The sequence below is a fragment of the Nocardioides sp. Soil_C_8 genome (assembly GCF_057656315.1).
The window spans coordinates 1-55901 of sequence record NZ_JBDGKQ010000005.1 but is presented as its reverse complement, the minus strand read 5'-3'; the positions used below and the strand labels follow the sequence as shown (position 1 = coordinate 55901).

The following is a 55901-nucleotide window of genomic DNA, read 5'->3' as shown; positions in this document are numbered from 1 at the left end:
CTCCGCAGAGGGCCAGTCCTTCATGACCGGCTCCGCGACTGGATGGGGCGAGGCGGACGCCGCTACCTCCGACGACCCGGACGCCTCGCGCGCGGCGGCCGCCCGGACGGCCGCCTTCTACACCGGCGCCGAGCCGCCGGCCTGACGTGCACGCGTTCGACGTCCTGGGCGACCCCGTGCGCCGCCGCATCCTGGAGCTGCTCGCCGAGGGCGAGACCAGCGCCGGCGAGGTGGCGGCGCGGGTCGGCGGGGAGTTCGGGATCAGCCAGCCGGCGGTGAGCCAGCACCTCAAGGTGCTGCGCGACAACGGCTTCGCGACCGTCCGCGCCGAGGGCACCCGCCGGCTCTACGCCGTCGATCCGTCCGGCCTGCAGGAGGTCGACGCCTGGGTCGAGCAGTTCCGGGTGTTCTGGGAGCACAAGCTCGACGCCCTCGGCACCGAGATCGCCCGCGGCAAGAGGTCCCGCCGCTGACGAGTCCCCTCCACGCACACACACGCGCCGACTCGTCAGGTGACGCGGCGCCGGGTGTTGCCGAGGTGGAGCCGCATGGCGGCGCGGGCGGTCTCCACGTCACCGGCGAGGACGGCGGCGGCGACGTTGTCGTGCTCGCGCTGGACCCGCTCGACGTGGCTCGCGTCGGTCATGGAGTACGCCTCGCTGAGGCGGGTGCGCGGCAGCATGATCATCATCGGCCCGAGTGAGCCGAGCAGGTCGACGTAGAACCGGTTGCCGGTCGCGCGCGCCACGGCGAGGTGGAAGGCGAAGTCGGCCTCGACGGCGCCCTCGTGCCCGGACCGCGTGAAGCCGGCCAGCGCGTCCTGGATCGCCGAGGCGTCGGCGGCCGTGTGGTGCAGCGCCGCCAGCGCGGCGGCCTCGCTCTCCACGCCGATGCGGAAGTCGAGCATCGCCAGCACGTCGGCCTGGGTGCGGATCGCGGACGACTCGACGCTGAACGACGACGACTCGGGCACCGCGAGCACGAACGAGCCGCGTCCCTGCTGGGTCTCCACGAGGCCCTCCGCCCGGAGGCGGGTCACCGCCTCGCGCACGACGGTGCGCGAGACGGCGTACTCCTCGATCAGCTCCGCCTCCGACGGGAGCTTGGCGCCCGGGGCGAGGTCGCCGGCAAGGATCTTGTCCTTGAGACCGGCGACCACCGCCGCGGAGAGAGTGGAGCTCACCCGGGGTCCCCGACGCGGCGCGAGCGCAGCGAGTGGCGTGGTGGGGTGGTCATGCGCCGAAGGTAGCGGTCTCCAGCGTGAGCTCGCGCATGCGCTCGGTCAGCGTGAAGCCGAGGCCCGGGCGGTCCGGCACGAAGATCTGGCCGTCGCGGATGTCGATGCGCTCCTCGAAGAGCGGGTTCAGCCACTCGAAGTGCTCGACCCACGGCTCGGTGGGGTAGGTCGCCGCGAGGTGGAGGTGGATCTCCATCGCGTAGTGCGGAGCCAGGTCGAGGCGGTGGTGCGCGGCGAGGGTGGCGAAGCGCAGGAACGGCGTGATGCCGCCGATGCGCGGCGCGTCGGGCTGCACGATGCCGCGGTAGCCGGCGTTGACCAGGCCCATGTGCTCGTCGACCGAGGTCAGCATCTCGCCGGTGGCGATGGGGGTGTCGAAGGTCTGCGAGAGGTCGGCGTGGCCGACGTGGTCCCAGGCGTCGAGCGGCTCCTCGATCCAGATCAGGTCGAACTGCTCGAGCTCGCGGCACATCCGGCGGGCGCGGGCGCGGTCCCACTGCTGGTTGGCGTCGACCATGAAGGGGCCGTCGCCGAGGTGCTCGCGGAGCGCGGAGACACGGCGCAGGTCCTCACGCCAGTCGGGCTGGCCGACCTTGATCTTGATGCCGCCGATGCCGGACTCGATCGAGGCGGTGGCCTTCTCCTTGATCTCCTCGACGGAGGCCTGGAGGAAGCCGCCGGAGGTGTTGTAGACGCGGCACGAGTCGCGGTGCGCGCCGAGCAGCTTGGCCAGCGGGAGGCCGGCGCGGCGGGCCTTGAGGTCGTAGAGCGCGACGTCGAGCGCGGCGACCGCCTGCGTGGCGACGCCCGAGCGGCCGACCGAGGCGCCGGCCCACATCAGCGACTCGTAGATCTTCGCGATGTCGCTGGGGTCCTGGCCGATCGCGACGTCCATGACCTCCTTGAGGTGGGCGTACTGGGCCTTGCCGCCGGCGCGCTTGGAGTAGCTGAACCCCATGCCCTCGAAGCCCTGCTCGGTGGTGAGCTCGACAAAGAGCATCACGGTCTCGGTGAGCGGCTTCTGGCGGCCGGTGAGGACCTTGGCGTCGCTGACCGGGTTGGGCAGCGGGAGCACCACGTGCGACAGCTTCACGCTGCGGATCCGGTCGCCGGTGGTGGCGGTCGCGGCGGGCGGGGTCAGGGTCTGCGTCATGGGGGTTCCTCGGGTCGTCACGAACTTGTATGATGAGTGTGCAACTCATTACATAAGTACGTCAAGCCCGTTCCGCGAGGAGTCCTGATGAGCCAGGTCAGCAGCCGTCGACAGGTCCCGCGATGGCGGGACCTCGAGCCGTTCCTGCGGCCACGGCCCGTCGAGCGCGATGCCGTACGACGTCGCCTGGCGCGCTGCCTGTCGGTCGACGACGTCGAGCGGCTGGCCCGGCGCCGCGTCCCCGGCGCGGTCTGGGACTACGTCGCCGGCGGCTCCGACTCCGAGCTCGCGATGCGCCGCAACACCGACGCCTTCGACCGGGTGGAGCTCCGGCCCACGGCGTTCGGCCAGGTCGCTGCTCCCGACGTCGCCGCGACGGTCCTCGGCCGCCCGGCCGCCGCGCCGATGGTCCTCGCGCCGACCGGCTACACGCGGCTGAGCCACCACACGGGCGAGCGCGCGGTCGCCGCCGCGGCGCAGCAGGCCGGGCTGCCGTACACCCTGTCGACCTACGCACGACCTCGATCACCGACGTCGCGCAGGCCGCACCGCGCGGCCGCAACTGGTTCCAGGTCTACCTGATGAAGGACCGCGCCGTGACCCGCGCGCACCTCGACGAGGCGCGCGAGCAGGGCTACGAGGCGTTGGTGCTCACCATCGACACCACCGTCACCGGGATGAAGCGCAAGGACAAGCTGAACGGCTTCGCCATCCCGCCGCAGCTCACGGCCCGGACGATGGCCGGGATGGCCCGGCACCCGCGCTGGGTGGCCGACATCCTCACCACCGAGCCGCTGGGCTTCGCGACCTTCCCCGAGGGATCGACGTACGCGCGGTGGGGGATGTCCAACGAGCTCCGCGAGCAGGAGATCCGGCCCGCCGACATCACCTGGCTGCGCGAGGAGTGGGGCGGCCCCGTCGTCGTCAAGGGCGTCCAGTCGGTCGTCGACGCCCTCGCCGCGGTCGACGCCGGCGCGGACGCGATCGTGCTGTCCAACCACGGCGGTCGCCAGCTCGACCGCGCCCCGGTCCCGTTCGAGCTGCTGCCCGCCGTGGTCGAGGCCGTCGGCGGTCGCACGGAGGTGTACGTCGACTCCGGTGTCCGCAGCGGCGGTGACGTCGTCGCGGCCGTCGCGCTCGGCGCCACCGGGGTGATGGTGGGTCGCGCCTACCTCTACGGCCTCATGGTCGGCGGGCAGCGCGGGGTGACGCACGTGCTCGACCTGCTCACCGACGAGATGCGGCGCGCGATGGGGATGCTCGGCACGCCCACCCTGGCGCACCTCACCCCCGAGCACGCCCGGCTGCGGGACCGATGAGGGCGCCGGCGTCAGCCGACCGGGGTCACCAGCTCGCCGCGCTCGAGGAACGCGTCGACGTTGTCGAGCACGAGCCGGCCCATCGCCTCGCGGGTCTCCACGGTCGCGCTTCCCACGTGGGGCAGCAGCACGACGTCGTCGCGCTCCAGCAGGGTCGCGGGCACGCGCGGCTCGTCGGCGAACACGTCGAGCCCGGCACCGGCGATGCGGCCGGCCTCGAGTGCCGCGACCAGCGCGTCCTCGTCGACGACCGAGCCGCGGGCCACGTTGACCAGGCAGCCGTCGGGGCCGAGCGCCTCCAGCACGGCGGCGTCCACGAGCCCGTCGGTCCCTGCCCCGCCCGGGGTGAGCACGACGAGCACGTCGCTCTCCCGAGCCAGCGCGACCGGGCTGTCGTGGTAGGTCCAGGCGACGTCCTTGGGGCTGCGCGAGTGGTAGTGGATCTCGGCGCCGAAGGCCTCCAGCCGCTCCGCCGCGGCCTTCCCGATCCGGCCCAGGCCGAGCACGCCGACCTTCGCGCCGCGCACGTCGCGGGTCAGCCGCGGCTTCTCGCCGCGACCCCACGCACCACTCCGGACGAACCGGTCGGCGGCCGTGATGCCGCGCAGCACGTCGACGACCAGGAACGCCGCCAGGTCGGCCACGGCGTCGGTGAGCACGTCGGGGGTGTTGGAGACGACGATGCCGCGGCGCTCCGCCTCGGCGACGTCGACGTTGTCGTAGCCGACACCGAAGTTCGCGATCGCCCGCAGGTCGGGCAGGGCGTCCATCTCCGCCGCCCCGGCCTTCGCACCCCCGCCGACGACCGCGACCACGACACCGGCCGGGTCCTGGAGGTCGGCCAGCTCCGGGGCGGCGTACCGCTCCGACAGCCAGTCGCGCACGAAGGGCATCAGCCCGCCGAGCTGGACGACGCGGACCGGGTGCTGGGTGTCGGTGCTCACCACGCCATCCTTGCGGGGCGCCGGGCACGGCGTCCAAGACGACCTCGCTATCGCACGATGCACGGAAGGAGAGCGCCATGGGCCTGCTGATCGGCTTCACCACGATCCTGGTCGTCATCGCCGCCGGCGCGGCGCTCGCCCACGTCGGCGTGCTCGACCGCCGCTCGCAGCGCACCCTCGGCGAGATCGCCTTCTTCGTCGCCTCGCCCGCCCTGATGGTGGTGACGATCAGCCAGGTCCACCTCGAGACCGCGGCGGCGAACCTGGTCGCCTCGACCATCTCCCTCACCGCCTGCTTCGTCGCGTACGTCGCCATCGCGCGCCTGCGCTGGCGCCTCGACACCGGCTCGCTGCTCATCGGCGCGCTGTCGTCGTCCTACGTCAACGCGGGCAACCTCGGCATCGCCATCGCCGCCTACGTCGTCGGGGACATCACCGTCGTCGTGCCGACCCTGCTCGTGCAGATGCTGCTCGTGCAGCCGGCGGCGCTGATCGTCCTCGACCGCATCACCGGGCGCGGCGAGGGCGTGCTCCCCGCGGTCCGGCGGCTGGTCACCAACCCGCTCACGATCGCCGCGGTCCTCGGCCTGGTGCTGGCCACCACGGGGTGGGAGCTGCCGGCCCCGGTGATGTCGCCGCTGGAGATGCTGGCCGGTGCGGCGATCCCGCTCATGCTGATGTCGTACGGCGCTGCGCTGAGGCTGAGCCCGCCGATCGGCCGGGCCGGCCACAACGGCGAGGTCGTCGTCGCCACGGTGCTCAAGATGACCGTCATGCCGGTGGTCGCCTGGCTGGTGGGTGTGGCCCTCCACCTCGACGACCGCGTGCTGCTCGGCGTCGTCATCACGGCCGCCCTGCCGACCGCCCAGAACATCTTCCTGCACGCCACCCGCTACCGCGTCGGGGAGGATGTCGCCCGGGAGACCATCCTGGTCACCACCCTCGCCTCGCTGCCCGTCGCGCTGCTCGTCGCCGTGCTCCTGGGCTGACCCGCACACCCCCCACCACCGGAGGACCCCCACATGGACGACCTGCTCGACCGGCTGCGCACGAGCATCGGCGCCGACCACGTCCTGACCGACGACGCCGACGTCGCGGCGTACGTCGTCGACTGGACCGGCACCCTCGCCGGTCGCGCGCTCGCAGTGGTGCGGCCCGGCTCGACCGAGGAGGTGGCGGCGGTCGTCGGCGCCTGCGCCGAGGCCGGCGTCGCGGTCGTCCCGCAGGGCGGCAACACCGGTCTGGTCGGCGGCGGGGTGCCGGACGCCTCTGGCAGCCAGGTCGTGCTGTCGCTCGGCCGGATGCGCCGCGTCCGCGACGTCGACCCGGTCGCCGGGACCATCACCGTCGACGCGGGCGTCGTGCTGGCCGACGTGCAGGCGGCGGCCGAGAAGGCCGACCGGCTGTTCCCGATGTCGCTCGGCTCCGAGGGCAGCTGCACCATCGGCGGCAACCTCTCGACCAACGCCGGCGGCACCGCGGTGCTGCGCTACGGCATGACCCGCGAGCTGGTGCTCGGGCTCGAGGTCGTGCTGCCGGACGGCCGCGTCTGGGACGGGCTGCGCGGGCTCCGCAAGGACAACACCGGCTACGACCTCACCCAGCTGTTCGTGGGGGCGGAGGGCACGCTCGGGGTGATCACCGGCGCCGTGCTGCGGCTCTTCCCGGCCACCCCGCGCCACGCCACCGCCTGGGTGGCGGTGCCTTCCGTCGACGCCGCCGTCTCCCTGCTCGGCCTCGCCCAGCAGCACGCCGGCGTGCACCTCTCGACGTTCGAGATCGCCAACCGCCAGGCCATCGACCTCGTGCTCGCGCACCTCCCCGGGGCCAGCGACCCGCTCAGCGAGCCGAGCGACTGGTACGTCCTGGTCGAGCTCGCCGGATCGCCGTCGGACACCGGGCTCGACGAGACCCTCGAGTCGTTGCTGGGCGAGGCCGTGGAGGCCGACTGCGCCGCCGATGCCGCGATCGCCGGCAGCCCTGCGCAGCGATCGGCGCTGTGGGCCCTGCGCGAAGGCATCTCCGAGGTGCAGAAGGTCGAGGGCGCGACGCTCAAGCACGACGTCACGCTGCCGATCGCCCGGCTCGCGGAGTGGGCGACCGCGATGGGGCCGCGGCTGCAGGAGGTCTGCCCGGGCGTGCGCCTGGTCACCTACGGGCACGTCGGCGACGGCAACCTCCACTACAACCTCAACGCACCGCTGGCCGACGGCCGCAGCGACGACGACGCACTGCGGGCAGCGGCGAGCGACCTGACGAGGGCCATCTACGAGTCGGTGGCTCGCGAGGCGGGCTCGATCAGCGCCGAGCACGGGCTGGGTCGCACCAAGGCGGCGGCAGCGGCGTCGTACAAGTCCGACGTCGAGGTCGACCTGATGCGCGCCGTGAAGCAGGCGCTCGACCCGGCCGGGCTGATGAACCCCGGCGTCCTCGTGCCGCCCGCCTCCTAGCCGGTCCGCCCTAGGCTGCAGGGCATGAAGGCACAGACCCTCGGCCGCCTGGTGCTCGGCGGCTTCATGGTGACCGCAGGCGTGCTGCACCTGACCACGCAGCGCGAGGAGTTCCGGGCGCAGGTGCCCGACTGGTTCCCGGTCGACGAGGACGTCACCGTCCTCGCCTCCGGGGTCGTCGAGGTCGCGCTGGGCGGGGCGTTCGTCGCGCTACCGCGGCACCGGCGCACGGTCGGGGCGCTGCTGGCCGCCTTCTTCGTGGCGATCTTCCCCGGAAACGTCGCGCAGTACGCCGAGGGCACCGACGCCTTCGGCCTCGACACCGACCGCGCCCGCCTCGTCCGGCTCTTCTTCCAGCCGGTGCTCGTCCTGTGGGCGCTGTGGGCCGGCGGCCTGCTGTCCCGTCGTCGCCCGGTGCTCCGCGAGGAGCAGCAGCGCGAGGAGGTCGAGACGGGCGAGTAGTTTCCGCCCGCCCGGGTTTGGGCTGCGCCACCGGGGGCAGAGGGGGTCCTGAGAGAAGGGGGACTCCATGCCCATCACCGTGCCCACCAGGAGCACCAGCAGGACACTCGTCGGCGTCGCCGGACTGTGCGTCCTCGCCCTCGCCGCCACCGCGGCGCCCGTCACCATGGCCACCGCGTCGTCGGACGACCGCCGCCCCGTCGAGCTGCTCAGCCCCGCCCCGCAGGGCCGCGCCAGCACCGAGGCCACCGGGGCCACGGGCGACGAGCGCTCGCGAGCCGTCGACGTCGACGCGGCAGCACTCGACGCCGTACGCACCGGTGACCGCATCAGCCTCGCGCTGTTCGACGACACGACCGTCACCGCGGCCGTCGACCAGCGCACCGACGCCGCGGGCGTCACGTCGTGGTCCGGCGGCATCGTCGGCGAGAAGGGCAGCGTCACCGGCGTCGTGGTCGGCGGGGTCACCCACATCAACGTCGCCTCCGTCGAGCACGGCACCTTCGAGGTGCGCAGCACTCCCGAGGGCGACTACGTCGTCGACGAGGCGGGTGACCCGCCGGGCGGTGACGACGTCCTGCTGCCCGAGCGGCCGGGCGGCGCTGGAGCGAAGTCCGGGTCGCACGACCACCACGACCACGGCGCCACGCCTCGTGTGAGTCACGACAGCGCCGGCGCCGGCGGCGCGCCGCCGATCGCCGCGAGCGACGCGCCCGACACCGTCGACATCGCGATCGTCTATCCCGCGCAGCTGGTCGCCCAGATGGGCCAGGCGGCGATGCAGGCCCAGTTCGCGCTCGGCATCACCCAGACCAACGAGGCCTTCGCCACCTCCGGCGTCGCCACCCGCGTGCGACTGGTGGGCACCCGACAGGTCGCCGCGACGCAGTCGTCCGACCTGGTCACCAACCTCAGGGCGCTCGGCACCCCGGGCGACGGCATCTTCGACGAGGCGCAGGGCCTGCGCGAGGAGACCCACGCCGACCTGGTGAGCCTCTGGCTGGCGGGCAGCGTGCCTGCCGGCGCGTCGTGCGGGATCGCCTACCTCGGCGGGACCGACCCGCAGTACGACCCGCAGTACGCCGCCTGGTCGGTCGTCTACGCCGCCGCGTGCGCCACCGAGTTCCGTGCGTTCGCCCACGAGGTGGGCCACAACTTCAGCGCCCACCACGACGCCGGCGCGTCCCAGCCGCCGACCGACGGGAAGCCCTACGCCCGGGGCTACGTCGACGTGGCAGCTCGGACGATCACCGTCATGGCCTACTACGACCAGTGCGCCCGCGCCCAGGTCAACTGCACCCGCATCGGCTACTTCTCCAACCCCAACATCGCCTACAACGGCCGCGCCCAGGGCACCGCCGCGACCCAGAACGCGCAAGCGATCAACGAGCAGGTCGCCGCTGTCGCGGGCTACCGCCAGTCGCAGATCTACCCCGGCACGGCGAGCATCGCCGGCCGCGCCCGCTTCAAGGGCATCGCGGAGGCGACCACCACGCCGTGGTCCCCGACCGTCACCCTGGGCTACCAGTGGCTGCTCGACGGCGTCGCGGTCCCGGGCGCCACGGCCAGCACCTTCGAGCTCGGACGGCGTGACATCGGCAAGACGCTCAGCCTCCAGGTGTCCGGCTCTGCGCCGTTCTACCCGACGGTGGTCGCCCCGGCTGCCTCCGTCGTCGTCGGCAAGGCGCTCTTCCGCACGAAGCGGCCCAAGCTGCGCGGCGTGCCGCGCGCCGGCCGGGTGCTCTCGGTCAAGGTGAAGGGCTGGAAGCCCAAGCCGGCCAAGAAGAGCGTCAAGGTGCGCTACCAGTGGCTGAAGAACGGCAAGAAGATCAAGGGCGCCAAGAAGGCGACCTACCGCGTCCGCGCCAAGGACCGCGGCAAGAAGATCTCGGTCCGGGTGACGGCCAAGAAGAAGGGCTACGAGAAGGCGCGGCGGAGCTCGAAGAACGTCAAGATCCGCCGCTGAGCGTCGCCGCCGGGCGGGTCACAGGGTCGGCAACCAGTCGACCCGCCCGGCGAGCACGGCGTACCCCACGAAGGCCCCGACGTCGAGCAGCGTGTGGGCGACGACGAACGGCATCACCCGTCCCCAGCGGCGGAAGAGCCAGCCGAAGAGCAGGCCCATCGCGAGGTTGCCGACGAAGCCGCCCAGGCCCTGGTACAGGTGGTAGCTGCCCCTCAGGAGGGCCGCCAGCCCGATGGCGGCGGTGTCGCCGAAGCCGATCTGGCGCAGCCGCACCTGCACGAAGCCGAGGACGATGAACTCCTCGAGCACGGCGTTCTGCGCCGCCGCGAGCACCAGCACCGGCACCCGCCACCACTCCCCCGGCAACGACTGGGCGACGACCGTGAGGTTGGTGCCGAGCGCGAAGGTGGCGAGGTAGAAGACCACTCCCACCGAGCCGACGCCGGCCGCGAGGAGCGCGCCGCGTCCCCAGTCGCCGAGGGTGCTCCAGCCGCCGTCGCGCGCCCAGACGTCCTTGAGCCTGCTCCCGGAGCGCACCAGCAGGTACGCCGCCAGCGCCACCGGCACGAGCGCGAACCCGATCCGCAGCAGCTGGTAGGTCAGGTCGAGCCACGGCCGGTCCGGGGCGAGCGAGTTGTTGAGGTTCGCCGCCTGCGACGACAGCGGTCCCGGGGCGGTCAGCGCCGAGACGATGCTGACGACCGAGTAGACCGCGCTCCGGCCCAGCGACACCAGCAGCACGATCGCCAGCTCGGTCCACAGCAGCGCCTTCGCCAGCTCCGGCACGCCGCCCGGGACGGGCGTGTCACGGAGTCGCCACCACGGTCTCGTCACCTCGGTCGCCGTGCTCACGCACCCCAGCATCCCGCAACCGGCTGAGCCGCCGCTGAGAACCTGCCCACCGCTCAGTGAGGGAATCCCTTCGCTGCCCGCCTCGACCGACGGCCCCGGTTGTACGACCATCGACAGGTGAGCACGATCTACGAGGCGGCGGGCGGCATGGAGGTGTTCGTCCGCCTGGCCGAGGCGACGCACCAGCGGTGCCTGGCCGACCCGTTGCTCAACCACCCGTTCTCGCACGCCGACAACCAGCCGGACCACACCGCTCGGCTGGCGGCCTACTGGGCCGAGGCGCTCGGCGGCCCGCCGACGTACACCACCGGGATGGGCGGCACCGAGTCCCACGTGCAGCGCCTGCACGCGGGCGAGGCGGAGTACGCCGTGGAGGCGAGCCCGCGGTTCGTGCAGTGCGTCGTCGACTCGTTCGACGAGGCCGGCGTGCCTGCCGACCCGGAGGTCCGGCAGGCGATCGCCGACTACGTCACGTGGGCCGCGACCGGCCCCTTCCAGGCGTGGGGACGCTCGAAGGACGACGTGCCGGACGACCTGTCGCTGCCCCACTGGGACTGGGACGGCCCGACATGACGCCGTACTGGGCGAGGGATTCTGACTCTTGGAGGCCTTTGCAACGGCCTCCAGGAGTCAGGATCCCCGCTCGAGCGGGGACTCCGACAGGTCGGGTCAGGCCAGCGGCCACCGACGATGACTAGGACAGCGTCAGCCCGTCGTCACCCACGTCGACCGTCACCGCGCCACCGTCGGTGACCTGGCCGGCGATCAGCAGCCGGGCGAGCGGGTCGCCGATGGCCGACTGGATGAGCCGGCGCAGCGGCCGGGCGCCGTACGCCGGGTCGTAGCCGGTCTCGGCCAGCCAGGCGCGCGCCGCGTCGGTCACCGAGATGGTGATCCGCCGGACCGCGAGCCGCTGCTCGAGGAGCGCGAGCTGCAGGTCGACGATGTGCGCGAGGTCGTCCTTCGACAGCGCCTCGAACATCACGACCTCGTCGAGCCGGTTCAGGAACTCCGGCTTGAAGTGCTGGCGCACCACGTTCCTCACCGACATCTTCTTGGTGTCGGGCATGAGGTTCGGGTCGACCAGGAAGTTCGAGCCGAGGTTGGAGGTGAGGATCAGCAGCGTGTTGCGGAAGTCGACCGTGCGGCCCTGGCCGTCGGTGAGGCGGCCGTCGTCGAGCACCTGCAGCAGGATGTCGAAGACCTCGGGGTGCGCCTTCTCGACCTCGTCGAGCAGCACGACGCTGTAGGGGCGCCGCCGCACGGCCTCGGTCAGCTGGCCACCCTCGTCGTAGCCGACGTAGCCGGGAGGGGCACCGACGAGCCGCGAGACCGAGTGCTTCTCGCTGTACTCGCTCATGTCGATGCGGACGATCGCCCGCTCGTCGTCGAAGAGGAAGTCGGCGAGCGACTTGGCGAGCTCGGTCTTGCCGGTGCCGGTGGGGCCGAGGAAGAGGAACGACCCGGTCGGGCGGTTGGGGTCGGCGATGCCGGCGCGCGAGCGGCGTACGGCGTCACTGACCGCGGTGACGGCCTCGCGCTGTCCGATCAGGCGCTCGCCGATGACCGACTCCATCTCGAGCAGCTTGGCGGTCTCGCCCTGCAGCATCTTGCCAGTGGGGATGCCGGTCCAGGCCTCGACGACGTCGGCGATCTGCTCGGCGCCGACCTCCTCGCCCACGAGGGGCTCGATGTCGGCCAGCTCGGCCTTCTCGACCTCGTCGATCTGCTTCTCGAGCGCAGGGATCTGGCCGTACTGGATCTCCGAGGCGCCGGCGAGGTCACCCTCGCGCAGCTTCTTCTCGGCCTCGATCTTGAGCTGGTCGAGCTGGCGACGCAGCTCGCCCTCGCCCTGCAGCTGGTCCTTCTCGCGCTCCCATCGGGTCTCGAGCCCGCGCAGCTCCTCCTCACGGTCGGCGAGGTCCTTGCGCAGCACCTCGAGCCGCTCGGCCGACGCGGCGTCGGTCTCCTTGGCGAGCGCGAACTCCTCCATCTTGAGCCGCTCGACCCGGCGGCGGAGCTGGTCGATCTCCTCGGGCGAGGACTCGTGCTCCATCCGCAGGCGCGAGGACGCCTCGTCGATGAGGTCGATGGCCTTGTCGGGCAGCTGGCGGCCGGTGATGTAGCGGTCGGACAGCGTGGCGGCCGCGACCAGCGCGGCGTCGGTGATGCGGACGCCGTGGTGCGCCTCGTACTTCTCCTGGATGCCGCGCAGGATCTGGATCGTGTCCTCGACGCTGGGCTCGCCGACGAAGACCTGCTGGAAGCGGCGTTCCAGGGCGGGGTCCTTCTCGATGCGCTCGCGGTACTCGTCGAGCGTCGTCGCGCCGATCATGTGCAGCTCACCGCGGGCGAGCATCGGCTTGAGCATGTTGCCGGCGTCCATGGCGGAGTCGCCGCCGGCGCCCGCGCCGACGACGGTGTGGAGCTCGTCGATGAAGGTGATGACCTGCCCGCCGGCGTCCTTGATCTCCTCGAGGACGGCCTTGAGCCGCTCCTCGAACTCGCCGCGGTACTTCGCGCCTGCGACCATAGCCGCGAGGTCGAGCGACAGCACGCGGCGACCCTTCAGCGAGTCGGGCACGTCGCCGGCGACGACGCGCTGGGCGAGGCCCTCGACGACGGCGGTCTTGCCGACGCCGGGCTCGCCGATGAGCACGGGGTTGTTCTTGGTGCGCCGCGACAGCACCTGGATCACGCGGCGGATCTCGGCGTCACGGCCGATGACCGGGTCGAGCCGGCCCTCCTCGGCGGCGCGGGTGAGGTCGACGGAGAACTTCTCCAGCGACTCGTACGACGCCTCGGCGCTCTCGCTGGTCACGCGGCGGTTGCCGCGCACCGCGGTGATCGCCTCCCGGAGCCCGGCCGCGGTGAGGCCGGCGTCGGTCAGCACCTTCTGCGCGCTCGACTCGACGGTGGCCGTGGCGACGAGCAGGTGGTCGGTGGCGACGTAGTCGTCCTTCATCGACGCCGCGAGGTCGAGCGCCTGGGCGAGCACGCGCGTCAGCGACGCGGACGCGCTCGGCTGCTGGACGGTCGACCCGGTGGCGCGGGGCAGCTGCTGCAGCGCGCCCTCGGCCTGGGCCAGCAGCGGCGCCGGGTCGACGCCGGCCTTCTGCACCAGGCTGCGGGTGGCACCGTCCTCCTGCTTGAGCAGGGCGACGAGCAGGTGGATGGGCTCGGTGGTGGTGTTGCCGCCGGTGGTCGCGGCGAGCTGGGCAGCCTCGACGACCTCGCGGCTGCGGGTGGTGAACTTCTCGGCACCGAACTGGCTCAACTCATCTCCTCAGGATGTGCGCGTGTCGGAGACCACTGTGGCCTCGCTCTGTCCAACGCGCCAGAAGTTGAGTCGATTCCCCTCAACTCTACGGATTTGACCACTTTGGGCACTGTGAGCGACCGCCGGCGACGACTAGCGTCGGCAGACACCACCTGCCGCGTGCCGCGGCGCTCGTGACGCCCTGCCTGACACTGTTCCTCGACGCCCCTGTCGCCCGGACCCGACACTTCCGTGCCTCGAGGAGGGCCACCATGAGCATCGACCTGGAGACGCTGCGCTCCGCGACCAGGGGGACGGTCACCGGGCCGTCCGACGCCGACTACGACACCGCACGTGCCGTGCGCAACGGCATGATCGACAAGCGCCCCGCCGTGGTCGTGCAGGCCTCGAACGCCGGCGACGTCATGACCGCCGTGCGCTTCGCCGCCGACAACGGGCTGACGGTCGCCGTACGCGGTGGTGCCCACAGCGTTCCCGGCTTCGGCACCGCGGACGACGCCGTGGTGGTCGACATGTCGGCGATGCGCGACGTCCGGGTCGACCCGGTGAACCGCACCGCCCGGGTTGCCGGCGGTGCGACGTGGGGCGACCTGAACTCCGCGACCTACCCGTTCGGCCTCGCCACCACTGGCGGCATCATCTCGACCACGGGCGTCGGCGGCCTGACCCTCGGCGGCGGCATCGGCTACCTCGCGCGGGGCCTCGGGCTGTCCCTCGACAACCTGGTGGCGGCGGACGTGGTGACGGCCGACGGCACCTTCCGCCTCGCCAGCGAGAAGGACGACGCGGACCTGTTCTGGGCCATCCGCGGCGGCGGCGGGAACTTCGGCGTCGTGACGTCCTTCGAGTTCCGGCTGAGCCCGGTCGAGGACATCTACGGGGGTCCGATGTTCTTCGAGCTCGACCGCGCCGGCGACCTCTTCCGGCTCTACCGCGAGTTCATCGCGGACGCGCCGGGGCAGTTCGGCGGCTTCCCGGCCTACCAGATCGCGCCCCCGTTGCCGTTCATCCCGGAGGAGCGCCACGGTACGACGCTCGCGCTCTTCGTGGCCTGCTGGGCGGGTGACGTCGAGAAGGGCGAGGAGGTCCTCAAGCCGTTCCGCGACCTCGCGCCGACCGTCGCCGAGCTGGTCGGCCCGATGCCGTACCCGGCCCTCAACGCCGCCTTCGACGACCTCTACCCCGTGGGCCTGCGCCACTACTGGAAGGCGAGCTTCGCCAAGGAGCTCACCGACGAGGCGATCGAGGCGCACGTCGAGCACGGGTCGAAGGTCCCCGCGATGACGTCGACCATGCACATCTACCCGATCAACGGCGCCTGCCACCGGGTCGAGTCGGACGCGACGGCGTTCGCCTACCGCGACGCCAGCTTCGCGACCGTGATCGCCGGCATGTGGCCGGACGCGGCGGACGACGAGCAGAACACGGCCTGGGTCCGGGGCTACTACGACGCGATCGCGCCGCACTCGGAGGAGGGCGGCTACATCAACTTCATGGCCGACGACGACCAGGGCCGGATCCGCCAGAACTACCGGGGGAACTACGACCGGCTCCAGCAGGTGAAGCGGGAGCACGACCCGGACAACATGTTCCGGCACAACCAGAACATCGCACCGGCCTGATTCGCGGGCGCCGCTCGACCGCTGTCCCAAAGTGGGCAAATCGCTGCGGGAGGCGAAGGCTTTACCGTCGATCTGTTTCATTCCGCGGACAAGCGGGCAGAGTGGTGCTATGAGCAAGCTGATCTTCGACAACCGCTTCGTCGGGGTCGCGTTCGTGGTGCTGCTGTTCGTCAACGCCTTCGCCATCCAGAGCGGCTGGTACGCCTGAGGACCCTCGCGGGCCCTCACCACACCCGTGCGACGATCCCCGGGTGGCGACACCCGGGTTGAGCTCTGACTGCACGCGCTGCTTCGGCCTCTGCTGCGTGCTGCTCCCCTTCTCCGCCTCGGCCGGCTTCGGCGTCGACAAGCCCGGCGGGCGACCGTGCCTCAACCTGCTCGAGGACGACCGCTGCCGCATCCACGCGACCCTGCGTGAGGACGGCTGGCCCGGGTGCACCGTCTTCGAGTGCTTCGGGGCGGGCCAGCAGGTCTCCCAGGTCACCTACGGCGGCGTCTCGTGGCGCGACCCGGGCAACCCACCGCACCGGATGGCCGAGATGGCCGCGGTGCTGACGGTGATGCGCCAGCTCCACGAGATGCTCGTGCACCTCACCGAGGTCGACCGTCGCTCGCCCGACCCCGGCGCCGGCGTCGTACGCGCCGAGATCGAGGAGCTCACCGCCGCCGATCCCGAGACGCTGCTCCTCGCCGACGTGGACGACCTGCACGAGCGGGTGGGGCGCCTGCTGTCCGAGGCCAGCTCGCGCGTACGACGGACGTGGCCCGCTGCCCGGGACCGCACGCGAGCCGACCTCGCCGGGCGGCGGATCGCCGGTGACCACCGCGGCTGGTCGTTCCGCGGCGCCCTGCTGATCGCCGCCGACCTCCGCGACGCCGACCTGCGGGAGGCCGACCTGCTCGGCGCCGACCTGCGCGACGCCGACGTACGCGGCTGCGACCTCTCGACCGTCCTCTTCCTCACGCAGCCGCAGGTCAACGCTGCCGTCGGCGACGCGGTGACCACCCTTCCGGAGGGTTTGTCGCGCCCGGCACGCTGGCGTTCCTGAACCGGCGGAATACCTCCCCGGCGGGTCGTGCTGTGCCTGGCATGACCGTTCCCAGCATCAAGCTCCACGACGGCACGTCCATCCCGCAGCTCGGCTTCGGCGTGTTCCAGATCGACCCCGCCGACACCGCGGAGGCGGTGACGCGGGCCCTCGAGGTTGGCTACCGCCACATCGACACGGCCGAGATGTACGGCAACGAGAAGGAGGTGGGCGAGGCGCTGCGCTCCTCCGGGATCGCGCGCGACGAGGTCTACGTGACCTCCAAGCTCAACAACGGCTTCCACGAGCCGGCGGAGGCCGAGCGCGCCTTCGACAGGACCCTCGCGGACCTCGGCCTCGACCGCGTCGACCTGTTCCTCATCCACTGGCCGCTGCCGACCCGCTACGACGGGGACTTCGTCTCGACCTGGCGCACCCTGGCGTCCTTCGTCGAGGACGGCCGTGCGGCGTCGGTGGGCGTCTCCAACTTCCAGCCCGCCCACCTCCAGCGGCTCGTCGACGAGACGGGCGTCGTCCCCGTGATCAACCAGGTCGAGGTGCACCCCTACTTCACCAACGACGACGTCCGCGCGGCCAACGCGAAGCACGGCGTCGCCACCGAGGCCTGGTCGCCGATCGCGCAGGGTGCGGTGCTCGACGACTCCGTCATCACGGAGATCGCCGAGGCGAAGGGGAGGTCGACCGCCCAGGTGACCCTGCGCTGGCACGTCGAGCGCGGCGACATCGTCTTCCCCAAGTCGGTCAATCCCGAGCGGATGAAGGAGAACTTCGAGATCTTCGACTTCTCGCTCACCGACGACGAGGTCGCCCGCATCTCCGGCCTCGACCGCGGCGAGGACGGCCGCACCGGGCCCAACCCCGACACGTTCGACTACATCCCCGGCTGATCCCACCTCGACGGAGGCCCGACCCCACCCGGGGCCGGGCCTCTGTCACGTGCACCGTGCAGGCAGTTCGCGCCGGTCGCCGTGGCGCTGAGCGTGGCGGCGTTGCCGTGGCTCGCGAACTGCCTTCATGGTGTTCGCGATCGCCGGACCTGAGTTCTCATACGCAGGCGCGGGACGAGCAGCCTGCTCCACACTCGCCCCATGGAACCCAGCACCTGGCAGCGCCCGGGCCTCCGCGCCGCCCTCCTGTACGCCTTCGCCGCCAGCCTCCTCGGCACCGTCGTCTCCGCGGTCAGCCGCCTCGAGCTCACCCGTCGTGCCGTCCCCAACGCCCAGCTCCCGGACGGGCCGGTCATCGTGGTCGCCAACCACACGAGCTTCGCCGACGGCATCCTGCTGGCCCTCGTCGGCCGACGCCTCGGCCGCTCGCTGCGGCTGATGGCGACCGATGGCGTCTTCCGGTCGGGGCTGGTCGGGCCGGTCGTCCGCCGCCTCGGGTTCATCCCCGTCCTCCGCGGCACCGACGCCGCCGCCGGCTCGCTCGACGCCGCGGCCACCGCGCTCGGGGCCGGTGAGGCCGTCGGGCTCTTCCCCGAGGGACGCATCACGCGCGATCCACAGCACTGGCCCGAGCGGTCCAAGACCGGCGCTGTCCGCCTTGCCCTCCGCACCGGCGCCCCGGTCGTGCCGGTCGCCCTGGTCGGCGCCCACCGGGTCGTGGGGCCCATCGGCATCGCCTCGCGGCTGCTGCGCAACACCGTCCTGCGCCCGCGGGTGCGGGTCGCGGTCGGGGACCCGATCGACGTACGCCGCCTGGCGGGCGTGAGCGGCGACCAGCCGGTCGACGACGCCACCGTGCGCCGAGTGGCCGACGAGGTGATGACGGTGCTGGTGTCGCAGGTCGCCGAGCTCCGCGGGGAGCCGGCGCCGTACGCCAGCGGCGTGCCGGCGGAGGCACTGAGCGCGTGACCCGTGTGGGCCGTCAGGAGTAGCGGTGGCTCTTCTGCGGGTGCCCGTGCTCGCGGGTGCAGGTGCGGCCGCTCATGTTGCGGTGGCCGCAGAGGCCGTCCGCTGCAGCAGTCGCCGCGGGCACAGCCTCCCGCTTCGACGCAGTGGCCTTCGTCGCGGCTGCGACGGGCGGTGCCACCGGCGCCTTCGGCCTGGCCGGCGCCGAGCCCGCTCGCTTCTGGGCCTCGGCGTAGCGGGCCTCGCGCATCGCACGCAGGTTGTCCATCTTGCTCATCGCTCGATCACGCCGAGAACCCTACGCAGCCGCACCGACAGGCGGCGCGTCCGCCCACGAGCGGCGACTCAGCCTGCGAGCCAGGACGCGAGGTTGGCCAGCGAGGCGTCGAGACCCTGCTGGTGCGCGTCGACGTCGATGCCGGGAGGTACGTCGGTGGCGTCGATCGCGACGCGGGTGCCCTTGTCGCGAGCGGCGAAGGTCCACGTCATCGTCATCCGGCCGGCGTTGTCCGGGTCGTCGGTGTCGAACTCGACGCCCCACACCACCCGCTCGGGCTCGACCAGCTCGTCGATCGCGACGCGGGAGACGTCGGTGCGCTCGGTCGTCTTGCCCCCGCCCTCGGGAGCCTCGTCGTAGCGGAGCGTCATCGTGAAGCCGCCGCCCGCACGCAGGTCGGCGTCGGAGATCTCGCCGGTCATGCCGTCGGGAGGCAGCCACGCGGCGAGTGCGTCGGCGTCGACGAAGGCGGCGTACACCTCGTCCGGCGGGGCGGCGACGTCGGTGACGGCCCGGTCGATGCGCGGCACGTCAGGACCCTCGGCGCCAGACGACGACGGACTGGCCGACGGCCTGGTGCAGCACCGGCAGCTTGTTGGCCGGCTGGACCGCGGCACGCGCGGCGAGCCCGCTCCGCAGCGCCTCCAGCTCGGCGACGAGCTCCTCGTTGCGGGCGCGGAGCGCGTCGACCTGCAGCTCGAGCTGCATGATGCGGCGTACGCCCTCGATGCCGATGCCGGCACTCGTGAGGTCGGCGATCTCGCGCAGCCGCTCGATGTCGCGGTGGGAGTAGCGACGACCGCCGCCACCGGTGCGACCCGGCTGGATCAGGCCCATGCGCTCGTAGGCGCGCAGGGTCTGCGGGTGCAGCCCGGTCAGCTCCGCGGCGACGGAGATGACGTAGACGGCAGCATCGAGGTTGGGTTCGCGCGAGTAGGAAGACGGATTCATGCGGGGTCCCTGCGGCGTTGTTCAGCGGAGGAGCGAAGCGGGGGAGATGAAGAACGTCGTGGGGTGAACTGGACGGCGGCGTCCGGGGACGGGGGCTGGAAGACGCTCATCCTTCGAAGAGTCCTGCGCGGAGCGGCTTGCCGGCGGTGGCCGCGCGGTAGGCCTCGAGGGCCTCGCGAGCGGTCGGGTCGAGGTTGGCCGGGACCTTGACCTCGACGGTGGCGAGCAGGTCGCCCTTGCTGCCGTCACGCTTGGTGGCGCCCTTGCCGCGGACCCGGAAGGTCCGGCCGTTGGGCGTGCCCGGGGGCAGCTTGAGCGTGACCGGCGCACCGCCCAGCGTCGGGATCTTCACCTCGCCGCCGAGGGCCGCTTCGTCGAAGGAGACGGGGACGTCGATGGTGAGGTTGTCGTCCTTGCGACCGAAGACCCGGTGGGGCGTGACCTTGACCTTGACGAACAGGTCGCCGGCCGGGCCGCCGTTGTCGCCGGGCGCGCCCTTGCCCTTGAGCCGGATCCTCGCGCCGTCCTTGACCCCTGCGGGGATGCGGGCCTGGATGGTGCGCGCGGAGGTGCCGCGCCCGCTGCCGTGGCAGGTCGGGCAGGCCTCGTCGTACACCAGCTGGCGCCCACCGCAGGCGGGGCAGGTCTCGTTGATGGAGAACGCCCCGCCCGTGCCGGCGACGACGAAGCCCGCGCCCTCGCACTCGGGGCAGATGTGCGGCCGGGTGCCGGGCTTGCCGCCGGTGCCCTGGCACGTCGGACATGCCGAGTCGGAGGTCAGGCGCAGCGACACCGTCACGCCGTCGAGCGCGTCGGTGAAGCCGATGGTCGCCGAGCTCTCGACGTCGGCGCCACGGCGCGGCCGGGCCTGCTGGGTACGCCCGCGCTGGGCGCCCCCGAACAGGTCGCCGAACATGTCGCCGAGGCCGCCGCCCGCGCCGCCGCGGTCGCGGAGCAGGTCGTCGAGGTTGAACCCGCCGCCACCGCCGCCGCCGAATCCCCCGCCGCCCATGCCGGCGCCGAAGCCGCCGCGCGCCTGCAGCGAGCGGAACTCGTCGTACTTGGCGCGCTTGGCCTCGTCGCCGACGACGTCGTAGGCCTCGGCAACGGCCTTGAACGTCTCGTGCTTGGCGTCGTCACCGGGGTTGGAGTCGGGGTGGTTGGCCCGGGCCAGCTTGCGGTAGGCCTTCTTGATGTCGGCCGCGCTGGCGTCCTTGGCGACGCCGAGGACCTGGTAGAAGTCCTTGGTCGCCCAGTCGTTGCGGAAACCTTCGTTGTCAGCCATGGATCAACCTCCCTCCGTCGTCGACAGGGTCATCGGGGTGCGTGTGCGGGGGTGCGTGGTGCGCGGTCAGGCGTCGGCCGGGTCGACCACGAGCACCTGGGCGGCGCGGACGACGCGCTCGCCCATCCGGTAGCCGCCCTTGGCGACGTGCTTGACCGTCGTGACCTGGACCTCGGCGTCGGCGCCGAGGTGGCTCAGCGCCTCGTGGAGCGTCGGGTCGAACGCGTCGCCCGGCTCGCCGAAGCGGACCAGGCCTGCGCTCGCCACGACGCGCTCGAGCTGGTCGGCGACGGCCTTGAAGCCACCCTCGAGCTCACCGTGCTCCTTGGCCCGGTCGATGGTGTCGAGCACCTCGATGACGGGCGTCAGCGCCTTGAAGGCGGCCGTCTCGGCCACCAGCTGCCGGTCGCGGTCGACCCGCTTGCGGTAGTTGGCGTACTCGGCCTGCAGGCGCTGCAGGTCGTTGGTCAGGTCGGCGAGCGAACCCTTCATGGCGGCGAGCTGGTCCTCCTCGGTGTCGACGTCGGAGGCCCCTCCGGAGTCCGGGCGCTCCTCCGCGGTGCCGGGGTCGTCGCCGGCGACGGCGTCGCCTGCCACCTGCTCCTCGACCTCGGTCTGGGCGGGCGCCTCACCGGCGGCGTCGCCGAAGCCCTCCGGAGAGGGAGCCGCGGTGGGCTCCCCCTCCGGGAGGTCGGTCGCCTCGGGGCCCGGGGTGGGCTCGACGGGGCGATCGGTCACTTGGACTCACCCTCGTCGGTCGAGCCGCCGTCGGTCGGGCCGTCGGTCTGCTCGTCGACGATCTCGGCGTCGACCACGTCGTCGTCGGACTCGCCGGTCGCCCCGGTGGCACCGCCCGCAGCGGCCTGGTCGGCCTCGGCGGCGGCGTACATCGCAGCGCCCATCTTCTGGCTGGACTCGCCCAGCTTGGTGATGCCGGCCTGGATCTCCTCGGGGGAGGCGTCCTCCTTGGCCAGCGTCTCCTTCAGCGCGTCGACGTCGGCCTGGACCTCGGTCTTGACGTCCTCGGGCAGCTTGTCGGCGTTGTCACCGAGGAACTTCTCGGTCGTGTAGACGAGCTGGTCGCCCTGGTTGCGGGTCTCGACCGCCTCGCGACGCTTGGCGTCCTCCTCGGCGTACTGCTCCGCCTCCTTGACCATGCGGTCGATCTCGTCCTTGCCGAGCGCCGAGCCGCCGGAGATGGTCATCGACTGCTCGCGGCCGGACGCCTGGTCCTTGGCGGAGACGTGGACGATGCCGTTGGCGTCGATGTCGAAGGTGACCTCGATCTTCGGCACGCCGCGCGGGGCCGGCGGGAGGCCGGTCAGCTCGAAGTTGCCGAGGGGCTGGTTCTGGCTCCACATCTGGCGCTCGCCCTGGGCGACCTTGATCTCGACCGACGGCTGGTTGTCGTCGGCGGTGGTGAAGATCTCGGAGCGCTTGGTCGGGATCGTGGTGTTGCGCTCGATCAGCGTGGTCATCACGCCGCCCTTGGTCTCGATGCCGAGGGACAGCGGGGTGACGTCGAGGAGCAGCACGTCCTTGACCTCTCCCTTGAGGACACCGGCCTGGAGCGCGGCGCCGACGGCGACGACCTCGTCGGGGTTGACGCCCTTGTTGGGCTCCTTGCCGCCGAGCAGCTCCTTGACGACCTCGGTCACGGCCGGCATGCGGGTCGAGCCGCCGACGAGGACCACGTGGTCGATGTTGGAGACCGCGACGCCGCCGTCCTTGAGGACCGACTGGAACGGCGCCTTGGTGCGCTCGAGCAGGTCGGCGGTCAGCTTCTGGAACTCGCTGCGGGTCAGCTTCTCCTCGAAGTGGAGCGGGCCGGACTCGCCGTGGGTGATGTAGGGCAGGTGGATCGTGGTCTCGCTGGACGAGGAGAGCTCGATCTTCGCCTTCTCAGCGGCCTCCTGGAGGCGCTGCTTGGCGATCTTGTCGGCCGCCAGGTCGACGCCGTTGGAGTCCTTGAACTTCTTGACCATCCACTCCACGACGCGGTTGTCCCAGTCGTCGCCACCGAGGTGGTTGTCGCCGGAGGTCGCCTTGACCTCGACGACGCCCTCGCCGATCTCGAGCAGGGACACGTCGAACGTGCCGCCACCGAGGTCGAAGACGAGGATCGTCTGGTCCTCGCCCTTGTCGAGGCCGTAGGCCAGCGCGGCCGCGGTGGGCTCGTTGACGATGCGGCTGACGTTGAGGCCGGCGATCTCACCGGCCTCCTTGGTGGCCTGGCGCTGCGCGTCGGAGAAGTAGGCCGGGACGGTGATGACCGCGTCGGTCACCGTCTCGCCGAGGTAGGCCTCGGCGTCGCGCTTGAGCTTCTGCAGCACGAAGGCGCTGATCTGCTGGGGGGTGAAGGTCTTGTCGTCGATGTCGACCTTCCAGTCCTCGCCCATGTGGCGCTTGACGGACCGGATGGTGCGGTCGACGTTGGTGACCGCCTGTCGCTTGGCGACCTCGCCGACGAGGACCTCGCCGGACTTGGTGAAGGCGACGACGGACGGGGTGGTCCGGGCGCCCTCGGCGTTGGCGATGACGGTGGGCTCGCCACCCTCAAGGACGGCGACGACGGAGTTGGTCGTGCCGAGGTCGATGCCGACCGCTCGAGCCATGGTGTGTTCCTCCTGCTGTGGGACGTGCGTGTGGATGACGTGAGTCTGCGTGCCATCCTGCCGCGCTTCCGCGGAGGAGGCAAAACAGTTGAGTCGGTCTCACTCAAGTCTGTTCATGGGGTACAACGCAGGTCCGGGCCGGATGTTCCCCGATCCGGACAGGAATTTCGTGTGACCTGGCTCCCTCTAGCCTTGGCGCATGATCCGCCACACCGTCGCGTTCCGGCTCCACCACGCCCCCGGCTCCCCGGAGGAGGCCGACTTCCTGGCGTCCGCCGAGGCCCTGGCCGACATCCCGGGCGTCACGGCGTTCGAGCAGCTGCGGCAGACGAGCCCGAAGAACGACTTCGCCTTCGGCTTCTCGATGGAGTTCGCCGACCAGGCGGCGTACGACGGCTACAACGAGCACCCGGTCCACACGTCCTTCGTCGCCGACCGCTGGGTGCCCGAGGTGGCCGACTTCCTGGAGATCGACTACGCGCCTCTCTGATGCCGCCGCGCCGGGGACGGCTGCGAGACTTGTAGGCGGAATCTTGCTCCTGGAGGGGGTTGCAAAGGCCTCCGAGTGAGAGCTTCCCCGCTCGAGCGGGGATTCTGCGAGCGGACCGGCGCCCTCAGCGGGACCAGACGTACGGCGTCGTGGTGGTCACAGCGCGCAGCCCGGAGCGCTCGAGGATCGGGCGCGACATGTCGGTGCAGTCGGAGTGGATGAGCCGGATGCCGCGCGCGAGCGCCGAGCGGGCGCGGGCGGCGACGAGCGCGCGGTAGATGCCGCGGCCGCGGTAGTCCGGCAGCGTCGAGCCGCCCCAGATGCCGGCGAACTCGGTGCCCTCGACCGGGGTGAGCCGGCCGCCGCACACGACACGGCCGCCGACCTCGGCGACCCAGAACTCCGAGCCGTCGGACTCGAGCTCGCGCAGTGACGACGCCACCGACGGGCCGCGATCTCCCCCGAAGACGGCGTTCTGCGCGGCGAGCATCCGGGTGAGGTCGTCGACGGCCGCGGGACCCGGCTCGATGCGGCGTACGACGACGGGGCCCTCGGGCGTCTCGGCGAGGGGTACGTCGACGGCGAGGAGGGATGCCTCCCCGATCATCACGGTCTCCCGGGGCTCGGCGACGAAGCCGTGGGCGACGAGCCGGTCGCCGAGGTCGGCGGGGAGGTCGTGGCCGCGGGACTTCCACTCGAACGACGCGACGTCGGTGTCGTCGCGGAAGTGGGTGACCGTGCGCTCGACGAGACCGTCGAGCGCCTCGCCGTCGAGGCCGCCGAGGTCGCGGTAGGACACGAACCCGCCGTGGTCGAAGACGGCCCACAGGAGCGGCCCGTGCCGCACGACCTCCTGCGCCCGGGCCATCTCGGCGTCGGTGCGGAGCTGCTCGTCGTAGGCCGCCAGGAGGGCGTCGGTCGTCATGGGCGGCACCCTAGGTGCCGAAGTCAGGGGAATCTCAGGGGTTTTCGCCTGCGCGAACCGGCTCCGAGGCCGCAGAATTCTCTCGTGCTCCATCGGGGGAACCTGCGCCGGGTCATCGGCGCCTCGACCATCGCGCTGCTGATCGCTGCCCTCATGGCGTTCTACGTCGCCGACGTCGCCGACGCCGGCCCGACCCGGTGCCAGCAGCACCGTCTCGATGCCCGCGAGCGCGCGTCGGTCGTCACGGGCAAGGGCCAGCGGGTCCTGGTGATCGGTGACTCGTGGTCGGTCGGCCTCGGCCTCGACGACCTGGCCGGCTCCTGGGCCGCGCGGCTCCCGGGCGAGGTCCACGTGAGCGGGTTCTCCGGCTCGGGCTTCAGCGCCGGGGCCAGTGGCTGCGGCCGCGTCTCCTTCCACGACCGCACGCCGACGGCGCTGGGCGTGCGTCCGCGGCTCGTCGTGGTCGAGGGCGGCCTCAACGACTACGACCAGCCGGCACGCGCCATCGACCGCGGCTTCCGCGAGCTGATGGCCGACCTCGCCGGCAGCCGCGTGGTCATCGTCGGCCCCGCGACGGCTCCGCTCCGCGCGGGCGCCGTCCCCCGCGTCGACGAGCGCCTCGAGGTGCTCGCCGACCTGTACGGCGTCCCCTACGTCCGCACGAGCGACCTCGACCTGGACTACCTCGACGACCGGCTCCACCTCACCGACGGCGGTCACCGCGAGTTCGGCGACGCCGTCGCCGCCCGCATCGCCGACGTGGCGCCGGCTCGACCGGCCCTGCTCGGCCGCTGAGCCGCCCGCCGCTCAGCGACGGCGGAACGACGTCGCCGATCCGATGATCGGCCACTGAGCCCGGCACGACCTCGGCTATCGGACACTTCCGCCGAAAATCGGCCGAACGGTGCATCTTCTCGCGTTGCACGAACACGCAGATCGGCGCTCATTGACGCCCTCTCTGCCGATTGCGAGTTTGTGCAGTGGTCCGCATCACCCCAATCCACCCTCGCGCCGTCCGGCGCGACTCATGATTGGAAACCCCAGTGAAATCACTCCGTCCGGCCGTCCTGGCCGGTATCGCAGCGTCCGCCGTCGCTGCGTCCTTCCTGGCCCCGACCGTCACCTCGGCCGGCGCCGCACCCTCGGCGGGCGATCCCCGCCTCGAGGCCCAGCAGGCGGCCAGCGCCTGGGTCAAGGGCCATGCCAAGGCGCTCGAGCGCGCCGCCTCGGACGCGTTCGTCCGGGCCGGCACCTTCGAGGGCGACAACGGCATCTACTCGATGGCCTACGAGCGGACCCACGAGGGCCTGCGCGTGGTCGGCGGCGACTTCGTCGTCCTCGCCGACGCCGACGGCCGGGTCGTCGGGTCGTCGGTCGCCCAGGAGGCGCCCGTCGACATCGCCTCCACCACCGCCCAGGTGCCCGCGGCCCGCGCGGCCGCCGTCGCCAGGGGCCAGGTCGACCAGGTCACCGACGCCTCCGCCCCGGAGCTGGTGATCTGGCACCGCGACGCCGGCACCCGCCTGGCGTACGAGGTCGAGGTCCGCGGCACCGACGCCGGCGAGGTGTCGTGGCAGAAGGTCTGGGTCGACGCCAAGGACGGCAGCGTCCTCGAGGCGCGCGAGCAGATCGCCCACGGCTCCGGCACGGCGGCCTACTCCGGCCCCAACCCGCTGCCGATCGCGACGAGCGGGTCGGGCAGCAGCTACACCATGACCGACCCGACGGCGACCACGCTGAAGTGCCAGGACGCCGCCACCAACGCGACGTTCTCGGGCACCGACGACCTGTGGGGCAACGGCAACGCGACCAGCAAGGAGACGGGCTGCGTCGACGCGCTCTACGCCGCGCAGCAGATGAAGTCGATGATGTCGTCGTGGCTCGGCCGCAGCGGCATGAACGGCTCGGGTGGCTGGGTGCCGATCCGCGTCGGCCTCAACGACGTGAACGCCTACTACGACGGCACGCAGGTCCAGATCGGCCACAACAACGCCAACCAGTGGATCTCCTCGATCGACGTCGTCGCGCACGAGTTCGGCCACGGCGTCGACGACAGGACCCCCGGCGGGATCTCCGGCGGCGGCACGCAGGAGTTCATCGGCGACGCGCTCGCGACGGCCACCGAGTACTACGACGCCCAGCCGTCGCCGTACGACGTGCCGGACCACACGATCGGTGAGGAGATCAACCTCGTCGGCCAGGGCCCGATCCGCGACGGCTCCAACCCGGCCAACGTGGGCGACCCCTCGTGCTACTCGAGCTCCATCCCGAACGCCGAGGTCCACGCGGCCGCCGGCCCCGGCGACCACTGGTTCTACCTGCTCTCGCGTGGCGGCGCCTCGAGGTGCAACGGCCAGTCCGTGACCGGCATCGGCGAGCAGGCGGCCATCAAGGTCCTCTACAACGCGATGCTGATGAAGACCAGCTCGTCGAACTACCTGAAGTACCGCACCTGGACGCTCACCGCGGCCAAGAACCTGGACAGCAGCTGCGCCCAGTTCAACGCCGTGAAGGCCGCCTGGAACGCCGTCAACGTGCCGGCCCAGACGGGCGACCCGACCTGCGGCGGCACCACCACGCCCCCGCCCACCGGTGGCAACCTGCTCGGCAACCCGGGCTTCGAGTCCGGCGCGACGACCTGGACCGGCACCGCCGGTCCGATCACCAACAACACGGGCCGCCCGGCCCGTACCGGGTCCTGGAAGCTCTGGCTCGGCGGCAACGGCTCCGCGGGCACCGAGACGATCAACCAGTCGGTGACCATCCCGTCCACGGCGACCGCGGCCACGCTGTCGTACTGGATCCGCACCGACACCGCCGAGAGCGGCTCGACGGCGTACGACACCATGCGCGTGCAGGTCGTCGACGGGAGCACGGCCACGACGCTGCGCAGCTTCAGCAACGTGGGCACCAACGCGACCTACACGCAGTACTCGCACAGCCTCACCGCCTACAAGGGGAAGACGGTCACCATCCGCTTCACGATGACCGAGGACTCCTCGTTGCAGACCAGCTTCGTGGTCGACGACACCGCGCTGAACGTCTCCTGACGCCCAGCCGATCCTGACGGCCGGTCCTACTCCTCCAGCCAGGCAGCCCAGCTGTCGAAGGAGTAGGGCCGGCCCAGGAAGTCGGCGACGAGGTCCGCAGCGTCCTGGCGACCGCCTCTGGCGAGGACCTTGTCGCGGTAGGCGAGGGCGACGTCGGGGGCGAACAGGTCGTCGCGGTCGAACGCCGAGAACAGGTCCTTCGCGATGACCAGCGACCACATGTAGGTGTAGTAGCCCGACGAGTAGCCGTCGAGGTGGCCGAAGGCGCAGTGCATGTGGGCACCCTCGAGCGGCGGGAACACCGAGTAGCGGCGCTGCAGCTCGTCGCCGTAGGCCGTGAGGTCGTCGTGCGGGCCGGCGTGGAAGAAGTAGGACCGCGCGGCGTACGACATCTGCTGCACGGCGTACAGCCCCTTGCCGAACTGCTCGGCCCGGCGCATCGCCGCGACCAGGTCGGCCGGGATGGTCTCGCCCGCCTCGTTGCGCGCGAAGGTCGCCAGCACGTCGGCGTCCCAGGCCCACTCCTCCAGCATCTGGCTGGGCGCCTCGACGAAGTCCCACTCGGTGGCGACCCCGGAGAAGCGGGCCCACTCGCCCTGCCCGGCGAGGACGTGGTGGACGAGGTGGCCGAACTCGTGGAAGAGGGTCACGACCTCGTCGTGCTCCATCAGGCCGCGGTTGAAGTTGCAGACCAGCACGCCTTCCGCGAGCTGCTCCCCCGCGATGCCCTTGACCATGTCGAACTGGGCGGCGTGCTTGAACTTGCCCTCGCGCGGGTGCAGGTCGAGGTGGATCCGCCCGATGCGGGTGCCGTCGAGGTCGACGTCGTAGCTGGCGACCTCGTCGTGCCACGTGCCGGCGTCCTCGCGGGAGACGGGCGTCCAGGCCAGGCCGAACAGCCGGCCGGTCACGTCGAGGAGGCCTTGGCGGACCTGCTCGAACGGGAAGTAGGTGCGCACGACCTGGCCGTCGACGTCGTACTGCTCGCGCCGGACGAGCTCGGAGTAGTAGCGCGAGTCGTAGGTGGCGACGGCGTCCGCCGACGGGTCGTCGGCGCGCTTGCGCTCGAGGAGGACGCCCACCTCGTCGCCGGCGCGCTCCTTGGCCGCCTCGCCCACCCGGTCGATGAAGTCGGCGACGGCCCGGCCGTTGCCGATCATCTTGACCTCGGTGTCGTAGTCCGGCCACGAGGCGTAGCCGAGCAGGTCCGCGGTCTCGCGACGCACCGCGAGGAGCTCCTGCAGCACCCGGTCGTTGGCCGGCCACGCGACGTTGTTCTGCGCCAGCGCCAGCTCGTGGCGGGCCTCGGCGTCGGCACCGAAGGTGATGAACGGGACCAGGTCGGGATAGTCGGTGGTGATGGTGACGAGGCCGTCCGCGCCGGGCTCGTGGGCGGCGCGGTAGTCGTCGGGCAGCCCGGCGAGCCGCTCGGGCGCGATCCGGATCGACCGGACGTCGTCGCGGATGTTGCGGCCGAAGTCCTGGGACAGCTTGACGCCCTGCTCGCTGAGCTCGCGGAGCCGGTCGCGGGTGGCCTCGTCGCGATCGACGCCCGCACGGCGGAAGTCGCGCAGCGTGTGCTCGAGGACCCGCCGGGCGTCGGCGTCGAGGTCCGAGAGGTCGTAGTCGGTCGCGAGCCGGTCGAAGACGGCGTAGAGGTCGCGGTCCAGGCCGAGCTCGGTGACGTACTTCTGCACCTGCTGGCTCAGGTCGTCGGCGCGGTCGCGGACGTCCGCGTCGGGGTGCACCTCGGCCCACAGCGAGACGGCCTCGGCGTTGGCGATCGCCGTCTCGGCCTTGTTCCACGCGACGAGCACGACGGGGGCGTCCGAGGAGCCTGCCTTGACCAGCCCGACCTGGCGCTGTGCCTCGTCGAGCTGCTCCTGGCAGCGCTGCGACACCCACGCGAGCCAGTCACCGCCGCCGGGGAGGTCGATGGGTGCGGGCTGGGTCTCGGTCCGGTGGTCCACGTGGGGAGCCTACGACCGCTCCGTGAGCGGCTCCACCGGGTTGATCCCGGGCCTGCTGCGAGAATGCGCCGGTGAGCTCGGGGACCACGCAGGACTTCCGCTTCCGCGACATCTGGCTCGTGGCGTACGGCCCCTCGATCGTCTCCGCCATCGGCCACGGCGCGATGCTCCCGGTCCTCGCCCTTCGCGCCCGCGACCTCGGCGCCGACGTCAGCGTCGCGGCGGCCATCGTCGCCCTCCTCGGCGTCGGGCAGCTCATCGCGAGCCTGCCGTCCGGGGCCCTCATCGCGCGGATCGGCGAGCGGCGGGCGCTCGTGGCCGCGGGCCTCGTCGACGCCTGCGCGATGGTCTTCGCGGCACTGACCGACTCGGTCCTGGGCCTGGCAGCCGGCGTCCTGCTCAGCGGCGTGTGCTGGACGTTGTTCCTCATCGCTCGCCAGGGCTTCATGATCGACGTCGTCCCCGCCACCCACCGCGCGCGGGCGATGTCGCTGCTCGGCGGGTCCTACCGCGTCGGCGTGCTGGTCGGTCCGCTCATCGGCGCCGCGCTGATCTCCGTCTCCGACCTGACGAGCGTCTTCTGGCTGGGCGCCTCCATGTCGGTGCTCGCCGCCCTGCTCGCGGCCACGATGCCCGACCTCGGGGAGGAGAAGCGTGCCGCCGCCAGGGCGACCGGCCACCTGGGCGTGTGGACGGTCATCGCCGCGCACCGCCGACTGCTCGCCACGCTGGGCACCGCCGTGGTGATCCTCGGGGCGAGCCGGTCGCTCCGGCTCAGCCTGCTGCCGCTGTGGGCCGAGCACGTCGGGCTCTCCGCCTCGACGACGTCCCTCATCTTCGCCGGCGCCGCCGCCATCGACGTGGCGTTCATGTGGCCGGGCGGCTGGCTGATGGACACCCGCGGCCGGATGGTCGTCGCCGTGCCGGTGGTGCTCTCGATGGCCGTGGCCTGCCTGCTGCTGCCCCTCGCCACCACGGCCGTGTCGGTCGCCCTCGTGATGGCGTTGATCGCGTGCGGCAACGGTCTCGGCTCGGGAATCGTGATGACGCTCGGCGCCGACGCCGCACCCGAGGACGGGAGGTCGCAGTTCCTCGGCGCGTGGCGGCTGTGCGGCGACATCGGCAACACCGGAGGGCCACTGCTGGTCAGCGCGGTCGCTGCGGTCGCGCCGCTGGCGGCGGCGTGCGCGACCGTCGGCGTGCTCTGCCTGGCCGGCGCCGGGTGGGTGGGCTACTGGACCAGGCGTGTCGACCTGGCCCGGGCGGCACTCAGCCGACGGTGATCGTCACCTCGTTGGACACGACGTCGGAGTCGGTGTCGACGACGCGGAACTCGTTGGGACCGGTGCGGCTGGTCTGGACGTACGTCGCGAAGGTGCCGCCGCTGACCGACATGGTCACCGGGAAGTCGGACCACGCGCCGTTCTCCTTCCGCTGCACCTGCAGGATCGCGCCCTCGCCCGCCTGGTAGGTCCCGGTGAGGTCGATCTGCTGCATCGGGCTCACGGACTGCTGCGCGGCCGAGAGGGAGATGGCCGTGGCCGGCGCCTCCGACGTGGTCTCGGTGCCCGGGCTGGTCCCGGTCGAGTCCTCGGGCGTGGTCTCGGTGCTGGTCTCCGAGGGCTTGGGCAGCCGGAAGGTCGCCGAGGAGCTCGGCTCGTCGCCGGCTCCGGTGTCACCGCCGATGCCGGTGACCTTGACGCCGGCGAGGACGGCCAGGCCGCCGAGCAGGCCGATGGCCACGGCGACGCCGACGAGGGCGATGAGCCCGGTCAGCACGGGGCGGTTCTCGGTGTCCATGCGGTGGGGAGGGACCTTTCACGCGGGTGCTCGGTGCGCCGCCATCATCCAAGATGGCTGGTTGCATGGCCAACCGGCGAACGCCCGTCCGACAGGATGGGGCCATGCAGTCACCGTTGCGACACGGCAAGGCAGCCATCGGCACGACCATCGCCACCGGCGCCCTCGCCGCCCTCTCCCAGGCCCCCGAGCGGGCCTCCCGCCTGCTGCGGCACCGCTACCCGACGGTGGCGGTGACCGGCATGACCGGTGTCGGCAAGACACGCCTGGCCGACCGGCTGTCCCGGCGCGCCAGCGCGGAGTCGGCCGGCGGGGCCGACGCGGGCTCCGCGGTGATGGAGCGTCGTACCCGTCGCACCACGCGGTTGCGTGGCTACCGCTTCCGGGTGGTCCCGGGCGAGAACGCCGCCACCCGCCTCGGCGCCCTCGACGAGGTCTTCCACGACGAGCCCGTCGACGGCGTCCTGCACGTGGTGGCCTGGGGCCACGCGACCCCGCGCCGCACGGGCGGCACCACCGGCACGGCGCTCGCCACCCGTGAGGAGCAGCTGGCCGCCGAGCTCGAGGACTGGGCCATCACGGCCCACCGGATCGCGAGCATGGCCGTGCGCCGCGACCGCCCGACGTGGCTGGTCGTCGCGGTCACCAAGGCCGACCTCTTCGCCGACGACGTCGACGCCGCGGTGCACTACTACTCCCCCGGCAGCGGCACCCCGTTCGGCGACAAGCTCGACGAGCTGCGCGCGCTCGCCGGCGGCGCGAAGCTGTCGATCGACGTGCTCCCCGTGTGCGCACGCGGCGGCGACAAGCACTCCGCGATGCCGGAGAAGGCGTGCAGCGACCTCCTCGGCCGGCTCGAGCTGCGGATGGCCCAGCTCAGCGGCCACGTGTGATGGCGTGACGGATCCCGGACGACCGTCGATCGGACCGAACGACCTCCACCGCCCAGGGACTACGCACGACGAGCCGGCGGGTGCACGGCTTCGGTCCGATCGACGGACCGGTTGGTCGGCTCCGGAGCTCCGGTCCAGACCGGATGACCGCGTAGTTCACAGTTCCACGACTTCTGGTTTCGACGCCGTTCATCGGGGCAGAAGAACGCCATGAGGCCGATCGCGATCAACCAGCGGGCGCTGCGAGGCGCCAAGGAGGAGCTCGACTCCGCCCGCGAGGACCTGCGGTCCGCCCTCGGCGACATCGACCACCCCGCCGACGACTTCCCCTGGCGCGACCTGGTGGTGGAGGGGGTCCGCAGCCTGGTCGACGACGCCGAGCAGGTCGCGAAGAAGTGCCGCACGCTCGCGGCCGCCGTCGACGACTCGATCATCGACTTCGACGAGCTCGACCTCATGGTCGGCGAGGCCGCCACGTTCGCCGCCAAGCTCGACCAGGTGAAGCCATGACCCGGGTCGTCGTCGACCGGATCGAGACGCAGCAGGACAAGTTCCAGTTCGGCGACCCGATCGGCTGCCACTACCACTGGCTCGAGCCCGGCAAGGTGGACTCCTACGGCGACTCCGTGCGCCGGCTCGCCGCCAAGGTCGAGCTCGCCGTCGACGCGTTCGAGCGCACCTCGATGCTCTCGGAGGACGTCTTCGCCGGGGAGGCCGCCGACACGCTCCGCGACCGCGCCGGCCGCCGCCACGAGGAGTCGGCGACGGTCCGCGACAACCTCCGCGGCCTCGGCCGTGCGATCAACGCCTACAGCGACGTGCTGCGCCGTCACCGCGAGGGCCTCGAGCAGCTGCGCGACTTCGCCGTCAGCAAGGGGCTCGAGGTCCGCGACAACCGCATCTGGCCCCCGGTCGAGACGCTGCCCGGTGACGCCACCCAGAAGCAGGCCGACGCGTGGGAGAGCGACTGGAAGGCCTACCAGGCCTGCTTCGAGACCAAGATCGAGCTCCGCGACGCCCGCCGTGCCGCCACTCGTGACCTCGTCAAGGCGCTGGCCGAGCACGCCGGCGTCCACCCCGACAAGGACCGCGCCAAGCTCGTCCCCGCGGGGGCCAACCAGGTGCGCTTCGGCGAGCTGCGTCGCGAGGCGGCGGAGGAGGCTCGCGAGGCCGTCGAGGCGGGCGATGCCGCCGACGCCGCCCGCAGCACGGTCGACGCGCTGCGCCGGCGCGAGCAGACCGCGCTCGGCAGGCTCGAGGACCTCGTGCTCGCCGAGGCGCCACCCGAGGAGATCCAGGCCCAGGCCGCCAAGGTCCAGGCACTCCACCGCGAGCTCACCGAGGCCAAGGTCGAGATGCGCGACGCCGAGGCCGTGGCCCAGCGCGAGCAGGCTCAGGCCAACCGCGCCGCCCGCGACCTCCAGGACGCCGAGGCCGGGCGCCCCCGCCTCGTCGTCGAGCGCGCCGAGTGGCAGCCGGACCGGCCGACCGACCTGCGCGACCGGCTGGGCTGAGCCCCTTCGGCCCGCTCGCCCCGCGCTCGTCGTACGACGCCCGCGCCGGGCAGCGGTGAGCTGGACACCTTTTCGGCGCCCAGAACCTGCCTCACTCACCACCCGGGCGACCGTCAGGCGACCGGCTCGACCTCGTAGCTCGTGACCGGGTTCTCCCGGCCGGCGCGACAGGTGAGCACCTGCCCGGCGCCCAGCACCCGCCGCACCCGCACCTCGAGAGGCTCGCCCGCTGCTTCGAGTTCCACGGTCGTGACGTCGCCGGCCGTGCGCGCCGCCACGACGCGCACGTCGTCGAAGCCGGTCAGGCCCAGCCGGCGGCGTACGTCGATGTCGGCGGCCTGCGCCGGCATCGACAGGTCCGAGCGACCGCGGAGGTGCTCGAGCACCACCTCGCCCCTGGCCGTGGCCGCCGCGACCTCTCGGGCCGACTCAGGGTCGAGCCCGCCGTAGTAGAGGCCGCGGGGCAGCACGACGAGGTTGCCGGCGAACCGGTCGCCACCCACGTGGGAGGTCTCCCAGACGGCGGCGGCGTGCGGGCCGGACGCCAGCTCGAGGGCGACCGGACGGCCGAGCTCGGCGCAGCAGGCGTCGTGGCGTCCGTGCGTGCAGACGGCCAGGACCGGTGCCGCCTCCGGCTCCAGGCCGAGCGAGCGGCCGGCTCCGAGCGCGGCCAGGTCGAGGTCGCGGACGTCGTCGATGCGGTCGAGGTCGGTGGCCTCCGCCCACGAGGCCGCACCGGCTGCGCGGGCCGCCACCGCCCGGGTCGGTCCGTCGCCGGCGCGCCTCCCGGGCCTGCGGACGAGCAGCACCCGGACCCGGTGCTGCCGCGCCTGCCCCTGCAGGTGGGCACCGAGCCCGTCGGGCAGCCGCGCGTCGCGCAGGGCGTCGGTGCCCCACGGGCCGGGATGCTCGAGGAGCAGGTAGCTGCGGACCGTCGAGGCGGTGCCCGCGAGCTCGTCGCCGCGTGCCCGGCTGGCGGTCGCGCACCGGAAGTCGGTCACCGGACGACCTCGAGCAGGCCCTCCCGCACCAGCCGCCGGCTCAGCACGAGCGCACTCTCGTCGTCGAGCGGGAGGTCGCCCGGCGTCAGCTCAGCGTGGTCGGCGACGTGCTCGAGCGCCGGCCGCACCCGCGCCGGCACGCGGAGGACGCGGTCGCCGATCATCACCCGGACCTGGTCACCGTCGTCGACGAGGACGCACGGGTGCCCGCGACGCCGCCGCAGCGGCGTACGGACCCCGATCCCGGTCGCGAGGGCATCGCGGTCGAGCAGTGCGCCGGCCAGCCGCGGCGGACGGCCGCTGACGAATCCTTCGGCCTGGTCGATGGCGAGCGCGGCGGGGTCGAGGCGGCGTATGGCGTCGGCGACGCCCGCCAGGTGGTCGGCGAGGCCCTCGGACAGGCGCGCGGGGTCGTCGAGGTAGCCGGCCGGGACGTGGTCGTCGGGAACGTCGGCGAGCAGGCGCCCGACCTCGCGCGTGACGAGGCTGCGCCAGGTCAGCTGGTTGATGCCGATCGTGAGGTGCAGCGAGACCGACTCCTGCGCCCGTGCGGCATGGGGGGTGCCGGTGGGGAGGTAGGCCACGACCCCCGGCTCGAGCAGGAGGTCGCCCGGGCCGCCCTCACCGTGCACCTCCCACATCTTCGTGCCGTGGGTCTGCATCACGAACACGTCGTGGGAGTCGGTGTGGACCGCGAAGCCCTGGGCTCCGGGCGGGGTGAGGTAGGCGTTGGCCTGGCAGGGGTGGCCGAGCTCGAGCTCGAGCTCCGCGACCAGGTCGCCGACGGGTGACCAGTAGCGCTGCAGGCCCTGCAGGACGATGGTGGCGCCCTCGTCGTGCAGGCGCATCAGCCTGACCGGGTCGACCAGCCCGGTGAGCGGCTTGCCGGCAAGGCTGCCGCCCCGGGTGAACGACGACTCCGGCAGCACCGAGCCGTTGCGGGCGACCCGGACCGCGGGGGTGCGGATCGCGGTCTCGGTGAGCAGGTGGTCGACGTGGGCGAGCGAGAGCACCTCGGCGCCGTACGCCGGGTCGGTGCGGTGGACGTGGACCGAGGACGCCCAGACCTTGTCGACGAAGGTCTGGGCGTCACCGGTCAGGCGGTCGAGAGCGCTCAGAGCGCGGTCCCGTCGGTGCCGTCGGCGTCGGTGGAGTCACCGTCGGTGGCATCCGTCGAGTCGCCGTCGGTGCCGTCCGCGTCGGTGCCGTCCGCGTCGGTGGAGTCGCCGTCGGTGGCATCCGTCGAGTCGCCGTCCGTGCCGTCGGCGTCGGTGCCGTCGGCATCCGTGCCGGGCCCGGCTGCGACACCGGTCGGGTCGACGCCCTCGGTGCTCATCTCGTCGTCGCCGAGCGGGTTTCCGGGAGTCGTCATGATTCCTCCTCGCTGTGCCGCGACGGACGGTCCGTCCCGGGTCTGGCGTCGAGTCTGGTGCGCGCCGCCTCCACCGTCCCACACCCCTGGGGACGGGGTCAGCCCCCGACGGACTCCGTCTCCCGGACCTCGAAACGGGTCGTGCCCTTCACCTTGTCGTCGCCGCACGACTGCCGCCGCGACGGGCCCGGCACGGCCACGATCTCGTCGGCCGGGTCGCCACCGGAGAGCACGTGCAGCTCGCGGGCCTGGTCGACGGCCGGCCGGCCCGCCCGGCCGCGCGTCCACGGCAGCGGCACCTCGCCGCGCTCGACGGCGGCGCACGCGTCGACGGCGGTGTCGCTGTCGAGCCGTCCCAGCGTGATCCCGCTGGGAAGTCCCAGCAGGGTGCCGGAGAAGCGGTGCCCGCCGAGGTGCGTGGTCTCCCACGTGCCGTCGGGCCAGGTCGCCGCGAGCCGGCCGGCGATCGGCCGGCCGATCTCGGCGCAGCAGCGGTCGCGCTTGCCGTTGGTGCAGACCAGCCACAGCGGGTCGTCGTACGCCGACATCGCGGCCAGGTCGAGCCGGAGGAGGTCGTCCGGCCGGTCGAGCACCGCGGCGCGCACGTCGTAGCCGGTCTCGGTGGCACGGGCGTGGAAGACGTGGGTGCCGGGACCGGCGGTGCCGTCGGGCCGGCGGAGCAGGAAGACCTTCATGTCCAGCGACGCGAGGTGCTCGCGGACCGGCTCGGGGAGGCGGTTGTCGCTGACCGCGTCGCGGCCCCACGGGCCGGGGCTCTCGACGAGCAGGATCTCGGCGTCGGTGGGCGCCGTGCCGACCATCGGCTCGTCGTCGACGAGGCTGGCGATCGAGCACCGGAAGTCAGGCATGGCGAGAAGTCTGACCGACGGGTCCCACCCGTGGGCCTCCTGGGGTCGCGACTCAGAGCAGGCCGCGGCGGCGGGCCACCGCGGCGGCCTCCGTGCGCGACGCGGCCTCGAGCTTGGCGAGGATGTTGGAGACGTGGACCGACACGGTTTTGGTGCTGATGAAGAGCTGCTTGCCGATCTCGCCGTTGGAGCGTCCCTCTGAGACGAGGGCGAGGATCTCCCCCTCCCGCGGCGTGAGCGTCGCCGTCTGGGCGGAGGTCGCGGGCGCGGGCGTGGATCCCTGGGCGGTCAGCTCGTCGAGCATCGGCTGGGCGCCGAGAGCACGGGCCGCCTCACGGGCCAGGTCGGCGACGGCCCGGGCGCCGGCTGCGTCACCGACGGCGCGCAGCACTCCGGCCAGCCGCACGCGGGCCTGCGCCACCTCGGGGACGCTGCCGTAGGCGACGGCCGTCTCCTCCGCGCTGCGCCATGCCGCGCAGAGGTCGTCGGCGGAGGGCGGGTCGACCTGGGCCAACCAGCGCCAGCGCAGGTGCTCGGCGGTGCGCCGGGCCACCCACATGCGGTATTCCGGGCCGTGGCTGCCGTCGTAAGGGGCGTAGAAGTCGATCACCCGACCGCCGTCGGCCATCAGCCGCTCGACGTCGTGCGCCGCGGACTCGCGCTCCTCCGCCGACTGGCGCGGGGCGGCAGCAGCCAGGGCCGCCAGGGTGAGGGTCGCGAACCGGAGCCGCGCCTGGAACCACTCGTGCCACAGCGGCACGACGACAGCCACCACGTCGTCGTAGACCGACACCGCCAGACGGCCGTCAGCGGCGGCGGCTGCCCGCATGATCTCGGCGCCACCGGAGGAGATGGCCGTCAGTCCGTCGGTGCCCCAGTAGTCGCGCAGCCGCTCGAGGGCCTGCTCCTTGCGGCGGCCGCGGATGCCGATGGTGATCAGCATCTGGTGGGCGAAGTAGAGCCACTCGAAGACCATGGGCGGGTTCTGCCCGCTGACGTCGAGGAGGTCCCACGCCTCGTCGAGCAGGCCCTGGTGGGTGAGCGCGACCGCCAGCAGCAGCCGGGCCTCGGCGGGGTAGGGCGACCAGGTCAGCCCCCCGACCTCGCTGCGCTCGATCACCTCGCGGTAGACCTCGACGGCCCGGGGAAGGTCGCCCTCGTCGTGGTGGAGCCGGCCGAGGAGGTAGAGCGCGCGGAGCTCGGGCTCGATCAGTCCGGCTCGCCGCGCCCGGTCGGCGGCGGCCCTCCACCCGGCGCTGGGGCTCGCCCCGCCCTCCGGGTCGAGACCGGCCACGGTCGCGTGGAGCTCGACAGCGAGGCTCGTGAGGTCGTTGCGCTCGGCCAGCTCGAGAGCCTGCAGCGCGATGCTCCGCGCCTCGTCGGCGTGCCACCCGCCGAGGCTCTGGGCGTGGACGAGGAGCGCCCGGGCCAGGAGCTTGGGCGGGCCGCCCCGCAGCAGCTCGACCGCCTCGGCCGCGGTCTCGCGCGGCGACTCGGTGGTGTCGGTGAGCATCAGCGCCGACGCCAAGGACGTGAGCAGCTGGCCGCGGTCGACGGCGGTGGCGTCGACCGGCAGGGTCGCGAGCCGCGCCCGGAGGACCTTCACCGCCTTCTGCACCCGCCCGGATGCGATCAGCGCCTCGGCGCACCGGCGGGTGAGCGCGAAGACGTCGACGTCGGGCACCGGCTCGTGCGCGGTGTCGACCAGCTCGAGCGCGTCGAGGAAGTGGGTCGCCGCCTCGGCCGGGCCGCCGACCGCCAGCGCCTCCTCGCCCGCCTCGATGGAGGCGCGGACGGCGACCGGTCGGTCGTCGGCGCGGCGGGCGTGCTGCGCGAGCTCGGCGGCCGTCCCGATGGCCCGCCCCTCCCCCAGGGCGGCGACGAAGTCGGCGTGCAGCCGCATCCGCTCTCCGGGCAGCAGGTCGTCGTAGACCGCCTCACCGAGCAGGGCGTGGCGGAAGGCGTAGGTGCCGCCGCGCGAGGCGACGAGGACGTGGGCGTCGACTGCGTTGCGCAGCGCGCTCTCGAGCTCGGTGGCGTCGAGGTCGGAGACGGCGGCCAGCAGGTTGTGGCTGACCTGGCGGCCCGCGACCGAGACCAGCCGCACCACGCGCCGCGTCGTCTCGTCGAGGCGGTCGAGGTGGACGAGCAGCACGTCGGCGAGCTCGCCCGGCACCTGGCCGGACCGCGCGGCGCCGACGAGCTCCTCGATGAAGAACGGGTTGCCCTCCGCGCGGTCGACGATGGAGACGTATTCCGCCTCGGACAGCGTGGACGGGTGGAGCGCGCGCACGAGGAGGCGTACGGCGTCGTCGGCGAGCGGCTCCACCTGGAGCCGGTCGACACCGCGCAGGCGCATCCACTCCGCGACCTGGCGACGGAGCGGGTGGCGGCGGTGGAGGTCGTCGGCGCGGTAGGACACGACGAGCGCGATGCCCGGCACCGGGCGGGAGAAAAGGAAGCTCAGCATGTCGCGCGTCGACTCGTCGGCCCAGTGGGCGTCCTCGACGACGACGAGGACCGGCGCGCGCTCGGCGACGGCGGCGAGGAGGTGGCCGAACGCGTCGTAGACGTTGCCGCGGTCGAGGGCCTGGTCGCCCGACGCGGTCTCGCTGCTGCGGATCCGGCGGCCGGGCTGGAGGCGGGCGAGGGTGGGGTGCACCTCGAGCACGCGGCCCGTGACGTCGGGGAGGTCGGCCATGAGGCGGCCGAGGACCTCGGAGAAGGGGAGGTAGGGGAGGGAGCTGTCGGCGAGGTCGAGGCAGTGGCCGGCGACGACCTGCCAGTCGGCCTCGAGCGCCGCGTCGCGCAGGGCCATCAGCAGGCGGGTCTTGCCGACGCCGGCGTCCCCGCCGACGAGCACGGCCCGGGCCGGGGCGAGGCCCTCGAAGGCGGCGCGCGAGGCGCCTCCGGACGTGCGAATGCCGAGCTGGGCGGTGAGTTGCTCCAGCTCGGCATCGCGTCCGATGAGATCGGTGGTCCGCAGGGCCGGCACGGACGACATTGTGTCGTGCCCGTCCGACACTCGCGGGTCGATCGCGGTGTGGGTCACTTCTGGGTGTCGTTGGCGCGGACACGGGTCCAGCGGTGGTGCCCGTAGTCCTTCCGGATCCTGTCCTGTCGGTAGGTGATCTCGGCGCCCAGGAAGCTGTCGGTGGTGAACATGTCCTTCTCCTCTTCTCGTCGGCCCGGTTCCGGACCGTGAGGAGAGATTGCGTCCATGAGGTAGGCCGGGACATCGGGCGCGTGCCCTATCTCCGCGTGGCCGGCTACCTCAGACGCGCTGCCGGACGGCGTACGACGGGGGTCTGAGGTAGCTGACAGCGGCTACCGGGAGACGACCGGGCGGCCGGCCTGCCACACCCCCGCGACCAGCGGGACGCCTGGACGGTAGGCGAGGTGGACGTACGACGGCGCGTCGAGGAGGACGAGGTCGGCCACCTTGCCGGGGGCGAGCACGCCGACGTCGTCGCGGGCGAGCGCGGCCGCACCCATCGCGGTCGCGGCGTGCAGGGCCTCGGCCGGGGTCATCCGCATCTCGCGGACGGCCAGCGCGATGCAGAGCGCCATGGAGGAGGTGAAGCACGAGCCCGGGTTGCAGTCGCTGGCCAGCGCGACCCGGACGCCGGCGTCGAGCAGCCGGCGCGCGTCGGGGTAGGGCTGGCGGGTGGAGAACTCCACGCCCGGCAGGAGCGTGGCGATCGTGCCGCTCGACGACAGGGCCGAGACGTCGTCGTCGCCGAGGAAGGTGCAGTGGTCGACCGCGACGAGGCCGACCTCGCAGGCGAGCTGCACGCCCCCGCCGTACGTCAGCTGGTTGGCGTGGAGGCGTCCGCGCAGGCCGCTGTCGGACCCCGCGGCGAGGATGGCCCGCGCCTGGTCGACGTCGAAGGCGCCGTCCTCGCAGAACACGTCGATCCACCGGGCGTGCGGTGCCGCCGCCGCGAGCATGGGGCCGGTGACGAGGTCGACGTAGTCCTCGGGGGTGGTGTCGGCGGGGACGACGTGGGCGCCGAGGAAGGTGGTGTCCTCGGTGAACTGACGGGCCACCGCGAGGCTGCGTGCCTCGTCGTGGACCGACAAGCCGTATCCGCTCTTGACCTCGATGGAGGTGGTGCCCTGGGCCCGCATCTCGGCGACGAGCCGGGCGACGTGCGACGTGAGCTGCTCATCGGTGGCGGCGCGGGTCTTCGCGACCGTGCTGCGGATGCCGCCGGCCGTGTAGGCCTCGCCGGTCATCCGCGCCTCGAACTCGGCGGAGCGGTCGCCGGCGAAGACGAGGTGGCTGTGCGAGTCGACGAAGCCGGGGATCACCGCCCGCCCGCCCGCGTCGACCTGCACGTCGGCGGCGGGTGCGTCGGCGGCCGGCCCGACCCATGCGACCCGGCTGCCCTCGACCACGACGGCTGCGTCGTGGACGAGTCCGAGCAGGCCGCCCTGCTCGGCCCGGGCCGGGTCGTTGGTGGCGAGCTCGCCGATGCCGGTGATCACGGTCGAGACCTGGTTCGTCATCGTTGGTCCTCTCCCCAGACGCGGGCGACGGCTGCCTCGAGCTCGAGCCCGATGTCGTAGCGCTGGCCCTCCTCGACCACCCAGTGGCCGTCGACCATCACGCGCTGCACGTCCTCGGCGGACGCGGCGAACACGACCGCGCCCTCGTCGCGGCCGGCCCCGGCGGTGCGCGGGCTGGCCGGGTCGACCACCACGAGGTCGGCACGCCGACCGACGGCGATGGCGCCTGCGTCGTCCCAGCCGAGCGACGCGTGCCCGTCGGTGGTGGCGGCGGTCAGCAGCTCGGCCGCGGTCCAGTGACCGCGCTGCTGGGTTGCCAGCCGCTCGTCGAGCTCGACGGCACGCATCTCCTCGAACAGGTCGATCACCGCGTGGCTGTCGGAGCCGAGGGTCAGGCGCGCGCCCGCGTCGTGCAGCCGACGGCTCGGCCCGATGCCGTCGCCGAGGTCGCGCTCGGTGGTGGGGCAGAAGCTCGCGTGGGCGCCGGCGGCCCCGATCAGCTCGATGTCGTCGTCGGTCAGGTGGGTGGCGTGGACCAGGCTCGACGTGGGTCCCAGGAGGCCGTGGTCGGCGAGCAGCCGCGTGGGGGTGACGCCGTACGCCTCGAGGCAGGCGGTGTTCTCGGCGACCTGCTCCGAGAGGTGGACGTGGAAGGGGCGACCGTCGAGGCGGGCGGCCACGGCCGGCAGGTCGGCCGCCGGGACCGCGCGGACGGAGTGGACCGCCATGGCGGTGACGGCGTGCGGGGTGGGGACCGGTGCGGCGTCGAGGGCGTCGACCCGGTCGGCCCACGCCTCGACGCTGCCGTCGCTGTAGCGCATCTGTGCGCCCTCGGGGGCGACGCCGAAGCCCGAGGAGAGGTAGAGCGTGTCGAGCAGCGTGATCCGGATGCCCGCCTGCCGGGCCGCCTCGACCAGCACCTCGCCCATCTCGTTGGGGTCGGTGTAGGTCGAGCCGTCCGGGCGGTGGTGGACGTAGTGGAACTCCCCCACGCACGTGATCCCGGCCGCTGCCATCTCGCGGTACGTCGCTCGCGCCAGGGCGAGGTAGGTGTCCGGGTCGAGCCGGGCGGCGACGGCGTACATCTGGTCGCGCCAGGTCCAGAAGGTGCCGCGCTCGCGCTGGGTGCGGCCGCGCAGGGCGCGGTGGAAGGCGTGGCTGTGGGTGTTGGCGAGGCCGGGGACGACGAGGCCGCGCACGGGGATCGCGCGGGGCGGGTCGGAGTCCGGGGTGACCGAGGTGAAGCGACCGTGCTCGACCTCGACCAGCACGTCGTCCAGGAAGCGGTCGCCGACCCAGGCGCGCTCGAGGAGGTACGCCGTCACGCTGGCGTCCCGGCGAGCTCGGCCAGCACGTCGGCGAGCGCCTCGACGCCGGCCAGGCAGTCGGCGGTCTCGGCGTGCTCGTCGGGTGAGTGCGAGACCCCGGTCGGGTTGCGGACGAAGACCATCGCCGTGGGGATGCCGGCGTCGGACAGGATGCCCGCGTCGTGGCCGGCCTGGGTGGGGATGACCGGCCACCCACCGAGACCCGCGAGGCGGGCGGCCAGGTCGGGGTCGAACGCGACGGAGCCCGAGACGGACTCCGCGGTGACGTCGAGCGTGGTGCCGTCGCGAGTAGCGCGGTCGTGTGCCTGGCGCTCGACGGCCTCGACGAGGGTCGCGAGGGCCTCGTCGGACGAGGCCCGCGCGTCGAGCCACGCAGTGACCAGCGATGGGACGGCGTTCGTGCCGTTGGGCTCGACGGAGACGCGGCCGAAGGTGGCGCGCTGGTCGGCGAGGCGGGCCTGCTTGTTGGCGGCGAGCGCCGTCATCGCGTAGGTCAGCATCGGGTCGCGCCGGTCCTCCATGCGGGTCGTGCCCGCATGGTTGGCCTGTCCTGCGAAGTCGAACCGCCACCGGCCGTGCGGCCAGATCTCGGTGGCCAGCCCCACGGCGACGTCGCGGTCGACCAGGTCGCGGCCCTGCTCGACGTGGAGCTCGACGAACGTGCCCACGCGGTCGAGGTCGAGCAGGCCGCGCGCAGGGTCCAGTCCGGCGGCGCTGATCGCGTCGGCGAGGAAGACGCCGTCGCGGTCGCGCAGCTCCTTCGCCTGTTCCCACGTCGTGGCGCCAGTGACGAGCCGAGAGCCGAGGCAGGCGCGGCCGAACCGCGAGCCCTCCTCCTCGACGAAGACGCCGATGCCGATCGGGCGGTCCGGCTCGAAGCCACGGTCCCGCATCAGGTCGACGGCGGCGAGCGCGGACGCCACGCCCAGCGGGCCGTCGTACGCCCCGCCGTCGAGGACAGAGTCGAGGTGCGAGCCGGTGAGGACGCCCTGGTCTCGTGACGGGCGCTGGGCGCCCTCCTCGACCAACGGCGAGGTGGGCTCCCACCAGGCGACCTGGTTGCCGATGCCGTCGGTGTCGACGACCAGCCCGCGCGCCGCGCACTCCTCGCCGAACCACGCCCGCAGCTCGGACTCCGCCGCGGTCCACGGCTGGCGGAAGTAGCCGCCCGACGAGGCCGAACGGCCCACCGGGGCCAGGTCGCGCCACATCTCCTCGAAGGCCATGCGGCCAGTCCACCGGTCGCGTGCGCGAGGGTCAACGCGGTACACCGGCATGTCGTCTCGGATCCCAGACGCCGCTCGCCGCAAGCGGCAAGAGGCCGGCGGGTGAGAGCCTGCACCCCATGGAGTTCCGCGAGGTCGTACGCCGCCGAAGGATGGTGCGCCGCTACGCCGACCGCCCGGTCGACCCGACCGTCGTCGACCGGATGCTCGAGCACGCGCAGCGCGCGCCCAACGCCGGGTTCACCCAAGGGTGGGCGTTCCTGGTGCTGGACACCCCGGAGGACGTCGCCCTGTTCTGGACGACGACGGGCGCCGATCCCGACGCCCACAACGCCTGGCTCGACGGCATGCGCACCGCACCGGTCGTGATCGTCCCGCTGACCAGCAAGGCCGCCTACCTCGACCGCTACGCCCTGCCCGACAAGGGCTGGACCGACCGCGACGAGGCCCGGTGGCCGGTGCCGTACTGGTGGGTCGACGCCGGCATGGCCGCGCTGCTCGTGCTGCAGACGGCGGTCGACGAGGGGCTCGGCGCCTGCTTCTTCGGCATCGAGGCGGAGCACCTCGACGGGTTCCGCGAGGCGTTCGGCATCCCCGAGGACCATGCGCCGGTGGGCGCGATCACGGTGGGCCACCGCGAGTCCGACACCGGAGCACCGGGGTCACCGGCCCGGCGCGAGCGTCGCAACGACGTCGTCCACCGCGGGCGGTGGTGAGCGCAGCGGCTCGAGGGCGGTCCGCACCTGCTCGAGGAGCGGGCGCGCGGCCGGGTCCAGGCTGACGCACGCCGCGAGCAGGTCGCGCACCTCGTCGGGCAGGTCGTCGAGACCTGCGGGCGCGAGCGGCATCCGGCGGTGCAGCAGCGGCCACCGGCGGCGGCTCTCCCAGGTGGCCTCGTCGCCGTACGGCGCGGTGCGGGCGAGGGCGTCGATGAGCGTCATCCCGAGCCCCCAGACGTCCGTCGCCGGGGACAGGCCGCGGCCGCTCGCCTGCTCGGGAGCGAGGTAGCCGCGCGTGCCCGCACCGGGACGACCGCTCCCCGGCCGGCCGGCGAGGCTGAGGTCTATCAGCACCGCCTTGCCGTGGTCGACCACGACGTTGTCGGGCTTGAGGTCGAGGTGCAGCCAGTCGTGGCGGTGGAAGTAGCCGAGGACCGAGGCGAGCTGGCAGCCGAGCTCGGCCGCGTCGGCGAGGCCGAGCGGCTCGTGCTCGACCAGCGCCGACAGCGTGGCCCCTCGCAGCGTCTCGAGGACCACGGCCGGCGGGTCGTCGAGGACGTCGTAGCCGCGCACGAGGTGCGGGTGCGCGAGCGTGGTCGCGAGGTGCCCCTCGAGCAGCACGGCCTGCCGCACCCGCGGCTCGTCACGGCGGTCGGCGCGCAGCAGCTTGACCACGCACCGGGTGCCGCGGGCCTCGTCCCACGCGTCCCACGTCTCGAGCCGGCGGCCGTCGGCGAGCAGCGCGAGCGGCCGGTAGCCGACGGGCAGGTCGCCCGTCGGCGTACGACGGCGGGTCACGGCGCCACCTCCGTCAGCGCCCGGTCGAGCCGCACGACGCGGTCGACGTGCTCGAGGACGACCGGGTCGTGGGTCAGCACGAGCACCGTCCGCTCCCGGCCACCGCTCCTCAGCGCGACCATCAGCCGGCGCGCCGCCTCCCCGTCGAGACCGGTCGTCGGCTCGTCGAGCACGAGCACCCGGCCCGGCCTGAGCAGCGCCCGGGCGACCGCGAGCCGTTGCCGCTGGCCGCCCGAGAGCGTGCGGCCCCGTTGGCCGATCCGGGTGTCGTAGCCGTGCGGCAGCGCCTCGACGAACTCGTGCGCCCCCGCGTCGCGTGCCGCGGCGCGCACCTCGGCACGCGTCGCGTCGGGGCGGCCGAGGAGGAGGTTGTCGTGCACCGAGGCATCGAGCATGAGCTGCTCCTGGTGGACGACGGTGACGGCGTCGCGCACCGAGGCGGCGGTGTGGGCGGCGACGTCGTGGCCGTCGATCGCGACGACACCCGCGTCAGCGACGAGCTGCCGCGAGAGCAGCCGGCCGAGGGTGGACTTGCCCGACCCGCTCGGGCCGACGAGCGCCACGACCTCGCCCGGCGAGACGTCGAGCACCAACCCGTCGAGCGCCGGCCGTGCGGCTCCGGGATAGGCGTACGACACGTCGCGGACCGCGAGCGCCCCCGGACCGGCGGGCAGCGGGCCCGCGCCGTCGCGGTCTCCGCCGGCGGGCTCGTCGAGGAGCTCGACGACCCGCTCGACCCCGGCGCTGGCGGAGTACAGCGCCGGGACCAGGTCGGCCAGCGTGCGCACCGGCCCGAAGCACTGCATGAGCAGGGTCAGGAAGGCCAGCAGCCCGCCCAGCGTGAGCCGCCCCTCCGACAGCGACCAGACACCGAGCCCGACGACGACCAGCACGCCCACCAGCTCGGCGAGGTCGACGAGCGGCAGGAACAGCGCACGGATCCGGCTGGCGGCGAGCTCGGCGCCTGCGATCGCACGGTTGTGTCCGTCGTACGACGCCACGGCCCGGTCCTCGCGGCCGTAGGACTGCACGAGCGCGGCGTTGCCGAGCGCCTCCTCGGTGACGCTGCCGAGCGATCCGCCGCGCCGGCGCCGCTCGCGCGAGACGTCGCGGGTGAGCCGGGCGAAGCGCGTGGACACCCACCAGAACAGCGGCACCACGACGAGCGACGCGAGCGCGAGCCGCCAGTCCATCCACACGAGCGCGCCGACGAGGACGACCAGGCGCACCACAGCGCCCAGGCCCTCGCTCGCCTGCGACACCACGAACCGCTCGACCGCGGCGACGTCCGACGTCAGCCGGGTGAGGGTGTCCCCGAGGCGACGGCGGTCGTGCGTGGCGGCAGGCAGCGACAGCACGTGGGCGAAGACGTCCCGGCGCAGGTCGACGAGGAAGCGCTGCGAGACGTACGTCGCGAGGTAGTCGTCGGCACCCGAGACGACACCGCTGGCGACGTTGAGGCCGATGTAGAGGAGGGCCAGCACGACGAGCGGCTCGAACGCGGCCGGCACGAGCACGTCGTCGACGAGCCGCTGGTAGAGGAAGGCCTCGGCGACCGCGATCGCCGGCGCGGCGGTGAGGAGCAGCAGGCCGAGCACGAGCCAGCCGCGCAACGGGCGCAGCCGCGGCCAGAACCGGCGCGCGATGTCGGCAGGACGCAGCGCGGCCGCCACGTCGACGAGGGCCTGCTCCTCGGGGGTGGCGCGCAGCAGGCCGGCGGCACGGCGGCGTACGGACATGGGTGCTCCTGGTCCCGGGGGCAGCTGGTGGACGGGGACGGGTGGGCGGCCCGGGGTGCGGACCGCCCACCCGTCGTGGTGGTGCAGCGGGGTTCGCTCAGCTGGAGCGCGAGCGCGACCGGCTGCGGTTGCGACGGCGCCGACGGCGCCGGCGGCGACGCCCGTCGTCGCTGGACGAGTCGCCGCGGCGGGCCTGGACGGCCGGCGTGAGGGCGGTGAGGATTCCGGAGCGGGCCATGGTGGCCTCCTTCGGTTGGCGTGTCCGGGTCTTCCCGGCTGACGTGGAGGACTCTCCGGGCCGCACGTGACACCGCCATGAGCTCTTGGTGAGAGCGCCCTCATCGAGCGCCGGGATGCCCTACGGTCTGCCCATGACCGACCGCGTGGTCGCCGCCCTGCAGGCGCTCGTCCGCATCCCCACCGTCTCCGACCGAGACCCCGACCGGGTCGACGGCGACGCCTTCGACCGGCTGCTGGCAGAGCTCGCGACGCAGTTCCCACTGCTGCACGAGCGCCTCGAGCTGACCCGGGTCGGCACGCACGGGCTGCTGTTCCACTGGGCCGGCGCCAGCGCCGAGCGCCCGGTCGTGCTCATGGCCCACCTCGACGTCGTACCCGTGGACACCGGCGCCCCGTGGCAGCACGACCCGTTCGGCGGCGAGATCCACGACTCCGACGTCGGTCCGGCGATCTGGGGCCGGGGCACCCTCGACGACAAGGGCTGCGTCGCGGCCGTCTGCGAGGCGGTGGAGTCGCTGCTCGAGGCCGGGCACACCCCGGCGCAGGACGTCTGGCTGTCCTTCGGCTGTGACGAGGAGGTCAGCGGCACCGCGGCTGTCGAGGCGGTCGCCGTGCTCCGCGACCGCGGCGTCACCCCGTGGCTCGTGCTCGACGAGGGCGGCGCGATCGCAGGAGGAGCCTTCCCGGGGGTGGAGGCGCCGCTGGGCGTCATCGGCGTCACCGAGAAGGGCATCACCTCGCTCGAGCTCGTCGCCGAGGGGCGCGGCGGGCACGCCTCGACGCCGGCGAGGAACGGCCCGACCGCGCGGATCGCCCGCGCGATCCTGCGGATCGAGAAGGCTCCGTTCCCGGCGTCCGCGCCCGCACCCACGCTCGAGCTGATGCGCCGCCTCGCGCCGCACGTGCCGCTGCCGCTGCGCCCGCTGCTCGGTCGCGCCGACCGGCTGGCACCGGTGGTGACCCGGGCGCTGCTCGCCGCGGGCCCGGAGGCCGCAGCCATGACGCGTACGACGGTCGCGGCCACCACCCTCAGCGGGTCGCCGGCCCTCAACGTGATCGCGTCGACCGCGAAGGCCGGGCTCAACATCCGGGTGATGGTGGGCGACACGGTCGCCGGCGTCGTCGAGCACGTCCGCAAGGCGGTCGACGACGACTCGATCCGCATCGACGTGGTCGAGTCGAGCGAGCCGTCGCCGGTCTCCCCGATGGACGAGGCGTTCGAGCTGGTCGAGGAGTGCATCGGGGAGGTCTTCCCCGAGGCGGTCGCGACGCCCTACGTGATGATGGCCGCCACCGACTCGCGCCACTTCTGCTCGATCAGTGAGCACGTCTACCGCTTCGCCCCGTTCCGGATGACCAAGGCCCAGCGCGAGGCCATTCACTCCTACGACGAGCACATCGGCGTCGCCGACCTCGTCGACGGCGCCCGCTGGTACCAGCTGCTCATCGAGAGGCTCCCCTCATGACGACGACGAAGCCGGCCGCACAGACGGCCGTGAAGGGCCTTGCCGCGATCGTCGGCTTCCTGGTGCTGGTCGAGTTCGCCAGCGGCATCCTGCAGGGCTACTACACCCCGATCTACCCGCAGATCGCCGATCACCTCTCGATCAGCGAGGGCGACATCAACTGGTTCGAGGCGGCGCAGCTGATCGTCAGCGCGCTGTGCATCCCGCTGCTCGCGCGGCTCGGCGACCTGTCCGGGCACAAGCGGGTGCTGCTGATCTCGACCGCCGTGACCGCGCTCGGCTCGTGGTGGCTGGCCTTCGCGCCGTCGTTCACCACGTTCATGGTCGGCTGGGCGATCCAGGGCGCGTACGTCGTGTGGCTGCCGCTGGAGATCGCGATCATCCACCGCCGCACGCGCGACTCCGGTCGGCAGGAGCTGCTCACCCGGCGCGGCGCCGCGATCCTCGTCGGCTCCCTCGAGCTCGCCGTCATCGTCGGCGCCCTCAGCAGCGGCCTGCTCGTCGACACCCTCGACATGAACGTCCTTCTCGCCCTGCCCGCCGTCGTGGTGACCGCGGTCTTCTTCGTGATCCTCTTCGGCATCGAGCAGGCACCCGGCGACGACACGGGCGGCATCGACTGGGCCGGCCTCGCGCTGGTCACCGTCGCGCTGGGCGTGCTGATGGGCGGCCTGGTCCGGCTGCGCCTCGACGGCGCGGGCTCGCTGCTCGGCTGGTCGACGATCGTGCTCTCCATCGCGGTGTTCGCCGTGTTCTGGCGCTTCGAGCTCCGGCACCCGGACCCGATCGTCGACGTCCGCCTGCTCAGCAGCCCGGCCCAGTGGCCGGTGCAGGTGACGGCGTTCCTCTTCGGCATCCCGGTGCTGGGCGGGCAGATCCCGCTCTCGACCTACGCCCAGGCCGACCCGGCCGAACGGGGCTACGGGCTCGGCGCGGAGCCAGCGTTCATCTCGACCCTCATCGGGCTCTACGTCGCGACGTTGGCGATCGGCGCGTTCACCCTGCCGCTCACGACCCGCCTGCTCGGCGGCGTACGACGCGCGCTGGTCGTCGCGTGCTGCCTCGTCGGGCTGGGCTACCTGCTGTGGCTGCCGTTCAACTCCGAGACGTGGCAGGCGCTGGTCAACATGGGCATCGCCGGCCTGGGCTCGGGTGCGCTGGTGGCCGCCCTGCCTGCCGCGGCGGCGGCCGCCGCGCCGCCGGAGCGCACCGGCATCGCCACCGGGATGACCAACGGCACCAAGACCGTGGGCGGCGCGATCGCGTCCGCGATCTTCGCGATCGCGCTGACCGCGACCGGTTCGCTCGACGCGACGTCCGAGCACGTGGCGCCGTTCAGCGGCTACCTCACCGTGTGGGCCGTCTGCGCCGGCGCGTCGTTCCTCGCCGCCCTCGCCCTGCTCGCGGCACCGCCGCACGCGTTCAGCGACGTACGCAACGAGGCCGTCCCGCACTGACCACGGGCCGATAGTCTGGAGCCATGCTGCTGACTGAGACCGCCGTCTGCTGACTTGGGAGCCGTGGAGAGCGAGCTCGACGAGCGCACCCGTGAGGCGCTGGGGCAGATCCAGTACTTCGGTGAGGCGGCCGCCGTCCTGGTGCGTCGCGGCGAGCAGGCGTACCACCGCGACGGCATGTTGAGGCTGGCGGGAGAGGCCATCGTGCGGCGGCTTGACGACGCCGTGGCCCGGCTGGACAAGGACTTCCTCGTTTCCCATCCTGAAGTGGACTGGGACTCGATGCAGATGACGCACGGCATGCGCGAGCAAGTCCCACGGGGCTACCAGGAGCCGTGGGACTACCTCTCGACTGGGCTCCCGAAGGACCTCGAGACGATCGCGCGGCTGGTGGACGCGTGGTGGTGGCGACCACTTCCAGGACCCGCCGACATTGAGGCACCCCCTCATGACCTTCCGCGAGGCGCCGGCGAGGTCCGGGACGCCGACTTCCGAGCCCTCGTCGAGCGGCTCGACGCGTGGACCGCCGGTGCCTACGCCCGCGATGACGACGGACCGATCGACGTCGTCCTCCCCGATGGGCGGTCGGTCCGGATCGTCATGACGGCGCGCAACCTGGCGAACATGCATGTCGTGCAGGGCACCCTGGACGGCTGCCTCATCTCGGTCGCGTCCTCGCTGCGCGAGCTCCCCGAGGGCGCGCCCTACCTCGTGTACGGCAACACCTACACGCTGGAGCCGAGCCCGACGCCCACGCTGCCGTCCTGGCGGCCGGGTCCGCGCTGACCCGGCGCGTCGGACGACCAGAAGTCCGGGTGAGGGTAAGCCGCCGCGTGCGTCCGCCTTGCTGGACGACTTGTGGTCGTCCGACGCGCCGTCAGCTCGTGGGGGCGCGCTCGAAGCGCGCGACGCCCGGGCCGGTGAGGTCGTCGAGCGCCTCGACCCGCCCCGAGACCGCCATCAGCAACGACACCAGCGGACCGCTGACCTCGGGGCCCTCGCCGTGGGACCAGGCGGTGTCGGTGGCGACGAGACGGAGACCGGCCGCGCGCTGCTTGCCACCGCCCAGCCCGACCGACGTCCTGAGCTGGTGGGCGAGGGCTCGCTCGACGGTCTCCGTCGGGTAGTCGCGGCGCACCCCGAGCGGGCGTCGTACGTCCTCGCCGTGGACGACCTCCTCGACGAGCCGGCTGTCGAGCGGCGCGGGAGGGGTCGTACGTCGTCCGACCACCGCCCGCAGCCGGTCGAGCGTCTCGGACGGGGTCGCGCCCTTCTCGCGGGCGACGCCGGTGTCGTTCTGCCGGTCGAAGTCGAAGCGGGCGCGCACCATGGCTGCGACGATGCCGAGCCGCGTGGTGCGCGCGTTGTCGACGAGGTGGGCGGCGACGTCGTGGACCGTCCAGCCGCCGCACAGCGACGGCGACTCCCACTGCTCCTCGGTCAACCCGGCCAGGTCGTCGACCAAGGCCATGCGCTCGCGGCGCACCAGCTCCCACACGTCCGTCATGGCCTCAGCCTGTCAGCAGGGACCGACACCGCCGGCGTCTTGGGCGCAGGGCGTGGGTCAGCGCGGCAGGTGCGGGGCGGCCGCGGCGGCCTCGATGCTGTCCTCGGACGGCATCAGGAACCACAGCAGCGGGTAGACCAGGATCTGGCTGCCCGGCAGCACGAACAGCGTGATGACGAACAGCAGCCGGGTGACCCACGGGGTGAGCCCGAGGCGGCGGCCCACGCCGGCGCAGACACCGCCGATGATGGCGCGGTCGGTCGAGCGGACGAGGCCCTGGCGAGCGAGCGAGGTGCGGATCTTTTCCATGCCTCCAGCATGCGCCCGTCCGGCGCTGCAGACCATCCGGATCGACCCCGGCCCGCCCCTGAGCCGGCCCCGGACGGCCCGGACGGCCCGGACGGCCGGGTCAGTCCAGCCGTCCGTGCTCCTCGGTGACCTCGCGCAGCCGTGCTGCGAGGTCGGGGGTGAGCATCCCGGGCTCGAGGCGCCACGACCAGGTGGCCGCGGTGCCGGGGGTGTTCATCCGGGCCTCGGCGCCCAGCGACAGCACGTCCTGCGCCTGCACCATGGCCAACCGGCACGGGGCGGCGTGCGCGAGCCGGATCATCGCCCAGGCGGGGTCGGGGTCGTCGACCCCGGCCGCGCGGAACGCGCGCTGCGCCTCCCGACGCCGGACCGGCGGCAGCGTGTCCCACCAGCCGACGACGGTGTCGTTGTCGTGGGTGCCGGTGTAGACCACCTGGTCGCGGCGCAGGTTGTCGGGCTCGTGCGAGCGGTCCTCGCCGTCGGGGTCGAACGCGAACTGGAGGACCGCCATCCCCGGGAAGCCGAGCGCCGTGCGCAGCTCGACCACCGGTTCGTCGATGACGCCGAGGTCCTCCGCCAGCACGGGAAGGGGACCCAGCGCAGCCGTGGCCGCGTCGAAGACGGCCCGCCCGGGCCCGGGCTCCCAGGTGCCGTGCTCGGCCGTCGGGAGACCCGCCGGAACCGCCCAGAAGGCCGCGAAGCCGCGGAAGTGGTCGATCCGGACGAGGTCGTAGAGCGCGAGGCTGCGGCGCAGCCGCTCCACCCACCAGCGGTAGCCGTCGGCCGCCATCGCCGCCCAGTCGTAGAGCGGGTTCCCCCAGAGCTGCCCGGTGTCGCTGTAGGCGTCGGGCGGCACCCCGGCCACCGCGTCGTCACGGAAGAGCGCGGGCCAGGCGGCCTCGTCGGCGCTGCCGGCGGCGACGTAGATGGGGATGTCGCCGAGCAGCTGCACGCCGTGGTCGGCGGCGAAGGACCGCAGTGCACCCCACTCCCGTTCGAAGCGGACCTGGTCGGCGAGGTCACCGCCGTGGGCCGACCACGAGCCGGCCCAGTAGGCGTGCTCCTCGGCGAAGGCCGCCACCTCGTCGTCGCCCACCGGCGCGTGGGGGTCCGCGAGCAGGCCCGGCCACGCGGCGAAGGCGGAGGGTGAGGCGTACGGCGACCCGTGCGCGTCCGGGACCGCGAGGGGCAGGACCTGCCACACGGACTGCCCGGCGTCGGCCAGCCACCGCACGAAGTCGCGCGCCGGCTCCCCGAGCCGTCCTCCTGGCAGGGAGGTGACGTGGAGCTGGACGCCGGCGGCCCGGTCGGGGATGCCTGGGATGGCCATGGGGAGAGCCTGTCACGCCGGCCCCACGAGGCGGCGGTCCGTAGTGTGGGGGCATGCCGGAGCGAGACCGGGACGACGAGTTCGAGGTGGCGGACACCGAGTCCGTACGCCGCGAGACCGCGCGCGACGAGCGAACCGGACGCTCCGCCGCGGCGGCCCGCATCGCCCAGCAGTCCAGCTGGGTGGACCTCCAGGTGCGTCAGGCGATGGAGCGCGGCGAGTTCGACGACCTGCCCGGGCAGGGCAAGCCGATCCAGGACCTCGGCGTCGAGCACGACCCCGACTGGTGGGTCAAGAAGCTCGTCGAGCGCGAGAACATCGCCCTCCTGCCGCCGGCGCTCGCCCTGCGCAAGGAGGACGCCGAACTCGAGGACCGGTTGGACGAGATCACGGCCGAGAGCGAGGTGCGGCGCGAGGTCGAGGACTTCAACAAGCGGGTGGTCGAGACCCGCCGTCAGCTGCAGGGAGGCCCGCCGGTGATCACCGCACCGCGGGACGTCGACGACGAGGTCGCGGCGTGGCGCGAGCGTCGTACGGCCCGGGTCGAGGCACAGCGCGCGGCGGTCGCGGCCAGCACGCCGGCACCGCGCAAGCGGACCTGGTGGTTCCGCTGGCGCACCCGGTAGGGGCGGGTCAGTCCCAGTCGAGCCCGCCGCGTCGCCACTCGTAGGCGTAGGCGAGCGACAGGTTGATGATGAACAGCACGACCGCGAGGTAGCCGAAGCTGCCGAGCTGGTCGAAGTGCACCGCCCACGGGACGAGGAACATGATCTCGACGTCGAAGATGATGAAGGTCATCGCGACGGTGTAGTAGCGCACCGGGATCGTGCGGGCGTTGCGATCCGGGTCGGCGACGGGCTGGATGCCGCACTCGTAGGAGTCCAGCCGCGCGCGGTTGTAGCGCTTCGGTCCGACGACCGAGCTCATGAGCACCGAGCCCACGGCGAAGAGGCCGGCGATCGCGGACAGGACCACCACTGGGAGGTAGAGCTCCACGGGTCGCTCCTCGGTCGGGGACGAGTGCCCCAGTCCTAGCAAGGTGGGTCAAACCGGTGCGGCGACGGCGTTGCCTGTCGCACCGGGCGGGACGACACTCGGACGATGACCTCCGGCGCGGTCCCACGGGCGGCGGGCGGGGCGCCGGGACGGCGCGGATGGGGCGCGGTCCACGCCGACCTCGCCGGCTCCCGTGACGGGTTGCCGACGAGCGACCTCGGCCTGCTGGCGGAGGCGGCGTGGTGGGTCGGCCGGGCGCCGGAGTCGATGGAGGTCGAGGAGGAGCTCTACCACCGCCTCCTCGCCGAGGGACGGACCGAGCAGGCCGGCGACCGCGCGCTCCGGCTCGCGTTGCAGTGGGTCGTCCGTGGTGACGTCCCGGTGGGCACGGCCTGGCTCTCGCGGGCGCGCCGCGTGATCTCCGGTCTGCCCCGTGGCGTCCTGCACGGCTACCTCCTCTACGTCGACAACGCGCTCGACATGGACCTCTCCGGCGACGCCGGGACCGCGGAGGCGGCGGCGCGCGAGATCGCCGACCTGGCGACCGAGCTCCGCGAGCCCACGCTCGAGAGCTTCGCCCTCGCCACCCGCGGACTGGCGGCAGTGCGCCGGGGCTCGACGCGCGAGGGCTTCGCCGACCTCGACGAGGCGATGCTCCCGGTCGTGGCCGGGCAGGTCGACCCCCTCTGGTCCGGCGACCTCTACTGCACCGTGGTCCACCTGTGCGACGAGCTCGGCGACCTCGCCCGGATGCGCGCCTGGACCGAGTCGATGGCCCGGTGGGCGGAACCGCAGGGCCGCACGTTCATGTACGCCCACGTCACGCGCATCCACGAGCTCCAGCTGCTCGTCGCGGAGGGAGAGTGGGAGGTCGTGGAGGCCGAGCTCGGCGCGCGCAGCGCCGACCTCGTCGGCGCACACGGCTGGCTCGCCGGCGAGGGCTACTACACGCTCGGAGAGGTACGACGACTCCGCGGCGACCCCGGCGGGGCCGGGCGGGCGTACGCCACGGCGCGCAGCCTCGGGCACGACGCGCTGCCCGGCGCCGCCCTCCTGCTCCGCGCCGAGGGACGGT

53 protein-coding genes and 1 pseudogene (1 of these 54 running past the window's edge) are annotated in these 55901 nt (G+C 72.9%); 25 read left to right on the top strand and 29 right to left on the bottom strand.

Going from position 1 to position 55901, the window contains the following annotated elements; all coding sequences use genetic code 11:
- A protein-coding gene (locus tag AC3A3L_RS19755) for an SRPBCC family protein (RefSeq protein WP_487641751.1) crosses the window boundary here: on the top strand, positions 1-145 show its end. The gene continues 497 nt to the left of window position 1, outside the view; only the last 145 of its 642 coding nucleotides appear in the window; the start codon falls outside the window, past its left edge; its stop codon occupies positions 143-145.
- Between the two features lies 1 nt (position 146).
- On the top strand, positions 147-473 hold the full coding sequence (locus AC3A3L_RS19750; protein WP_487641750.1) for an ArsR/SmtB family transcription factor: 327 nt from the start codon (positions 147-149) through the stop codon (positions 471-473).
- A gap of 35 nt (positions 474-508) precedes the next feature.
- On the opposite strand, the gene AC3A3L_RS19745 is transcribed toward AC3A3L_RS19750, so the two are convergent.
- Together AC3A3L_RS19745 and AC3A3L_RS19740 are read right to left on the bottom strand one after the other, a co-directional pair.
- A complete protein-coding gene (locus AC3A3L_RS19745) occupies positions 509-1183 on the bottom strand; it encodes a FadR/GntR family transcriptional regulator (RefSeq protein ID WP_487641749.1) in 675 nt (224 codons plus the stop codon).
- A gap of 49 nt (positions 1184-1232) precedes the next feature.
- Entirely contained in the window at positions 1233-2390 is a 1158-nt protein-coding gene (locus tag AC3A3L_RS19740) for an L-talarate/galactarate dehydratase (protein WP_487641748.1), read from the bottom strand.
- 87 nt (positions 2391-2477) lie between these two features.
- Here AC3A3L_RS19740 and AC3A3L_RS19735 point away from each other — a divergent pair.
- Positions 2478-3709: pseudogene (locus AC3A3L_RS19735) on the top strand (alpha-hydroxy acid oxidase).
- Between the two features lie 11 nt (positions 3710-3720).
- On the opposite strand, the gene AC3A3L_RS19730 reads toward AC3A3L_RS19735, so the two are convergent.
- Positions 3721-4653: a 2-hydroxyacid dehydrogenase gene (locus AC3A3L_RS19730; RefSeq protein WP_487641747.1), complete on the bottom strand. Its 933-nt coding sequence runs from the start codon at positions 4651-4653 to the stop codon at positions 3721-3723.
- Between the two features lie 77 nt (positions 4654-4730).
- Here AC3A3L_RS19730 and AC3A3L_RS19725 point away from each other — a divergent pair, with 77 nt between their 5' ends.
- From AC3A3L_RS19725 to AC3A3L_RS19710, 4 genes are all read left to right on the top strand, one after another.
- Complete coding sequence (locus AC3A3L_RS19725) at positions 4731-5642, top strand: AEC family transporter (protein ID WP_487641746.1); 912 nt, start codon at positions 4731-4733, stop codon at positions 5640-5642.
- A gap of 33 nt (positions 5643-5675) precedes the next feature.
- Positions 5676-7103: an FAD-binding oxidoreductase gene (locus AC3A3L_RS19720; protein ID WP_487641745.1), complete on the top strand. Its 1428-nt coding sequence runs from the start codon at positions 5676-5678 to the stop codon at positions 7101-7103.
- 24 nt (positions 7104-7127) lie between these two features.
- Positions 7128-7565, top strand: coding sequence for a DoxX family protein (locus AC3A3L_RS19715; RefSeq protein ID WP_487641744.1), 438 nt, complete (start codon positions 7128-7130; stop codon positions 7563-7565).
- Positions 7566-7632: 67 nt separating this feature from the next.
- Positions 7633-9531, top strand: a complete 1899-nt coding sequence (locus AC3A3L_RS19710) for a reprolysin-like metallopeptidase (RefSeq protein ID WP_487641743.1) — start codon at positions 7633-7635, stop codon at positions 9529-9531.
- An 18-nt stretch (positions 9532-9549) separates the two neighbouring features.
- Here AC3A3L_RS19710 and AC3A3L_RS19705 read toward each other — a convergent pair whose 3' ends face one another.
- Positions 9550-10383, bottom strand: a complete 834-nt coding sequence (locus AC3A3L_RS19705) for a CPBP family intramembrane glutamic endopeptidase (protein WP_487641742.1) — start codon at positions 10381-10383, stop codon at positions 9550-9552.
- A 117-nt stretch (positions 10384-10500) separates the two neighbouring features.
- Between AC3A3L_RS19705 and AC3A3L_RS19700 the strand changes: the two genes are divergently transcribed.
- A complete protein-coding gene (locus tag AC3A3L_RS19700; protein WP_487641741.1) occupies positions 10501-10956 on the top strand; it encodes a globin domain-containing protein in 456 nt (151 codons plus the stop codon).
- Between the two features lie 121 nt (positions 10957-11077).
- Here AC3A3L_RS19700 and clpB read toward each other — a convergent pair whose 3' ends face one another.
- On the bottom strand, positions 11078-13660 hold the full coding sequence (gene clpB / locus AC3A3L_RS19695; protein ID WP_487641740.1) for an ATP-dependent chaperone ClpB: 2583 nt from the start codon (positions 13658-13660) through the stop codon (positions 11078-11080).
- Between the two features lie 254 nt (positions 13661-13914).
- On the opposite strand from clpB, the gene AC3A3L_RS19690 reads away from it, so the two are divergent.
- The 4 genes from AC3A3L_RS19690 to AC3A3L_RS19675 all read left to right on the top strand — a co-directional run bounded on the left by AC3A3L_RS19690 (position 13915) and on the right by AC3A3L_RS19675 (position 18190).
- Positions 13915-15285: an FAD-binding oxidoreductase gene (locus AC3A3L_RS19690; RefSeq protein ID WP_487641739.1), complete on the top strand. Its 1371-nt coding sequence runs from the start codon at positions 13915-13917 to the stop codon at positions 15283-15285.
- A 305-nt stretch (positions 15286-15590) separates the two neighbouring features.
- Complete coding sequence (locus AC3A3L_RS19685) at positions 15591-16334, top strand: pentapeptide repeat-containing protein (protein ID WP_487641738.1); 744 nt, start codon at positions 15591-15593, stop codon at positions 16332-16334.
- A gap of 41 nt (positions 16335-16375) precedes the next feature.
- Complete coding sequence (locus tag AC3A3L_RS19680; RefSeq protein WP_487641737.1) at positions 16376-17221, top strand: aldo/keto reductase; 846 nt, start codon at positions 16376-16378, stop codon at positions 17219-17221.
- A gap of 201 nt (positions 17222-17422) precedes the next feature.
- A complete protein-coding gene (locus AC3A3L_RS19675; protein ID WP_487641736.1) occupies positions 17423-18190 on the top strand; it encodes a lysophospholipid acyltransferase family protein in 768 nt (255 codons plus the stop codon).
- 13 nt (positions 18191-18203) lie between these two features.
- Here the strand turns inward: AC3A3L_RS19675 and AC3A3L_RS19670 are convergent, their stop codons facing one another.
- From AC3A3L_RS19670 to dnaK, 6 genes are all read right to left on the bottom strand, one after another.
- Positions 18204-18464: a hypothetical protein gene (locus tag AC3A3L_RS19670; RefSeq protein ID WP_487641735.1), complete on the bottom strand. Its 261-nt coding sequence runs from the start codon at positions 18462-18464 to the stop codon at positions 18204-18206.
- Positions 18465-18532: 68 nt separating this feature from the next.
- Positions 18533-18994 carry an SRPBCC domain-containing protein gene (locus AC3A3L_RS19665; protein WP_487641734.1) on the bottom strand — a complete coding sequence of 154 codons (462 nt, stop codon included), beginning with the start codon at positions 18992-18994 and terminating at the stop codon, positions 18533-18535.
- 1 nt (position 18995) lies between these two features.
- Positions 18996-19415 (bottom strand): heat shock protein transcriptional repressor HspR, encoded by a 420-nt coding sequence (locus tag AC3A3L_RS19660; protein WP_487641733.1) that lies wholly within the window; start codon positions 19413-19415, stop codon positions 18996-18998.
- A 106-nt stretch (positions 19416-19521) separates the two neighbouring features.
- On the bottom strand, positions 19522-20700 hold the full coding sequence (gene dnaJ, locus AC3A3L_RS19655) for a molecular chaperone DnaJ (protein WP_487641732.1): 1179 nt from the start codon (positions 20698-20700) through the stop codon (positions 19522-19524).
- Between the two features lie 66 nt (positions 20701-20766).
- A complete protein-coding gene (gene grpE / locus AC3A3L_RS19650; protein WP_487641731.1) occupies positions 20767-21438 on the bottom strand; it encodes a nucleotide exchange factor GrpE in 672 nt (223 codons plus the stop codon).
- Complete coding sequence (gene dnaK / locus AC3A3L_RS19645) at positions 21435-23315, bottom strand: molecular chaperone DnaK (RefSeq protein WP_487641730.1); 1881 nt, start codon at positions 23313-23315, stop codon at positions 21435-21437. Before dnaK ends, grpE begins: the two co-directional genes overlap by 4 nt.
- Positions 23316-23514: 199 nt before the next feature.
- Between dnaK and AC3A3L_RS19640 the strand changes: the two genes are divergently transcribed.
- The gene (locus AC3A3L_RS19640; protein WP_487641729.1) at positions 23515-23805 is read left to right on the top strand and encodes a Dabb family protein; all 291 of its coding nucleotides are present in this window, start codon (positions 23515-23517) and stop codon (positions 23803-23805) included.
- Positions 23806-23929: 124 nt separating this feature from the next.
- On the opposite strand, the gene AC3A3L_RS19635 is transcribed toward AC3A3L_RS19640, so the two are convergent.
- The gene (locus tag AC3A3L_RS19635; protein WP_487641728.1) at positions 23930-24730 is read right to left on the bottom strand and encodes a GNAT family N-acetyltransferase; all 801 of its coding nucleotides are present in this window, start codon (positions 24728-24730) and stop codon (positions 23930-23932) included.
- 84 nt (positions 24731-24814) lie between these two features.
- Between AC3A3L_RS19635 and AC3A3L_RS19630 the strand changes: the two genes are divergently transcribed.
- Together AC3A3L_RS19630 and AC3A3L_RS19625 are read left to right on the top strand one after the other, a co-directional pair.
- The gene (locus AC3A3L_RS19630) at positions 24815-25525 is read left to right on the top strand and encodes an SGNH/GDSL hydrolase family protein (RefSeq protein WP_487641727.1); all 711 of its coding nucleotides are present in this window, start codon (positions 24815-24817) and stop codon (positions 25523-25525) included.
- A gap of 248 nt (positions 25526-25773) precedes the next feature.
- The gene (locus AC3A3L_RS19625) at positions 25774-27780 is read left to right on the top strand and encodes a M4 family metallopeptidase (RefSeq protein WP_487641726.1); all 2007 of its coding nucleotides are present in this window, start codon (positions 25774-25776) and stop codon (positions 27778-27780) included.
- 26 nt (positions 27781-27806) lie between these two features.
- On the opposite strand, the gene AC3A3L_RS19620 is transcribed toward AC3A3L_RS19625, so the two are convergent.
- A complete protein-coding gene (locus AC3A3L_RS19620) occupies positions 27807-29750 on the bottom strand; it encodes a M3 family metallopeptidase (protein WP_487641725.1) in 1944 nt (647 codons plus the stop codon).
- A gap of 71 nt (positions 29751-29821) precedes the next feature.
- Between AC3A3L_RS19620 and AC3A3L_RS19615 the strand changes: the two genes are divergently transcribed.
- A complete protein-coding gene (locus AC3A3L_RS19615; RefSeq protein ID WP_487641724.1) occupies positions 29822-31033 on the top strand; it encodes an MFS transporter in 1212 nt (403 codons plus the stop codon).
- On the opposite strand, the gene AC3A3L_RS19610 is transcribed toward AC3A3L_RS19615, so the two are convergent.
- Positions 31020-31550: a hypothetical protein gene (locus AC3A3L_RS19610; protein ID WP_487641723.1), complete on the bottom strand. Its 531-nt coding sequence runs from the start codon at positions 31548-31550 to the stop codon at positions 31020-31022. The two genes, AC3A3L_RS19615 and AC3A3L_RS19610, sit on opposite strands and share 14 nt — an antisense overlap.
- Positions 31551-31654: 104 nt before the next feature.
- Between AC3A3L_RS19610 and AC3A3L_RS19605 the strand changes: the two genes are divergently transcribed.
- From AC3A3L_RS19605 to AC3A3L_RS19595, 3 genes are all read left to right on the top strand, one after another.
- Positions 31655-32443: a hypothetical protein gene (locus tag AC3A3L_RS19605; RefSeq protein WP_487641722.1), complete on the top strand. Its 789-nt coding sequence runs from the start codon at positions 31655-31657 to the stop codon at positions 32441-32443.
- Positions 32444-32653: 210 nt separating this feature from the next.
- Positions 32654-32953 (top strand): hypothetical protein, encoded by a 300-nt coding sequence (locus AC3A3L_RS19600; protein WP_487641721.1) that lies wholly within the window; start codon positions 32654-32656, stop codon positions 32951-32953.
- Positions 32950-33957, top strand: a complete 1008-nt coding sequence (locus tag AC3A3L_RS19595) for a hypothetical protein (RefSeq protein WP_487641720.1) — start codon at positions 32950-32952, stop codon at positions 33955-33957. Before AC3A3L_RS19600 ends, AC3A3L_RS19595 begins: the two co-directional genes overlap by 4 nt.
- A gap of 113 nt (positions 33958-34070) precedes the next feature.
- On the opposite strand, the gene AC3A3L_RS19590 is transcribed toward AC3A3L_RS19595, so the two are convergent.
- From AC3A3L_RS19590 to AC3A3L_RS19555, 8 genes are all read right to left on the bottom strand, one after another.
- Positions 34071-34958, bottom strand: a complete 888-nt coding sequence (locus AC3A3L_RS19590) for a ferredoxin family protein (protein ID WP_487641719.1) — start codon at positions 34956-34958, stop codon at positions 34071-34073.
- Positions 34955-35971 (bottom strand): cupin domain-containing protein, encoded by a 1017-nt coding sequence (locus tag AC3A3L_RS19585; RefSeq protein WP_487641718.1) that lies wholly within the window; start codon positions 35969-35971, stop codon positions 34955-34957. The genes AC3A3L_RS19590 and AC3A3L_RS19585 overlap by 4 nt, the downstream gene beginning before the upstream one ends.
- A 101-nt stretch (positions 35972-36072) precedes the next feature.
- Complete coding sequence (locus AC3A3L_RS19580; protein WP_487641717.1) at positions 36073-36330, bottom strand: hypothetical protein; 258 nt, start codon at positions 36328-36330, stop codon at positions 36073-36075.
- Positions 36331-36428: 98 nt separating this feature from the next.
- Positions 36429-37199: a sucrase ferredoxin gene (locus AC3A3L_RS19575; protein ID WP_487641716.1), complete on the bottom strand. Its 771-nt coding sequence runs from the start codon at positions 37197-37199 to the stop codon at positions 36429-36431.
- Between the two features lie 52 nt (positions 37200-37251).
- Positions 37252-40194, bottom strand: a complete 2943-nt coding sequence (locus AC3A3L_RS19570; protein ID WP_487641715.1) for a helix-turn-helix transcriptional regulator — start codon at positions 40192-40194, stop codon at positions 37252-37254.
- Between the two features lie 332 nt (positions 40195-40526).
- Complete coding sequence (gene hutI, locus AC3A3L_RS19565) at positions 40527-41711, bottom strand: imidazolonepropionase (RefSeq protein WP_487641714.1); 1185 nt, start codon at positions 41709-41711, stop codon at positions 40527-40529.
- The gene (locus AC3A3L_RS19560) at positions 41708-43036 is read right to left on the bottom strand and encodes a formimidoylglutamate deiminase (protein ID WP_487641713.1); all 1329 of its coding nucleotides are present in this window, start codon (positions 43034-43036) and stop codon (positions 41708-41710) included. The genes hutI and AC3A3L_RS19560 overlap by 4 nt, the downstream gene beginning before the upstream one ends.
- Complete coding sequence (locus AC3A3L_RS19555; protein ID WP_487641712.1) at positions 43033-44265, bottom strand: allantoate amidohydrolase; 1233 nt, start codon at positions 44263-44265, stop codon at positions 43033-43035. The genes AC3A3L_RS19560 and AC3A3L_RS19555 overlap by 4 nt, the downstream gene beginning before the upstream one ends.
- A gap of 119 nt (positions 44266-44384) precedes the next feature.
- Between AC3A3L_RS19555 and AC3A3L_RS19550 the strand changes: the two genes are divergently transcribed.
- The gene (locus tag AC3A3L_RS19550; RefSeq protein ID WP_487641711.1) at positions 44385-44981 is read left to right on the top strand and encodes a nitroreductase family protein; all 597 of its coding nucleotides are present in this window, start codon (positions 44385-44387) and stop codon (positions 44979-44981) included.
- On the opposite strand, the gene AC3A3L_RS19545 is transcribed toward AC3A3L_RS19550, so the two are convergent.
- From AC3A3L_RS19545 to AC3A3L_RS19535, 3 genes are all read right to left on the bottom strand, one after another.
- A complete protein-coding gene (locus tag AC3A3L_RS19545; protein WP_487641710.1) occupies positions 44928-45782 on the bottom strand; it encodes a serine/threonine-protein kinase in 855 nt (284 codons plus the stop codon). The genes AC3A3L_RS19550 and AC3A3L_RS19545 overlap by 54 nt on opposite strands.
- Positions 45779-47521 (bottom strand): ABC transporter ATP-binding protein, encoded by a 1743-nt coding sequence (locus tag AC3A3L_RS19540; protein WP_487641709.1) that lies wholly within the window; start codon positions 47519-47521, stop codon positions 45779-45781. Before AC3A3L_RS19540 ends, AC3A3L_RS19545 begins: the two co-directional genes overlap by 4 nt.
- A 97-nt stretch (positions 47522-47618) precedes the next feature.
- A complete protein-coding gene (locus tag AC3A3L_RS19535) occupies positions 47619-47759 on the bottom strand; it encodes a hypothetical protein (protein WP_172256722.1) in 141 nt (46 codons plus the stop codon).
- Between the two features lie 133 nt (positions 47760-47892).
- On the opposite strand from AC3A3L_RS19535, the gene AC3A3L_RS19530 reads away from it, so the two are divergent.
- The 3 genes from AC3A3L_RS19530 to AC3A3L_RS19520 all read left to right on the top strand — a co-directional run bounded on the left by AC3A3L_RS19530 (position 47893) and on the right by AC3A3L_RS19520 (position 51470).
- The gene (locus AC3A3L_RS19530) at positions 47893-49227 is read left to right on the top strand and encodes a M20/M25/M40 family metallo-hydrolase (RefSeq protein ID WP_487641708.1); all 1335 of its coding nucleotides are present in this window, start codon (positions 47893-47895) and stop codon (positions 49225-49227) included.
- Positions 49224-50684, top strand: a complete 1461-nt coding sequence (locus AC3A3L_RS19525; RefSeq protein WP_487641707.1) for an MFS transporter — start codon at positions 49224-49226, stop codon at positions 50682-50684. The genes AC3A3L_RS19530 and AC3A3L_RS19525 overlap by 4 nt, the downstream gene beginning before the upstream one ends.
- A 63-nt stretch (positions 50685-50747) precedes the next feature.
- Positions 50748-51470: a ribonuclease HepT family protein gene (locus AC3A3L_RS19520; RefSeq protein ID WP_487641706.1), complete on the top strand. Its 723-nt coding sequence runs from the start codon at positions 50748-50750 to the stop codon at positions 51468-51470.
- Between the two features lie 91 nt (positions 51471-51561).
- Here AC3A3L_RS19520 and AC3A3L_RS19515 read toward each other — a convergent pair whose 3' ends face one another.
- The 3 genes from AC3A3L_RS19515 to AC3A3L_RS19505 form a co-directional block, all read right to left on the bottom strand.
- Positions 51562-52191 carry a maleylpyruvate isomerase family mycothiol-dependent enzyme gene (locus AC3A3L_RS19515; protein WP_487641705.1) on the bottom strand — a complete coding sequence of 210 codons (630 nt, stop codon included), beginning with the start codon at positions 52189-52191 and terminating at the stop codon, positions 51562-51564.
- Positions 52192-52248: 57 nt separating this feature from the next.
- Positions 52249-52500: a PspC domain-containing protein gene (locus tag AC3A3L_RS19510; RefSeq protein ID WP_487641704.1), complete on the bottom strand. Its 252-nt coding sequence runs from the start codon at positions 52498-52500 to the stop codon at positions 52249-52251.
- Positions 52501-52600: 100 nt separating this feature from the next.
- Complete coding sequence (locus tag AC3A3L_RS19505) at positions 52601-53830, bottom strand: 4-alpha-glucanotransferase (protein WP_487641703.1); 1230 nt, start codon at positions 53828-53830, stop codon at positions 52601-52603.
- A 53-nt stretch (positions 53831-53883) separates the two neighbouring features.
- Between AC3A3L_RS19505 and AC3A3L_RS19500 the strand changes: the two genes are divergently transcribed.
- Positions 53884-54456 carry a DnaJ family domain-containing protein gene (locus tag AC3A3L_RS19500; RefSeq protein ID WP_487641702.1) on the top strand — a complete coding sequence of 191 codons (573 nt, stop codon included), beginning with the start codon at positions 53884-53886 and terminating at the stop codon, positions 54454-54456.
- 7 nt (positions 54457-54463) lie between these two features.
- Here AC3A3L_RS19500 and AC3A3L_RS19495 read toward each other — a convergent pair whose 3' ends face one another.
- On the bottom strand, positions 54464-54826 hold the full coding sequence (locus tag AC3A3L_RS19495; protein ID WP_487641701.1) for an NADH-quinone oxidoreductase subunit A: 363 nt from the start codon (positions 54824-54826) through the stop codon (positions 54464-54466).
- A gap of 105 nt (positions 54827-54931) precedes the next feature.
- Between AC3A3L_RS19495 and AC3A3L_RS19490 the strand changes: the two genes are divergently transcribed.
- A partial coding sequence (locus AC3A3L_RS19490; RefSeq protein ID WP_487641700.1) for a hypothetical protein occupies positions 54932-55901 on the top strand: 970 nt, incomplete at its 3' end.

Bases quoted from the DNA above. Each gene is read 5' to 3' on its own strand.
- AC3A3L_RS19740 (WP_487641748.1), bottom strand. From the start codon at position 2,390: ATGACGCAGACCCTGACCCCGCCCGCCGCGACCGCCACCACCGGCGAC.
- AC3A3L_RS19725 (WP_487641746.1), top strand. From the start codon at position 4,731: ATGGGCCTGCTGATCGGCTTCACCACGATCCTGGTCGTCATCGCCGCC.
- AC3A3L_RS19720 (WP_487641745.1), top strand. From the start codon at position 5,676: ATGGACGACCTGCTCGACCGGCTGCGCACGAGCATCGGCGCCGACCAC.
- AC3A3L_RS19715 (WP_487641744.1), top strand. From the start codon at position 7,128: ATGAAGGCACAGACCCTCGGCCGCCTGGTGCTCGGCGGCTTCATGGTG.
- AC3A3L_RS19710 (WP_487641743.1), top strand. From the start codon at position 7,633: ATGCCCATCACCGTGCCCACCAGGAGCACCAGCAGGACACTCGTCGGC.
- AC3A3L_RS19690 (WP_487641739.1), top strand. From the start codon at position 13,915: ATGAGCATCGACCTGGAGACGCTGCGCTCCGCGACCAGGGGGACGGTC.
- AC3A3L_RS19680 (WP_487641737.1), top strand. From the start codon at position 16,376: ATGACCGTTCCCAGCATCAAGCTCCACGACGGCACGTCCATCCCGCAG.
- AC3A3L_RS19675 (WP_487641736.1), top strand. From the start codon at position 17,423: ATGGAACCCAGCACCTGGCAGCGCCCGGGCCTCCGCGCCGCCCTCCTG.
- AC3A3L_RS19670 (WP_487641735.1), bottom strand. From the start codon at position 18,464: ATGAGCAAGATGGACAACCTGCGTGCGATGCGCGAGGCCCGCTACGCC.
- AC3A3L_RS19660 (WP_487641733.1), bottom strand. From the start codon at position 19,415: ATGAATCCGTCTTCCTACTCGCGCGAACCCAACCTCGATGCTGCCGTC.
- dnaJ (WP_487641732.1), bottom strand. From the start codon at position 20,700: ATGGCTGACAACGAAGGTTTCCGCAACGACTGGGCGACCAAGGACTTC.
- dnaK (WP_487641730.1), bottom strand. From the start codon at position 23,315: ATGGCTCGAGCGGTCGGCATCGACCTCGGCACGACCAACTCCGTCGTC.
- AC3A3L_RS19640 (WP_487641729.1), top strand. From the start codon at position 23,515: ATGATCCGCCACACCGTCGCGTTCCGGCTCCACCACGCCCCCGGCTCC.
- AC3A3L_RS19635 (WP_487641728.1), bottom strand. From the start codon at position 24,730: ATGACGACCGACGCCCTCCTGGCGGCCTACGACGAGCAGCTCCGCACC.
- AC3A3L_RS19610 (WP_487641723.1), bottom strand. From the start codon at position 31,550: ATGGACACCGAGAACCGCCCCGTGCTGACCGGGCTCATCGCCCTCGTC.
- AC3A3L_RS19605 (WP_487641722.1), top strand. From the start codon at position 31,655: ATGCAGTCACCGTTGCGACACGGCAAGGCAGCCATCGGCACGACCATC.
- AC3A3L_RS19600 (WP_487641721.1), top strand. From the start codon at position 32,654: ATGAGGCCGATCGCGATCAACCAGCGGGCGCTGCGAGGCGCCAAGGAG.
- AC3A3L_RS19595 (WP_487641720.1), top strand. From the start codon at position 32,950: ATGACCCGGGTCGTCGTCGACCGGATCGAGACGCAGCAGGACAAGTTC.
- AC3A3L_RS19580 (WP_487641717.1), bottom strand. From the start codon at position 36,330: ATGACGACTCCCGGAAACCCGCTCGGCGACGACGAGATGAGCACCGAG.
- AC3A3L_RS19575 (WP_487641716.1), bottom strand. From the start codon at position 37,199: ATGCCTGACTTCCGGTGCTCGATCGCCAGCCTCGTCGACGACGAGCCG.
- hutI (WP_487641714.1), bottom strand. From the start codon at position 41,711: ATGACGAACCAGGTCTCGACCGTGATCACCGGCATCGGCGAGCTCGCC.
- AC3A3L_RS19555 (WP_487641712.1), bottom strand. From the start codon at position 44,265: ATGGCCTTCGAGGAGATGTGGCGCGACCTGGCCCCGGTGGGCCGTTCG.
- AC3A3L_RS19550 (WP_487641711.1), top strand. From the start codon at position 44,385: ATGGAGTTCCGCGAGGTCGTACGCCGCCGAAGGATGGTGCGCCGCTAC.
- AC3A3L_RS19540 (WP_487641709.1), bottom strand. From the start codon at position 47,521: ATGTCCGTACGCCGCCGTGCCGCCGGCCTGCTGCGCGCCACCCCCGAG.
- AC3A3L_RS19535 (WP_172256722.1), bottom strand. From the start codon at position 47,759: ATGGCCCGCTCCGGAATCCTCACCGCCCTCACGCCGGCCGTCCAGGCC.
- AC3A3L_RS19530 (WP_487641708.1), top strand. From the start codon at position 47,893: ATGACCGACCGCGTGGTCGCCGCCCTGCAGGCGCTCGTCCGCATCCCC.
- AC3A3L_RS19525 (WP_487641707.1), top strand. From the start codon at position 49,224: ATGACGACGACGAAGCCGGCCGCACAGACGGCCGTGAAGGGCCTTGCC.
- AC3A3L_RS19515 (WP_487641705.1), bottom strand. From the start codon at position 52,191: ATGACGGACGTGTGGGAGCTGGTGCGCCGCGAGCGCATGGCCTTGGTC.
- AC3A3L_RS19510 (WP_487641704.1), bottom strand. From the start codon at position 52,500: ATGGAAAAGATCCGCACCTCGCTCGCTCGCCAGGGCCTCGTCCGCTCG.
- AC3A3L_RS19505 (WP_487641703.1), bottom strand. From the start codon at position 53,830: ATGGCCATCCCAGGCATCCCCGACCGGGCCGCCGGCGTCCAGCTCCAC.
- AC3A3L_RS19500 (WP_487641702.1), top strand. From the start codon at position 53,884: ATGCCGGAGCGAGACCGGGACGACGAGTTCGAGGTGGCGGACACCGAG.